This is a genomic window from Ruegeria sp. CH6 (genome assembly GCF_056537005.1).
The window spans coordinates 1-57,067 of sequence record NZ_JBQFQS010000002.1 but is presented as its reverse complement, the minus strand read 5'-3'; the positions used below and the strand labels follow the sequence as shown (position 1 = coordinate 57,067).

Below are 57,067 nucleotides of genomic sequence, written 5' to 3'. Positions count from 1 at the left end.
GACCCGGTGCGCGGCTACTCTCACCCAGACAGATTTCGGACGATCGCCTTGCGACATGCGCGATCGCTATCGGAGGACAGATATGACCGTTTATTTCATCGGCGCCGGACCAGGTGCCGCCGACCTGCTGACCCTGCGCGGACGCGATATCATCGCATCCTGCCCAGTATGCCTTTATGCGGGCTCATTGGTGCCAGAGGAAATTCTGGGCCATTGCCCAGAAGGTGCAAAGATCGTGAACACCGCGCCAATGGATCTGGATCAGATCGTAGCCGAAATCAAAGCAGCTCACGAAGACGGACAGGACGTGGCGAGGTTGCATTCAGGCGACCTATCGGTCTGGTCGGCCATGGGTGAACAGATCCGTCGGCTCAAGGCCGAAGGCATTCCGGTTAGCGTAACGCCAGGCGTGCCATCTTTTGCCGCCGCTGCCGCAGCACTTGGAACCGAGCTGACCCTTCCCGGGCTTGCTCAATCTGTCGTCCTGACCCGCACTCCTGGGCGTGCTTCGTCGATGCCCGAGGGCGAAACGCTAGAGAACTTTGCCCGCACTGGCGCAACATTGGCCATTCACCTGTCGATCGGCAATCTGGACAAGGTGATTTCAGATTTGGTGCCTGCCTATGGCGCTGACTGTCCGGTGGCTGTTGTCTATCGCGCCAGTTGGCCGGATGAGCAGATTATCCGCGCCACCCTAGCGACCCTGAAAGATGCGCTGGACGAGAGCATCTCTCGCACAGCATTGATCATGGTAGGTCCAGCACTGGCCGGTGAAGGTTTTGACGAAAGCTGCTTGTATTCCAAAACCTATGACCGACGCTATCGTCCTCAGAGCGCGGAAAGCCCGTGGTCGAGCTGGAGCCATGGTGATGACTAATCCTCCCGGAATTCTGATTTCGGCACCATCCTCGGGCACCGGAAAAACCACAGTGATGCTGGGTCTTTTGCGCGCTCTGGCCGAAGATGGACTGACGGTTCAACCGTTCAAAAGCGGCCCGGATTACATCGATCCCGCTTTTCACAGGGCGGCGGCTGGCCGGGACTCGTTCAACCTGGATAGCTGGGCGATGGGTGAGCCTTTGCTTAACGCGATCTCGGCGCAGTCAGAGGGCGCAGATATTGTCGTGGCCGAAGGTTCCATGGGACTGTTTGATGGGGTCGCCAAGCCCGGAGAACTGGGCCACGGATCCAGCGCCGAAACAGCCCTGCGGATGGGATGGCCCGTGGTTTTGGTGCTGGACGTAGGCGGACAGGCGCAATCGGCTGCCGCTACGGCGCTAGGATTTCGGATGTACAATCCGGATCTGCCCTTCGCCGGGGTGATCCTAAACCGTTGCGCGAGCCCGCGGCATGAACGCCTGACACGTCTGGGTATGGAGCGTGCGGGTCTGCCGGTGTTGGGTGTGTTGCCGCGTCGGGGTGATCTGACTTTGCCAGAGCGGCACCTTGGATTGATACAAGCGGTCGAGCACCCTGATCTGGAAAGCGCGATTGCCGGATACGCGGCCTTTCTGCGTGAACATGTGGATCTTGATGCGATCAAGGAGGCTGCCTCCTCAGGCCCCAATGGGCCATCGTCGACCGCGCTGCCGCGCCCCCCAGCCCAAAGGATTGCGCTGGCCAGGGACGAAGCATTTTCCTTTACCTATCCGCACCTTCTCAAAGGTTGGCGCGCAGCGGGTGCTGAAATCCTGCCATTCTCGCCGTTGGCCAATGAAGCGCCTGCCGACGATGCAGATCTTGTCTGGCTTCCAGGAGGTTATCCTGAGTTGCATGCCGGCACTCTGGCAGTCGCTGACACTTTCCAGACTGGTCTACGCAAGCACGCGGAAACCCGTCCAGTGCATGGTGAATGCGGTGGATACATGGCTTTGGGCGACGTGCTGATCGACAAGGAAGGTACGCCACACAAAATGGCGGGATTGCTCGGTCTTGTGACCTCTTATGAGAAGCGCAAGTTCAACCTCGGCTATCGCAAAGCCGAGTTGTTGGCAAAGATGCCCGGTTTCTCGGTTGGTACAGCGCTTCGCGGGCACGAGTTCCATTATTCGTCTATTGTCGAACAGCCCGATGCTCCTCTTGCGCGAGTCTTTGACGCAGAAGGTGCGGAAGGACCACAGACAGGATCAGTTCGGGGCAACGTCACCGGCACATTCTTTCATCTGATCGCAGAGGCCTCAGCATGAGCGGTTTCGTTTCGTTCATTGGCTCAGGCCCCGGAGATCCGGAACTACTGACGCTCAAGGCCGTTGACCGGATGCAAAAGGCCGATGCGGTTTTGTTCGACGATCTCAGTAGCGGACCTATTCTTACCCACGCCCGCGAGGACGCAGATTTGGTGGGTGTAGGAAAGCGTGCTGGTCGCCCCTCACCCAAGCAGGATCATGTGAGCCGTCTGCTGGTCGACTATGCACAAACCGGTGCCCATGTCGTTCGCCTGAAATCAGGTGACGGAGGTATGTTCGGTCGGCTTGAAGAAGAACTGGTCGCGCTGAAGGCAGCGGGGATCGAGTATGAAATCATCCCCGGAATTCCATCTGCCGTCGCCGCCGCGGCAGCCGCAGGCATTCCGCTGACCCGCCGCCTGACAGCTCGCCGTGTACAATTTGTCACCGGCCACGATGTCAGCGGCAAACTGCCCGAAGATTTGAACCTGCCGGCGTTGGCGGATTCGGGGGCGACCACAGTTGTTTTCATGGGCAAACGCACTTTCCCGCTACTTGTTGAGGCGCTGCAAGCACATGGTCTGCCTTTGGACACGCCCGCGCTGATGGCAGAATCTGTCTCGACACCCGATCAGTCGCTGCACCGCTCGACCATCGGAGCGTTGTCGGAACGGCTGCAGTCTGAAATCGGAACAGCCCCGGCACTGATACTCTATGGACCGCTGGCGGAGTTCGATAATGTATGAACTGAGCCTGATAGGGATCGGTACAGGCAATCCGGATCACGTGACATTTCAGGGTGCCGAGGCTATTCGTGCAGCTGATCTGATCCTGATCCCGCGCAAGGGTGAGAACAAGGCAGATCTTGCCGGCGTACGTGAGAAGATCATTTCTCAAGTCACTGAAGCGGCTCCGCAAATCGCCTATTTCGACATCCCCACGCGTAGGGCCGATGATGGCTATCTACGTGGGGTGGATGAATGGCATGATGCAATAGCACTGCGCTGGCAGGAAGCGATCGCATCCCATCCTGATGCACAATACGTGGCCCTACTAATCTGGGGCGATCCCTCACTTTATGACAGCTCGCTGCGAATCGCTGCGCGTCTCTCACCGCAACCGATCAAACGGGTGATTCCCGGTATCACCGCCCTGCAGGCCCTGACCGCAGCACATGGGATTCCGATCAACGATATCGGCGCACCTTATGTCGTTACAACCGGTCGCCGTATCCGGGACGAGGGTTGGCCTGAGGCTGCTTCAACCGTCGCAGTGATGCTGGACGGCGAATGTTCGTTCCAGAGCCTTGATATGGCAAATTATGACATCTGGTGGGGCGCTTACGTCGGTATGGAAGAAGAAATCCTGATCAACGGAACCTTGTTTGAAGTTTGTGATGAGGTTCTCTCAACTCGTGCACAGGCAAGGGCTGATCATGGCTGGATCATGGACATCTACGTTCTGAAAAAGCGCGTGATTTGACCGAAAACGTCGCAAATGGCGATTGCGCAAACCTGCGCATCGCGGCTAAATGATCGGGTCTGGTCCTGCCGGAGAAATCCGGATGCTAAGAGGGAATGTGGTGCGACTTCGTCTGAGGTCAAAGCCAAAGCCGCCCCCGCGACTGTAAGCGGTGAGCCCCTGTTCAACCAGCCACTCCCGATTTCGGGGGGAAGGCGAACAGAGGCACCGACCCGCGAGCCAGGAGACCTGCCAGGCGAACATAGAAACACCAGCCGTCGGGTGCGACGGCACTGGAGGACAAGAAATGACGACACAAACTCAAACAGCATCTGCTGCAAAGACAGGCTTTCTGCCGGTAATGTTCGCAGTGGTTCTGGGCCTGGGAATCATCACCCTGACCGGACATGTTCAGGCATCTGGCTTGCATGACGCTGCACACGACGTGCGCCACGCAACCGGTTTCCCCTGCCACTAAGCAGATGTTCAGTCGCATTCTGACCAGCGCGTTGTTCGCTGGTGCTGCAGCGGGGCTGATTGCCGCCTTGCTGCAGCTTGTATTTGTGCAACCCGTTCTGTTGCACGCCGAGCTCTATGAGTCCGGTGAACTGGTGCATTTCGGTGGAGAAGCAGTCACGGCCCATCCCGAGCTACCGGGCATGTTCTCTGAGCTGACACGCGACGCGCTGAGCGTCATCTTCACCATGCTCACCTATACCGGTTACGCACTGGTTCTGGTTGCCCTTATGTCTGTGGCCGAAGGTCAGGGTCACAAGATCGATGGTCGCACAGGTGTTCTGTGGGGTCTGGCGGGCTTTATCGCGGTTCACTTTGCACCCGGCTTTAGCCTGGCACCCGAAGTTCCTGGCGTTGCTGCTGCAGATGTTTACGCACGGCAAGTCTGGTGGTTCGCCACCGTCGCGGCTGCGGCGGTTGCCATGTGGCTGATTGCGTTTGGTGGCAACATCATCAGCTACGTGATTGCGGCAGCGCTGCTCGTTGCTCCACATCTGATCGGCGCACCCGAACCGGATGTCTTCACCGGACCGGTCCCAACCGAAATCGGCGCTCTGTTTGCCGCACGTGCCTTTGGCATCGGCCTTGTCGCATGGGTTCTGGTTGGCGCATTTGCCGGCTACTTCTGGCAAAGCGAAGGCAAACGCGCCGAAGCAGCAGCCTGATACCCCAACATGTCATCCCGCCGGGCTCTGCCCGGCGGGTTCTTTTTTGGCTCAAGGAATAGAAATGGCTCGCTCACTTGCCCTCTTTGCAATTGGTCTGGTCTTTGGCGGCGGCGCTGGTTTCGTTCTCGCCGCGGCCAATGGCGTCACATTTGACGGCCACGACCATGCGGACCCCAATCAGCATGGCGGTTCTCATGCCGAAGCCATGGCGCATGATCATTCGACCGCCATCAACCTGCCTGCCGGTCAGGATGCGCCCGGTCTGGAAATTACGGTAACGCAGGACCCAATGGCCGGATGGAACCTGCATGTCATGCCTCGGAACTTTCGGTTTGCGCCCGAAAACGCCTCTGCTGCGGACAATCCCGGTGAAGGTCACGCACATGTCTACGTGAATAGCACGAAACTCGCCCGCCTTTATGGCAATTGGATGCACATCTCCGATCTGCCCAAGGGCGAGGTTGAGATTAAGGTATCGCTGAATGCCAACAGCCACAGCCCGCTGATGGTCGAAGATGTGCCGGTCAGTGCTTCGGTAACTGTACAGGTGGACTAAAGCGCCGGAATACGCGCCCGCAAACACAAGCGAAGCCGCCCGCATGGTCGGGCGTCTTCGATCCAGCCAGCGGGGCTGTCCAGATACGCTCGACAAGTCGCAGCAATATCATCCGCATCTGCAACGATATCGATCCCCGAAAAAACATATGACGCCATGCCTTCGCCCTGCAGGGCGATCGACGTGGGTTCGCTACATCCACTGAAACAGGCGTGTTCTGCGATTTCGATCTCCGCCGCAAGGTCGATACCGGTCAATGCCGCTTGTACGGCTTGCCGTTCGGCATCACGATCGCGCGTGCCGGAACAACTGGTGCAAATTAATAGCCGGGTCTGCGCCAAATACGTTTCACCTTAATCTTGAGTTCCGCTGTTTCTGAAGCTTTCAGCGCTGTGACACAAGCCCGTGGTCGCGATGAGCGCACGAGAATGTGAGTGCACCGGAAAGTGATATCTGGCATCAATCTCACACTCAAACCCTTGGAGGTTGCTTGATGAAATCGCTATGGTCTGTGCTTTGTCTGTTGGCTCTGCCCGCATGGGCTGAGTTTACGGAACCACTTTCTGGCTGGGCTGTCTATCTGACCGACAAGAGTTATCAGGAGCTCGTAGACGATACAAAGAGCGCAGTGAAAGAAAACGGTCTCATCGTGGTAACGCAGGCCGGACCGACCAAAGCGGCCGCTGCCCGCGGGATTACGATCCTCGGAAATCGCGTGATTGGCGTTTTCAACAATGACTATGCAGTTCGCGTTCTCGAGACTTCGACAGCGGCTATGATCGAAGCCCCGATCCGGTTCTATGTAACCGAGAATGAAGATGGCACAGCCACCCTGTCCTACAAAACGCCCAGCTTTGTATTTGCCCCATATGTCTATGAGGGTGGTGAGCCTTTGGCCGACATTGCCGAAGAATTGGACGATAAGTTTCAGGCCATTGCTGAAAGCGCAGTCAAATAGTCACACTGACGTGATGCGCCTTGCGTCCCGGGGCGTCCTCCGCAATCTGCTGCGTAACACGAATTTCGGAGCATGACTGATGCAGGACCTGTCCCCCCGCGCTGCTGATCTTTTGGCCCAAAGGCTGTATGAGGCCGGTTGCCGCCACGCATTTGGTATGCCCGGCGGTGAGGTTCTGACACTGGTCGATGCGCTCGAACAGGCTGGAATCACCTTCCATCTGACCAAACACGAAAACGCTGCGGGATTCATGGCCGAGGCCGTGCATCACCGCGATGGCGCACCCGCCATTCTGGTGGCAACACTTGGTCCGGGGGCGATGAACGGCATCAATGTGGTTGCGAATGCGCTGCAGGACCGGGTGCCGATGATTGTACTGACCGGCTGTGTCGATGCAGATGAGGCGCTGACCTACACGCATCAGGTCATGGACCACAGTCAGGTCTACCGGTCCATAACCAAGGGGACCTTTCTGCTGACCGCAGAAGGCGCTGACATCATCGCTGACAAAGCGGTATCACTGGCCAATCAACCCCGCCCCGGCCCCGTGCACATTGATGTGCCGATCTCGGTCGCTGACACCCGCGTCAGCAACAGCAAACGCCGCCGCCTGGCAAAACCCGCTGCCGTTGCACCAGAGGGTGACTGTCTGGAAAAAGCCCGCCGTTGGGTGGCCAATGCAGAACGACCCCTCGCCATCATCGGCCTGGATGTTCTGTATGATGACTCTCGCAGTGTCGTATGCGCGTTTCTGGAACACTTCGGGATTCCCTTTGTGACCACTTACAAGGCCAAGGGGATCGTGCCCGAGGACAACCCGCTATGTCTAGGGGGCGCGGGGTTATCTCCGTTGGCCGATAAGCACTTGGTGCCTCTGGTTGAACAAGCCGACCTGATCCTCTGCTTGGGATACGATCCAATCGAGATGCGCCCCGGCTGGCGCGAGATCTGGGATCCCGAAGACAAACGCGTGATCGATATCTCTGCGGTGGTGAATGATCACTACATGCATCAGGCGGGTCTGAACCTGGTTGCTGACACCGCTGCCACACTCGAAGCCATCGCAAAAGGCAACCCGGCACGGGCGACATGGCCTGATGGAGAGCCGGAGCAAGTTAAAGAAGCGCTTAGCAAGGCTTTTCCAAGTGACGACGAATGGGGCCCTGCCGCAGTAATAGCCGAGACACGGAATGTACTGCCCAAGGAAACGCTTGCCACAGCTGACAGCGGTGCGCACCGCATCCTGCTTAGCCAAATGTGGCAGTGCCACGAGGCGCGCGGGCTGATCCAATCGTCGGCACTTTGCACGATGGGTTGTGCCGTTCCGATGGCAATTGGCCTCAAACTGGTCGAGCCGGATCGCCCGGTCATCAGCTTTTCAGGGGATGCGGGATTCCTGATGGTGGCCGGTGAGCTATCCACCGCCGCTGAGATGGGCGGAAATCCCATCTTCCTGGTTTTCGTCGACGCCAGCCTCGCGCTGATCGAATTGAAGCAACGACAGCGCCAAATGGGCAATCGTGGGGTGGATTTCGACCGTCACGATTTTGCCGCCATGGGACGCGCGTTCGGCGGGTACGGTCATACCGTCCGAAACCGTGAGGAACTGCGAACGGCATTGGATGCGGCTGTGAAAGCCGATCGCTTCACTGTCATCGCGGCAGAAATTGACCGTGGAGGGTATGATGGCCGGATCTGAGGGGCCACTGAAGGGCGTCAAGGTTCTGGACCTGTCCCGCATTCTGGCCGGTCCAACCTGCACACAATTGCTGGGTGATCTGGGTGCCTGCGTGATCAAAATTGAAAACCCGGCCACGGGCGGCGATGACACTCGCCAATGGGGTCCGCCTTATGTCGAGGATACCGACGGTAATCGTTCGGACCTTAGTGCCTATTTCATGGCCGCCAACCGCAACAAGAAATCCGTCGCGATTGACATCACGACCTCTGAGGGACAATCGGAAATTCGTCGATTGGCCTCGCACGCCGATATCCTGATCGAGAATTTCAAACCCGGCGGGTTGGCAAAATACGGTCTGGACTACGAGACCTTGTCAAAAGATCTACCGGGGCTCGTCTACTGTTCGATCTCAGGCTACGGACAAACCGGCCCCAACTCGGCCAAGCCGGGGTATGATCTCATGGCGCAGGGCTACGGCGGCATCATGTCACTGACCGGCGAGCCCGAAGGCGCACCTATGAAAGTAGGAGTTGGCATCGCGGATGTGATGTGCGGGATGTATGCCAGTGTTGGGATTCTGGCAGCCTTGCGCCACCGCGACCTGACCGGCGAAGGGCAACAGATCGATCTGGCCCTTGTCGATGCTCAGGTTGCATGGCTCATCAACGAAGGCGTCAACTACCTGACATCTGGCAGCGTACCGCAGCGGCGTGGGAACGGTCATCCCAACATCGTCCCTTACGACGTTTACGAAACTGCAGATGGGCATGTTATTTTAGCAGTCGGAAATGACAGCCAGTTCCGGCGTTTTTGTGGGTACATCGGGCTTCCGGAACTGGCCGACGACCCACGCTTCGCAACCAATCCGGCGCGACTGGAGAACCGTGACGCACTTAACGCAGTGCTGCGTCCGGCGATGCAGAAGGTTGATACAAGCTCTGCAATCAATGCGCTGGAGGAATTGAAAGTTCCCGTTGGACCAGTGCAGTCGCTGGATCAGGTTTTTGGCACCGAACAGGTTGCTGCAAGACAGATGCAGATCGCCATGCAGGCCGATCCGGGTAAGGTTCAACTGATCGGAAATCCACTCAAACTCTCGCGCACGCCTGTAACATATCGCACTGCACCACCTGTGTTTGGTGCCGATACTCGGGCCGTTCTGGATGCCGAAAACCCATTTGAGGATTGAAACACTCTGATCATTTAGGCGGCATGTTGCTGAAACATGCCCTTGAATCGGCGGTTTTTTTCGCTTTTTACGCACACAGCTTTTCACCAATTCGAGAGCAGGGTCGATACTGTTACGACCCGCCCGCAGACTCTGATAAATCGAACAGTGTCAAATATCGCAAGCAGATTGGACCCAAGTATGAAACAAGACGTTTTTGGACAAATGAACACTCTGACCAAGCCCGAGAGCGTCGAGGCCTGGGATGGTGTTCTGCTTGGGTTCATGGCGCATGCGGCAATCACACCCCAACATTTGGGCAAAGTTCTGGAGCTGGAAACTGATTTCGCATTGGGTCACGCGATCAAGGGGCTGTTCATGGTCTTGCTGGGTCGGCGTGAAATGCTGCCGGTCGCGGCAGACGCACTTACCGCCGCCAATACCGCAATGGAGCGTCAGCCCGTTTCTGCCCGTGAAAAACAGTATGTTGAGGCTTTGGCACTTTATCTTGCCGACCTTCCCTCGCAGGCCGTGCAAAAATTCGAAGAGATACTAAGGTCACATCCGCAAGATACGCTTGCGATGAAACTAAGCCATGCGACCCGTTTCGTTCTGGGGGATTCGCAAGGCATGCGTCGCTCGATCGAGCGGGTGCTGCCCACCTACGAACCCGACCACGCGGGCCGTGGCTATCTGCTGGGCTGCCACTCATTCGCGCTGGAAGAGACCGGTGCCTACGAAAAGGCCGAAATCGCCGGGCGTCAGGCTCTTTGGATGGTTTCAGATGATGCGTGGGGCCTGCACGCGGTCGCGCATGTGCACGAGATGACGGGTAATGCGCAACTCGGCCTCGACTGGCTGGCAGGACGTGAAGCCGCCTGGGCGCACTGCAACAACTTCCGCTATCACGTCTGGTGGCACAAGGCGCTGATGCATCTGGATCTTGGTCAGGTTGATCGGGTGATCGAACTTTACGATCAGAGCATCCGCAAAGACAAAACCGACGACTATCGCGATATTTCAAATGCCACATCGTTGCTGTCCCGACTTGAGCTGGAGGGCGTAAATGTCGGTGATCGTTGGGAAGAACTGGCCGACCTCAGCGCCGCTCGGACCGAAGATGGTTGCCTGATCTTTGCCGATTTGCATTACCTGCTGGCGCTGACCGGGGACAATCGCTCGGATGCGACCGGGAAAATGCTGCAGCGTATTCAGAAAGACGCTGGTCGCAACCATGGGGATACGCCCGTTCGCATGTCCGATCCGGGTGTAGCAGCCGCCAAGGGGCTTGAAGCATTTGGCGATGGGCAATACGGAGCCGCGTTCGACTTTTTGTCAAGCGCGCGCGGCTCGATGCAACTGGCGGGTGGAAGCCATGCCCAACGCGATGTATTTGAACGTATTACTATCGACTCCGGTCTTCGAGCAGGCCAATTGGATGCGGTTGAACGCATTCTTGATGACCGGCGCGCCAAGCGTGCCGGAGGCGAGGACAACTATGCACTGGCACGCCGCGCCCTGATTGATGCGGCGCGTGACAGCGGCGACGCTCAAAGCGTCCCAGCCGAATAATAACAACAAGACGACCAAGAAGGACTGAAGACCCGTATGGCGACAGCATCGCCCGCTTCTGATTTTGCACCGGTTGCGGCCCAGGCCGCAGCCCCTGCCCGCACGCGCGATCCGCGTCTGGATTTCTATCGCGGTATCGCGATGTTCATAATCCTGATCGCCCATATCCCCAACGATCCCTGGGCCAGGTGGATTCCAGCCCGTTTTGGTTTCTCTGACGCGACAGAAATCTTCGTTTTCTGCTCGGGCATGGCATCTGCCATCGCCTTTGGTGGCGCCTTCCTACGCAAAGGCTGGTGGCTGGGAACCGCGCGCGTGACCTTCCGTATCTGGCAGGTCTACTGGGCCCATATTGGCCTGTTCTTCTTTGTTGCCATGTCAATGGCTGCACTGGACCTTTCGGGGGTGTTCGAAAAAAGCTATGTTTCATCTCTGAATCTGCAGCATTTTTTCAACGACCCGATGCCGCAACTGGTGGGCATTTTCACGCTCACTTACGTCCCGAACTACTTTGACATTCTGCCGATGTATCTGGTGGTGCTGGCGATGATGCCGTTGTTCATGGGGCTATCGAGAATTGGTTTCTGGGCTGTCGCTGTCACATCAGTCGCAGTCTGGCTGGTTGCGCAGACAGGTGTGTTGGCATTGCCTGCCGAACCTTGGTCCCAGCGCCAATGGTTCTTTAACCCATTCGGTTGGCAACTGCTGTTTTTCACAGGCTTTGCGTTTATGCGCGGCTGGATCCCGGCCCCACCGGTTTCTAAAACACTGATCTGGGCAGCAGCCCTGTTTCTGATTCTGTCAGCCCCGTTTGGGTCATGGAAAGTGTTCCTTTGGGTACAGGCGGCCGCACCTGATCTTGCTACCGAAATCCGCAAAATCTGGCCCCTGACTGCAGAGCTTCGCGATAAGACGGATTTCGGTCTGTTCAGGTACATGCACTTCCTTTCATTGGCCTATCTGGGCTGGGTCGCAGCCGGCGAGCATGGACATCGCCTGATCGCGACGGGTCACAGCGCTGGCGCGCGTGTCTGGCAATTGGTTCTGAAACTGATCACTAAAGTCGGGCAGCAATCTCTTGCCGTCTTCGTATTTTCCATGGCAGCCGCACGACTTATCGGCGTAGCCCTGGATCAGACTGGGCGGGAATTTGCCAGTGTATTCGCAGCCAACATGATTGGCTTTGCCATGATCATCGGCGTGGCCTATGTGGCCGCTTGGTTTAAGTCACATCCTTGGAAGACTAAAAAATGAATTTAACACGTCGCGCATTTCTCGCGTCGAGTTCGGCGCTTTTTCTTGCCCCGGCCACCTTTGCAACTGGTGGTGAGGTGCCCTTTGACCGCAATGATGTCATCGCACTGGCCCGTGATCTTGCCAGCCGGCCGTTCGAAGAACGCGCTATGGTACCGACAGAATGGCAGGAGCTGACTTATCAGCAATACCGCTCGATCCGGTTCAGACTGGACAGGGCTCTGTGGTATGAAACCGAAACGCCATTCAACATCGATTTCTTCACGCCGGGTCTGTACTTCCCGCGTACAGTTCAGGTTTCGACCGTTGAAAACGGCATGACTAAGCCGGTCGAATTCGATCTGGCCATGTTCGACAAATCCGAAGATGTACCACAACTACCGGTGGACGAGACTCTGGGCTTTTCCGGTCTGCGCCTGCGCACCGAGATGCACCGCCCTGGCAAAACCGACGAATTCTGCGTCTGGCAAGGTGCCAGTTACTTCCGCGCTATCGGCCTGCACGAAGTCTATGGGCTGTCGGCCCGCGGTCTGGCCCTGAAAACCGGCGACCCGGACGGTGAAGAATTCCCCGAATTCATTCGCTTTTGGCTGGAACGCCCGGAACCGGGGCAGCGTAACATGATTGTACATGCGCTGATGGACAGCCCAAGCGTAACCGGTGCCTATCGGTTCGACGTCACCGCCGGTGCTGATTGCGTTATGGATATCGAAGCCACTTTGTTTCCGCGTGAGGAACTGCCTCATGTGGGAATTGCCCCCGGCACGTCAATGTTTCTGTACGATCAGACCAACCACAGCCGATTTGATGATTTCCGCCCCGCTGTTCACGACAGCGACGGATTGCTGATCAGCAATGGCGCAGGTGAGGTGATCTGGCGCCCGCTGGCAAACCCGACACGATTGCAGATTTCGTCCTTTGTCGACACCAATCCGCAAGGGTTTGGTCTGATGCAGCGCAAGCGCGAATTCTCGGATTATGCCGACCTTGAGGCGCTTTATCACAAGCGCCCAAGCCTCTGGGTAGAGCCCAAGGGTGATTGGGGTAAGGGCAGTGTCACACTGGTTGAAATTCCGGCAGACCAAGAGATCTACGACAACATCGTTGCCTATTGGCGTCCGGCAGAACCCTATGCAGCGGGTTCGCAGGTCGAAATGTCTTATCGCCTGATCTGGGGCGAAGAGCCCCAGCGCACTGCGATGCCTAGGGTCATCAACACCGCGATGGGCGAGAACACCTTTGGCGAAGGTCGTCTTGCCGTCATCGACTTTGAGGCCAGCGAATTGTTCGAAGACCCCAAAGCGATGACAATCTTCGTCGATTCACCACACGCCGAGACGTCTGATGGCGTATTGCAACGCAATCCAGACACCGGAGGTCTGCGGCTGGCATTCTCATTCGAGCCCGGCGATCGGGATCATGTGGAACTACGCGCACAACTGAGACTTGGGAAACAGCCGGCTTCAGAGGTCTGGCTGTACAGATGGACCTCATGAGCCAAGACCTGCATATCATGCCACCTGAGGCACCCTTGCAGATGCCTGCACAGAATTTCAGTGCAGGTTTTAGGGATGCACAGGCACCATCCAATCATGGAAAGGCGTCTGCTGGGTTCTGGCGTGCACTGGCTTTTTCACCAGCCATGGTGGCAACGCTGGCCCTATTGTGGGTCATGAGCGATTGGTTCGGAGCCCAGGGAATAAATGTAATCGAGGCGATCCTGCTCGCGTTGATCTCATTCAATTTCTTCTGGATTTCCTTCACGGTCTGCACAGTTTTGCTGGGAATGGTGTCCCTGTCCCGACAGGAACAACCCGTCCGGCAGGGACGCTCGCAACCTTTGAAGGTTGCGTTGCTGATGCCGGTCTACAACGAAGTCCCTTGGTTTGTGCTGGGCAATGCCCGAACGATGCTTGAAGAACTGCGTGCCCGCGGTGGCCAACATCAATATTCGATGTTCATCCTGTCCGATACACGCGACCCTGAAATTGCCGCACAGGAACAGGCCAGTATCGAAGCACTGCGTACGTCTCTCGCACCGGATCTGGAACTCTATTATCGCCGTCGCGAACAGAATACCGATCGCAAGGTTGGCAACATCGCCGATTGGGTCAGCCGTTGGGGTGCGGACTGGGATGCAATGCTGGTTCTGGACGCCGACAGCCTGATGACCGGGCGCGCCATTGCGCGCCTGACTGATGCACTTGCGCGCGACCCCGGTGCCGGGCTGATCCAAAGTTATCCTCAGCTGATCGGTGCCCAGTCAGTCTTTGCGCGGATGCAGCAATTCGCCAATGGTGTTTACGGCATCGCATTTGCCGAAGGTCTCGCTCGCTGGTGCGGGCAGGAAGGCAACTATTGGGGCCACAACGCCATTATCCGGACCAAGGCATTCGCCAACTGTGCGGGGCTGCCCAAGCTGCGCTCGTTCAGCGGGCAGGAAAAGCTGATCATGAGCCACGACTTTGTCGAGGCAGGATTGATGCGCCGCGCCGGTTGGGGTGTGCGGTTCCTGCCGCGCATTCGCGGCTCGTACGAAGAAACGCCACCAACGCTTATCGACCATGCGATGCGAGATCGTCGCTGGTGTCAGGGCAATCTGCAGCATTTGAAACTGCTGGGCTCTGCCGGTTTCCGTGCAGTGTCCCGCTTTCATATGTTCCACGGGGCGGTCGGCTATCTCATGTCCCCGCTGTGGTTTGCGCTTTTGGTGATGTGGGCGCTGATTGGTCAGGGCAAAGAAGCTTCGGTTCTGCATTATTTTAGCCCCGACAATCCGTTGTTCCCGCAATGGCCGGAGATGACCGAGACGCGTCATGTCCTGATCATTCTGGTCATGTACGCCATGCTGCTGGCTCCAAAGGTACTGGGCGTCGTCGCCCTGCCCCTCAGCGGCGTGAGTTATGCTGATTTCGGCGGCGGGCGACGCTTCTTTACCTCGTTCCTTGCCGAGGTGGTCTTGTCGATCCTCTACGCCCCAATTTTGATGGTACAGCAGATGATCGCTGTATTCCGCACTGCTTTGGGCATTCAAAAAGGCTGGTCCCCACAGGCACGCGATGGCGGGACTTATGGTCTGCGAACACTTATCCTTTGCCACACGCTTGAAACCATCAGTGGTGTGGCGTTGAGCGCTGGAATCATGGCCGGGTTGGTTTCTGTCTGGTTGGCACCGATTGCCATCAGTCTCGCACTGGCTATCCCACTTTCCGCATTAAGTGGCGTGTCAGCAGGCACCGCGCGTCGCATGGTTGGCATGCGTGAAGACTTCCACGAGCCTGCGATTACACGACTGGCGCGCCGTCATCGTGATGAGCTTAAAAAGGTGATCGAGGGCAAGGGTGTGATGACCCCGGCAGAGTAATTAACTGCCGGGTAAGCCTTCGTACCAATCCAGCATCATTTCAGCCCAGCCTTTTGGAACCGTGTGTCCACCGGGGAAAAGGGCAAACTCCAGCGCGCTGCCCTCGGCGCACCGGGTCCATTTCCGTCGCATGAATTGATCGGTTGTGCCAAATGCGTCCGGGCGATTGTCGACGCATTCGTTAGCTGCACGCCAGATTTCGAGCCCCGCAAAAATATCGCCCTGTTGGAAACGGCCGCCACCCAGAAAGCGTCCCTCCAATGGGACAACATTATCCGTCCATCCATGCGTGTGAAAAAGACGCACCGGACCGTCGCAAGCCTCCGGGTGGGGTCGCCAGAAGCCACCGGAAACAGGAGCATAGGCAGAAAACGTATCCGGAGCGGCGCAAGCCAGATAGTTCACCATGAACCCGCCAGCCGAGAACCCGCCCAAAACAATCCGATCGCTATCAACCCCAAACCGTTCGGCTGCGTCCTGCACGACTTCGGTCAGGAACGCGGTCTCGTCGCGCCCTTCCCAGCCGGGGAAGAAATTCCAGCTTTTGCGGCCGTTGCGCAGCGCACCTTCGGGCGCCATCACCGCATATCCGCGTGCCAGCAAAGGTTCGACCATACCGCGATTGTTCATCGTCCCGGTTCCGCTTCCGCCATATCCGTGCAGGAATACAACCATCGGAGGGTTCTCTGTGTCCGGCAGTTCGATGAAGTAACCCCCGGATGCGGTCTCGCACATGTCTTCAGGGGCTCCGCAATCGGCTATTGCTGTCTGTCCGAAAAACACAAAAGGCAATGCCAGCCAGTGCTTTCTGCTCATCACGTATCCTCTTTGTATGCCCCGACCGGCAATCCAGTCCGCACCCAACCCGGGCCAGCAACGGACCCCAGCATTCCTTCGGGCACGTCAATGATGTTGGTAAAACCGGCCTCGGTCAGTCGATTGCTCATTCTAGCAGACCGGACACCGCGTGCGCATATCAAGGCAATTTTGGTGTTTCGGTCACCATCACTCAACTGATCCAGGACCTGTTCAAAGTCTTCACGACGCATATCGACCGGATAGGCCCCTTCACCGATACCTGTCGCAGCCCATTCGCGTGGCGTTCGGATATCGATCAACAGGATCTCACCCTTGGTGGCTTGATTGTGCGCTTCGGCAACGGTGATCTGTCCGCCTGTATAATCAGGCGGGATCAACCGGTATTCGCGTACGGCGAACCCTGCAGCGATGACCGCTCCGCCGCCTATCAAAACCCAACGCCTTGTTCGATTTACGTTTGCAGTCACGCTGCACACTCCTACAAATCACGTAGGTTCTAACATAGACCTGTTCTTTGCGCTGCCACTGGATCGCAGTTTCGGATCAAGTTCTTGTCATGTGAACCAAAGATCAAGAGGGGCATGTAAATCCCTTAGAACCCCATCGAAAACTTACAATAGCTGGACAGCCGAAGAATTATCCTTACAAAATCAATACCACTTTGACCGCCCAGCCCCGGAGTATCGCACTTGTCCCTATTCCTTATCGCGGCCCTTCCCTTTCTCGGAGCTGTCTTTCCCGCCCTGCTTATCCGCGCAGGACGAAATGCCGCCTCATCAGCGGCAGGATTGACCACTTTCCTGGCTTTGGCAGGCTTGTTGATCCACATCCCGACAGTGATGGGTGGTGGTGTGGTAACTGCCCGGTTCGACTGGATTCCCGGCCTTGGCCTAAATGCCAATTTCATGCTGGATGGGCTGGGCTTTCTGTTCGCATTGCTGATCCTTGGCATAGGTCTTTTGATCATTCTTTACGCGCGTTTCTACCTGTCGCGCGAAGATCCGATGGGGCAATTCTATACCTATTTGCTGCTGTTTCAGGGCGCGATGGTTGGCATCGTTCTAAGCGATAACATATTGTTGCTGCTTGTGTTTTGGGAACTTACATCCCTAAGCTCGTTCCTGTTGATCGGATACTGGAAACATCTGCCCGTTGGACGGCAGGGTGCACGCATGGCGCTGGCCGTGACGGGCTCTGGCGGGCTGGCAATGATTGCGGGCATGCTGATCCTTGGCAATATCGTGGGTTCCTATGACCTGAGCGTCATTTTGCAGAACCGCGACCTTATTCAATCTTCGCCATATTACCTGCCTGCGCTGATCCTTATCCTGCTTGGATGTTTCACCAAGTCAGCGCAGTTCCCCTTCCACTTCTGGCTACCGCATGCGATGGCCGCTCCGACGCCGGTCTCGGCCTACCTGCACTCGGCGACGATGGTTAAGGCCGGTCTGTTCCTGATGGCGCGCATGTGGCCCGTTTTAGCCGGAACTGACGCCTGGTTCTATATTGTTTCCACAACTGGACTGATCACCATGCTGATCGGCGCGGTGATCGCGCTCTTCAAAGATGATCTCAAAGCGCTACTGGCATTTTCTACCGTGTCCCATCTGGGACTTGTGACCATGTTGCTGGGCTTTGGCACCAAGATTGCCGTGGTCGCCGCTATTTTCCACATCATCAACCACGCAACGTTCAAGGCTGCGTTGTTCATGACAGCAGGCATCGTGGATCACGAAACCGGAACGCGAGACATCAAGCGACTGGGGGGACTGCGTCACCTGATGCCGATTACATTTACCATCGGCATCATCGCAGCGCTGTCTATGGCCGGTCTGCCTCCGCTCAACGGGTTCCTGTCAAAGGAGATGATGCTCGAGGAAACGGTTCACACGACCTGGCTGAACTCTCACTATCTGGTGCCTGGGCTGGCGCTGCTAGCCGCCCTGTTTTCGGCTGCCTATTCGTTCCGTTTCGTTGGCCACGTCTTTCTCGGGCCAGAGCGCGATGATTATCCGCATCATCCGCACGATCCTCCGGTCGGGTTGTGGCTGGCACCAGCGTTCCTTGTGGTTCTGGTCGTGCTGATCGGGCTTTACTCGAACGCGATTGTTGGCCCTCTTGTCGCCGTAGTTTCCAGTGCCGTTATCGGCGGTGAGAAGCTTCCCTACTACTCACTGAAGCTCTGGCATGGCTTTACGCCTGCATTGTACATGTCGGTCGTCGCAACTTTGGGAGGTTTGTTCCTTCTCTCGTTGCATCGCCGCGGTGAACAGCTATGGAATGCTCTGCCGCGTCCCGAGGCGAAAACTATCTTCGACGCAGTGATCGGAGTGCTGACGGGGCTTAGCCGCTGGGTCACAGATGAGCTGCACAATGGTGTCATCAGCCGCTATGCCATCATCATGATCGCCTTCACTGTCGGGCTGGGCTACTATGCCTATTCCACAGGTACGATCGGGATCGAAACACGCGTACCGTTGCCAGCGCCCATCATTCCGATCATCGGCTGGGTTTGTCTTGTCGGTGCAACGCTTGCGATCATGTGGTTCCACCGCAATCGCCTTCTGTCACTGGTCCTCATCGGTGTTGTTGGCCTCATCGTTTCGATGGCTTTCAACTATCTCTCGGCCCCAGATCTGGCGCTGACCCAGATTTCGGTTGAGGTGGTGACAATGATCTTGCTTTTGCTGTCCCTGAACTTTCTGCCAACAGAAACACCGTGGGACAGCACCGCACCGCGCCGTTGGCGTGACGCCGTTATCTCTGTAATCGCAGGTGTCGGTACCGGCGGATTGATCTATGCACTCATGCTTCGCGATTTTGCCTTTCCGACTATCTCGGATTTCCATCTTGCAAACTCGTACAAGGGCGGCGGTGGCACCAACGTGGTCAATGTGATTTTGGTTGATTTCCGTGGCTTTGACACCTTCGGAGAGATCATTGTTCTGGGTATCGCCGCATTGATCATCTTTGCCCTTACCGAGGCGGTATTGGGTACGAATGTTCGCAGCTACCTTCTGAACCGAAAACCTCACTGGCCGCAATCGGGCGACTCGCACCCGCTTATGATGGTGGTTGTGACACGTGTGATGATGCCGATCGCGCTGATGGTCGGGGCCTATATTTTCTTCCGCGGTCACAACCAGCCGGGCGGCGGTTTCATCGCCGGTCTGGTCGTCGCGATCGCGTTCCTGATGCAATACATGGCTAGCGGCTATACTTGGGCTATTGAGAGACAAAGGTTCTATTACCATGGCACCATCGGTTGGGGCGTGCTGATCGCCGCCGCTACTGGCCTTGGAGCATGGTTCAACGAGCGTCCCTTCCTGACCAGCGATTTCGGCTACATCAACTGGCCACCACTGGAAGAGTTCGAGTGGGCAACTGCGATGCTGTTCGACACCGGGGTTTTCCTGGCGGTTCTGGGTGCTGTCATGTTGGCGCTCGACAGTCTGTCCCGCTTTGCGTGGCAGCCGGGCATGGCGCAGGAATATCCGATGGATATCAACCCGCTGCGGGATGATCTGCTTGAAGAAGAACAAGAAAAGAAGGAGCAGGCCTGATGGAAGCGCTGGTAGCCTCTGCCGTTGGTGTTCTGACCGCCGCCGGGATTTTTCTTATCCTGCGGCGCAGAACCTTTCCCGTGATCCTGGGTCTTTCGCTGCTGACCTATGCTGTCAATGTTTTCCTGTTTGCGACCGGTCGGCTGGCTCTGAATGCTCCCGCTGTTCTGAACAAATACGAAGATGTGCCTTATACCGATCCACTGCCTCAGGCGTTGGTACTGACAGCCATCGTTATCTCGTTTGGCATGACAGCCGTGATCGTGATGATCGCGCTCAGCGCATACCTGTCGTCCAAGGATGACCATATCGACATGACCGCGCAGGACAGCGTGGATGGCGCAGGAGAAGACGCATGAACCATTGGATCGTTGCGCCGATCGTCCTGCCCGCAATTCTGGCGCCCTTTATCATCATGGTCCTGCGGTTCCATCTGGATCTGCAACGCATCTTCTCGGTTGCCGGTGTCGTTGGCCTATTGGGGATCGCACTGACGATCACCGCACAGGCGTCAGGTGGCGACATTCAGGTCTATGAACTCGGTGACTGGCCTGCCCCGTTTGGCATCGTTCTCGTGCTGGACCGGATGTCAGCGATGATGGTCTTGCTGACCGCGCTGCTGGCTTTGCCTATTGTTCTTTATGCCATCGCGTCTGGGTGGGATGACAGGGGCAAGCATTTCCATGCCCTGTTTCATTTCCAACTCATGGGCGTCTGTGGGGCCTTCCTTACTGGTGATGCTTTCAACCTCTTCGTCTTCTTCGAAGTTCTGCTGATTGCATCCTATGGCTTGATGACCCATGGCGGCGGTTCGGTAAGGTTGAAAGCTGGGGTGCAATACGTTGCCTATAACCTTCTTGGCTCGACTCTGTTCCTGTTTGCACTGGGGACCATCTATGCCGTGACCGGGACGCTCAATATGGCGGATCTGGCTGTTCGCGTGGCCGAGATCCCACCCGAGGACACCGCTTTGCTGCGCGTTGGTGCGGTTCTATTGCTTCTGGTCTTCTGTATCAAAGCCGCTGTTTTACCTTTGCATTTCTGGCTGCCGGCCAGCTACGCAAACGCGCCTCTGCCAGTGGCGGCATTATTCGCGATCATGACCAAGGTCGGGGCCTATTCGATCCTCAGGGTCTATACGCTGGCCTTTGGTCCGGACGTCGCTGTCACTGACGGGTTGATAGGAGAGTGGTTGCAACCTGCCGCGATGCTGACTCTGGCAATCGGAACAATCGGTATTCTAGGTTCACGCCATATCGCACGAATGGTGGCCTTTTGCGCAATCGCGTCGATGGGAACCCTACTGATCGCCATATCGCTGTTCACGCCCGATGCCACGGCCGCAGCGTTGTACTACATCTTCCATTCGACACTCGCGACCGCACTGCTGTTTCTTGTGGCTGATATGGTCATGGAACGACAGGGGGGTGCTATCGCACCAAAACCTCCCATGCCGCAAAGCGGTCTGATCTCTGCATTGTTCTTTGTCGGAGCAATTGCTCTGGCCGGTATGCCGCCATTATCCGGATTCATCGGCAAGCTGTTGGTACTGGACGCATCCCGCGACGCTCCGGACGCCAGTATCATCTGGGCGGTGGTCCTGATCGGCTCATTCGTGACCATCGTGGGTCTTGCACGAGCGGGTTCGCTGATTTTCTGGAAGAGCCACGATGCTCAGCACAATACCGAACATGATCCGGAAAATGACGAAGAGATTCCCTATCTACCCGCCCCTGAACCACAACCGGGGCTGGCATTCACATCGGTGTTCGGAGCTGTTCTTGGTCTTGTCCTGCTGACATTGTTCGCCGGACCCGCTTTGGAATACACAAGTAAGACGGCTGAGCAGTTGTTCACCCCTGAACAGTACATCTCGGCCGTTTTGGGAAGGGAAGAATAATGAAGCTGCTGCATCGAATATTCCCCCACCCGCATCTGACCATTCTGCTGACCTTGGTGTGGATGCTGTTGGCGAATTCGCCGTCACTGAATTCTCTGGTTTTCGGCCTGATACTCGGGATCATCATTCCGTTCATCACGCAACCTTACTGGCCAGATCGCCCCAAATTGCGCAACTGGCCGATGGTGGTTGAATATATCCTGGTGGTACTTTGGGATATCGTCATGGCCAACATCACGGTTGCCCGGATTATCCTTTTCAAACGCGACGCCGATCGTCAGCCAAACTGGATTTGCATCCCGCTGGAACTGCGCACGCCCGAGGCGATCACCGTTCTGGCAGGCACCATCACTATGACGCCCGGCACTGTCAGTTGTGATCTGTCGGCCCAGGGGCATAACCTGCTGGTGCACTGCCTTGACGCCCCCGACCCTGAGGCAGTACGCGACCAGATCAAACAGCGCTATGAACGCCGCCTGAAGGAGATTTTCGAATGATCGAATACGCCATCTACTTCGCCTTCGCCTGTTTCGGAGCTGCGATCATGATGTGTCTGTGGCGGATCATTACCGCAGACGGTGTCGGCACCCGTGTTCTGGCACTGGACACAATGGTCATCAACACCATTGCGCTTATGATCCTCTACGGCATCCAGCTTGGTAGCGAGATATTCTTCGAAGCGGCCATGATCATCGCGATGTTGGGTTTTGTTTCAACCGTTGCCTACGCGCGCTTCATGCTGCGTGGCAACATCATCGAGTAAGGGCGATATGGAATACATCTTCGAATTTCTGATCGCCTTTTTCCTGATCGTTTCAGGCATTTTTGGCTTTGTCGGGTCCTTCGGCATGATTAAGCTAAAAGACCCAATGTCGCGTCTGCATGCCCCCACCAAAGCAACCACACTTGGCGTGGGCGGCGTGTTGATCGCATCAATTCTGCATTCGTTTCTGATCGAACAACATCTGTCGCTGCACGAGCTGCTGATCACGCTGTTTCTGTTCCTAACCGCCCCGATCACAGCCCTGTTCATTGCCAAGTGGCACATTCATCGCCATGAAAAGCCACAGGATCTGCCGGGCGCGGGCGAGGATGAGCTCTGGGCCACACACGCGGTCGAGCAGGTCGAAGACGTCCCTGATCACAGTACGAACTAATACTTATGCATACACCTCCGCTGCCCCTGACCCGCGATCTGGTTTTGATTGGCGGAGGACACACCCACGCGCTGGTGCTGCGCAAATGGGGCATGAACCCCTTGCCGGGCGCACGGGTTACAGTGATCAATCCTGGTCCGACGGCGCCATATTCCGGAATGCTGCCGGGATATGTCGCGGGCCACTACGAGCGGTGGGAACTGGATATCGATCTGGTCAAGCTTGCACGGTTTGCTGGCGCACGCGTTATTCTGGGTGCAGTCGAAGGCATTGATACAGACATGCGTGTGGTTCGCGTGGCGGGTCGTCCACCCATTGCGTTTGATGTTGCTTCGGTCAACGTGGGTATCACCTCTGATATGCCCGCGATGCCCGGTTTTGCCGAGTTTGCCGTTCCCGCCAAACCGCTTGGCCCTTTTGCAGCCAGATGGGCAGAATACCTGAATGGCACAGGCACTGCATCTGTCGCCGTCATAGGTGGCGGGGTGGCGGGTGTGGAGCTTGTCATGGCAATGGCGAACGCTCTGCATGAACGCGGTCGCAAGGCACAAGTCACATTGATCGACAGTGCAACCGCACTGGCGGCAACCGGGACCAAGGCCGCAGCCACGATAAGGCAATCACTGGATGCGCTTGGTGTCGAACTCATCGAACAGACAGGTATTAGCCGCGTTGCTGAGGATCACATCGCGCTTGAAGATGGCAGGCAGATACCAGCGACATTTGTAACCGGCGCAGCGGGTGCCCGTCCCTATGACTGGATTGAACAAACCGGGCTTGAACTGGAGAGCGGTTTTATCAGGGTGAACCCCTATCTGCAGTCGAGCGATCCAATGATTTTCGCGGCCGGAGATTGTGCGCATCTGTCAGAAAACCCGCGTCCCAAGGCAGGTGTCTATGCCGTGCGTGAAGCCCCAATCCTGCTCAACAATTTGCGCGCTGCGCTGGGGGCAGGCCATATGCGTCGCTATGTGCCGCAAAAAGACTATCTGAAACTGATCTCCCTGGGTGGCAAATCCGCACTGGCCGAGCGTCTGGGCACATCCTTTAGTGGCCCGGTTATGTGGAAATGGAAAAACCACATTGATCAGAAATTCATGAACAAGTTTCGTGATTTACCTCAGATGCCCGTTCCGCCCCTGCCCCGGAATCATGCGGCCGGAGTGCGTGAAGCGTTTGGGGACAAACCAATGTGTGGCGGTTGTGGCGCAAAGGTAGGTCGCGATGCGCTGCGCTCAGCCCTGAATACACTGCCCGCGCCAGAACGGTCCGACATCACCCCCTTACCGGGCGACGATGCAGCGCTGGTTCAAACCGGAGGGGTGCGTCAGGTCATCAGTTCTGACCACTTGCGCAGTTTTACAAATGATCCGGTCCTGATGACCAAGATAGCTGCGGTTCATGCCTTGGGCGATATCTGGGCAATGGGTGCGAAACCGCAAGTTGCAACGGCGACCATCATTCTACCACGCATGTCGCCTAAGCTGCAGCAACGTACAATGGCGGAGATCATGACCGCTGCAGATGAGGTCATGCGGCATGCGGGTGCCGGGATCGTGGGCGGTCATAGCTCAATGGGTGATGAAACGACCATCGGTTTCACGGTGACTGGCTTAGCCGACACCGATCCGATCACCCTCTACGGCGGACGTCCGGGAGATGTGCTTATCCTGACCAAACCATTAGGTACCGGTGTCCTGATGGCAGCAGAGATGGCGGGTCAGGCTAATGGTGCATGGGTTGCGAAGGCCCTTCGTCTGATGGCTCAGCCGCAAGGCCATGCATCCCAAATATTGTCCGGTGCTCACGCGATGACCGACGTCACTGGTTTCGGTCTGGCGGGGCACCTGCAGGGGATATGTGAGACCTCAGAATGCGGGGCTGTGGTTGATCTCGATGCGGTGCCTGTGATGGATGGCGCACTGGAGCTAGCGGAAAGCGGAATCCGGTCAACGATTTTCAACGACAATCGCGCAATCGCGCCTGAGTTGCCGACCGGTAACAAAGCGGACCTTCTGTTCGATCCACAAACTGCTGGCGGCTTGCTCGCCGTAGTATCTGCCGATCAGGCGGATACTATTTGCCAAGAGTTGCGAGAAGCGGGTTACCCTGCGGTGACTATTGGCAAACTCACCGAAACACCGGGCCTTTCGCTTCAAATTTGATCTAGGACGGCCTCAATCTGAAAGGCTGCCCGCTTTAATCCGGCATCATCCAGTGACCCCACTTCGATCTGGGCGAGTATTTCGGCCTTCTGAGCCCTTCGAGACTTTGTATAGGCCGGGTCGTAGTGCTGCTCCATCAAAGACTGTGTGAGCGCGCGTTTGTCACCGGTTTCAATCAATTCGAGCCAGCCATCCACGATCTCGTGACCTCTGTGAAAGCGCAGCGGGCTCAGACGATCACGCAGTCGATCCGCATCAGATAGGATGTCGTCATATGCCTCGGTCAAATAGGCCGTCCGAGCCTGAATCGGAGCATTCACCTGAATTCGCAGTGCTGCCCGTAAGGCGTTCCACAGACTGGGGGGAAGGATCAGATTGCCGATCTTCGAGGATTCCGCTTCGACCAGAACGGGTCGATTTGGATCCAGTGCGCAAAAGGCTCCTGCCAGTGCAGATTCAAATGCCTTTTGACTGGGTTGTCCTCCGGGCATCTCGCCCAACAAGGATCCGCGGTGATTGGCAAGACCTTCCAAATCTACAACCTGAACGCCCTGGCCCTGTAGATGCGCCAGAAGTTCGGTTTTGGCCGTACCGGTATAGCCATCGAGTGCAACCAACCGAAACGGTAGCGGATCGTCATAAAGGTAACTGTTAACAAGACGACGATAGGTGCGATATCCGCCATCGATTACCTCTGCCCGCCACCCAATCTGTTGCAGCATCCACGTAAACGATCCGGATCTCTGCCCACCGCGCCAGCAATAGACCAGAGGCCGCCACCCTCCTTCGTGATGGCTTAGGCTGTTCTCGATATGGTTCGCCGCATTGCGAAATACCAAAGCCGCTCCAAGCTTACGCGCTAAAAACGGGCTTTCCTGTACATAGATCGTTCCCACCCGCGCGCGTTCGTCATTGTCCAGTACGGGCAGGTTTATAGCTCCGGGCAGGTGATCTTCGGCAAACTCGGCCGGGCTGCGCACATCGATCACAGTATCGAATGCGTGGGCATAAAGTTCCGGCAGATTTGAGATTTTCAGAGCCATGTCAGGGGTCTACCCCGAGCATGTTCGAATGAAAAGGTGGTGGTAGACACTGCCAATGTTTGACCAGTCCTCAACAAGAAACGGCCGCGCTAAAGTAAAGCGCGGCCGTCATTCTCAAAAAGAACCTTACTTCTGCTTGATACGCCCATCCACGTAAGGCTGGTATGGCGCGTTCTCAGCCAGATACTCGGCTGTTACATCTGCAAGATCAGGACCGTAGTCATAGGCATTCTTGTCGTCACCCGAGAACATCTTGTAGCCGTCGCCACCGTTCCGAACATAGTTGTTGGTGACCACCAGATATGTCGCGGCCGGATCGATCGGCACAAACCCATCCCCGCTTGCGACCATCACTTCGCCAATGCGGCCTTCATTGGGCGCAACCGAAGGATCCCATGTGAACGTCATGCCAGCTACCTGCGGGAAACGACCTTTGATCTCTTCGACCTGGCTGACGCCGTTCTCAAGCGCATCAATGACGCCCTGCCCGCTGATTTCGAAGGTCGAGAGGGTATTCTGGAAAGGCAGAACCGTCAGAACTTCGCCCATGGTCACATCACCGGAATCGATCGATGCGCGCAGACCACCGGAATTTGCGATCGCGATCTGAGCACCCTGATCGGCAACCCTAGCCAGCATCGCGTCGGCAACCAGATTTCCCATCTCGCATTCCTGCACTCGGCAAACGGAACGGTCTCCTTCAATCGGAGCCGCAGCATTGGCCACGACGCGCTGCTTCATCTCTTCGATCGGAGCACCCATCTCTGCAACTCGGGCAGCGATATCCGCATCCGGTTCAACTGACGCATCCAACAGAATTGGCTCACCTTCGGCTGAGATAAGGTTGCCGTCATCATCAAAGGTCAGAGTGATCTCACCCAGGTACTTTGAATACGCATAAGCTTGCACAACGGGCACATCGCCAACCATCATTGGATAAGGTCCGGCCGCGTCTTCATCCGTGTTAGACAGCAAAGTGTGGGAGTGCCCACCGATCACGAGATCAAGCCCGGGTACTTTTTCCGCGATCTCAAGATCCTTGGCCAAACCCACGTGATTGAGCGCGATGATGATGTTAACGCCCTCTTCCTGCAGGGCGGCTACATCTGCGGACAGGCTGTCGATTTCATCCTGAAACACAACATCCTTGCCGGGGCTCGAGGTGTCGACCGTGTCAGTTGCCAATGCCGAAATGATACCGATCTTCTGACCGCCGACATCAAGGACAACGTGATTTTGCACCTTGTCCTTCAATTCGGCTGACGATGACAGATCAAGGTTGCCCGAAATCACCGGGAAGCTTACGGCATCTATAAATGCCTCCAAACCTGCCGGACCATCATCGAATTCGTGGTTACCCACGGCCATGACGTCATAGCCGATGGCTTCCATGAACTCTGCCTCTGCGGCACCTTTATAGGTTGTGTAAAAAAGTGAGCCCTGAAATGGGTCACCAGCATCCAGCAGCAGGACATTTTCGTCCGCCATGGCATCACGTTTTGAATCCACCATGGTCTTGAGCCGGGCTACACCGCCAAAGCACTTTCCTTCGGCTTCGCCCTCGGCGTCACAAGTGGAATCGTATTTGTTGATGGATTCGATCCGGCTGTGAATGTCGTTGGTATGCAAGATGGTCAGTTTAAATTCCGCAGCCGCCATGCCTGCGGTCAGGCCCAGCACGGCTGCAGATGCCAATAAGCGGGTGAACATATTGAAACTCCCTGTAGTTGATTGAGGGGATCGTGCGATGTGGGCGGCAAAGAGTCAAAGGGGGAAATCCGGCTTGATTCCGCCCGCGGTGCGGGGCATCAGGTCCATATGCTGATTTACAAGATATTCCGGGCCGACGAATGGGCCAAGCTGCAGACAGATGGTGCGTCTGATGGTGCTCCGATCGACATCGCTGATGGTTATGTACACTTTTCGACAGCTGAACAGGCCGAGGAAACTGCAGCCAAACACTTTGCCGGTGTAGGCGATCTGACACTGTTGGCATGCGATGCCGACGCCATGGGCGATGACTTGAAATGGGAGGTATCACGCGGTGACGCGTTATTCCCGCATCTCTATCGCCAAATCCTCATGAGTGACGTTGTGTGGTCACGCCCGCTCCCGTTTGATGGTGAAAAGCATCAATTCCCGGAGGAAATGGGATGACGGAGTTTGTCGATCCGGAACGGGAGCAATTCGAAGCGTTCAAAGGTCTGGATCGCGATAAGCCGATCGAAATGCTGAACCTCGTGAAATTTCGCGATATTGCAGAATACCCATCGGATCACGAGCTTGCCAATGCCCGGCTTACCGGCGCACAGGCTTATCGCAACTACGGTGCAGAAACTGCACCGATCATCAAACGTTTAGGGGCTTCGATTGTTTGGAGGGGCGCGTTCCAGACGACGCTGATCGGTCCCGCAGATGAAAGCTGGGACGAGGTGTTCATTGCCCGGTACCCCAGTGCGCATGCGTTTCTGGAGATGGTGACCGATCCAATCTATCGCGCCGCCGTGGTTCATCGGCAGGCAGCCGTGAAAACATCCCGGCTTATCCGCTGTGCGCCGAACGAAAGTGGAAGTTCATTCGGATGAAACTGACCGAGAAAATCGGGCTCGCCGCCCTGCATCAATTTGATCCAGAAACGGCCCATGGCCTTTCAATCAAAGCCCTGAAATCAGGACTGGCCCCTGCCCCCGGTCCGATCACGTCGCCTCGACTACAAACCGAACTTGCCGGACTAAAGCTGCCAAACCCCGTCGGTCTGGCCGCTGGGTTTGATAAGAACGGAGAGGTTCTTACACCGCTTTCCCGTGCCGGGTTCGGCTTTATCGAGGTGGGTGCGGTCACCCCGCGCCCGCAACCGGGAAACCCAAAACCACGCCTGTTCCGTCTGACCGAAGACAAAGCGGCCATCAATCGCTTTGGCTTTAACAACGAGGGAATGGAGGTCATGGCCCGGCGCCTGGCCGACCGCCCAAAGAATGCGGTTATCGGCCTGAACCTTGGCGCCAACAAAGACAGTGACGATCGCCCCGGGGATTTCTCCAAGGTGCTGGCCCATTGCGCCGAGTATCTGGATTTTGCCACGGTTAACGTCTCTTCCCCGAACACCGAAAAGCTGCGCGATCTGCAAGGCAAAGCCGCGCTAAGTGCGTTGCTGGGGGGCGTGATCGAGACCAGAGACACGCTGGCGCGCCCCATGCCAGTCTTCCTCAAGATCGCCCCGGACCTGGCCGAAGCCGAACTTGAAGATATCGCGGCTGTCGCTCGGGAAACCGGGGTGGACGCCGTCATAGCAACCAATACGACCCTGTCCCGTGATGGGCTGCTCAGCACCCACAAGGATGAGATGGGGGGGCTATCCGGTGCTCCCTTGTTCGAGAAATCGACGCGTGTTCTGGCACAGCTCAGCCAATTGACCGACAGCACTATCCCACTGATCGGTGTGGGGGGTATCAGCTCAGCCGAACAAGCCTATGCCAAGATTTGTGCAGGCGCCTCGGCGGTGCAGTTCTACACCGCGATGGTGTATGGCGGTATCTCACTGGCTGCAGATATCGCGCATGGGTTGGATGACTTGTTGGCCCGGGACGGTTTTGACAGTGTATCTCAGGCTGTTGGAAGCAAGCGAAAGGACTGGTTGTGATCGAGTATTGGCATAATCCGCGTTGCTCAAAGTCCCGCGCCGGGCTGGCGTTGCTGGAAGAAAACGGCGCAGAGATCACTGTGAGAAAATACCTTGAGGATGCGCCTTCGGTCGACGAACTGCGTTCTGCTCAGTCCCGGCTTGGCCTCGCTGCCATCGAGATGATGCGCACGGGTGAAAAGCAGTTCAAGGAACTGGGTCTGACCAAGACAAGTTCAGAGGATGACTTGTTTCAGGCCATGGCTGAAAACCCGATTCTGATCGAACGGCCGCTGGGAATATCCGGCGACAAAGCTGCAATTGGTCGTCCGCCTGAGAACCTGCTTACCCTGCTTTAAGCCACCTGTGCCTCAAGCTTTGGATACCGCCAGCCCAGCGTGATGCCGCGCGCGATGTTCAGGACCATCAGCGCGGCCCATAGCCCGTGGTTTCCTAAGGTTGGGACCAATATGAACAAGGCTACGATGTAAATCGCAACAGATTGGATCATCGCGTTTCGCATCGCGCGCGTCCATGTCGCGCCGATATAAATACCGTCAAACATCCAACTGGCGACACCAATGATTGGAGCAATTGCCGCCCAGAACAAGAACTCTCGCCCGGCGATGCGCACATCAGGTGAGGTCGACATGAGATCTATCAATGCGGGACCTGCAACGAAGAACACCAAACCCAGTCCTACAGCTCCGCCAACGCCCCACTGAGATGCCATGATCGATGCGCGCCGAACTTGATGACGGTCTTTTGCACCAACTGCTCCACCCACAAGGGCTTCGGCAGAGAAGGCAAAGCCGTCCAGCGCAAAGGCAGTAATCTCAAGAAATTGCAGAAGCACCTGATTGGCGGCCAGATTGACATCCCCTAAATCGGAGCCGACGAAGAGGAATGTTGTAAATGCACCGGTCAGCAGAACCGAGCGCACCATGATATCGCCGTTCACCTGCATCATTCTGCGCAATCGAGCCGCATCAAAGATACGCGGCCAGTCTCGCCACTGATTGCCACCGAATGCGTCCGCGCACAGCCACAGACCCAGCGCCAAACCAGTCCATTCAGCAATCAGAGTGGCCGTTGCGACACCTTCAACCCCCCATCCCAAGCCCAGCACGAACCACAGGTCGAGAATGATGTTCAAACCATTCATCCAGATCTGCAGGACAAACACGCCTTTCGTGCGCTCGACCGCAATTAGCCAGCCAGTGACTGCATAAAGCGCAATGGTGGCAGGTGCCCCCCAGATACGAATCTGCAAATAGTCTCGCGTCAGCGATTCGACCTCGGGACTGGCCGGTGACAAAGCAAAGGCGCCCGCGAATACAAACACTTGCGTGATGATAAAGAACAAGCCGGCTGCTGTACCCAACAGCAGACCCCGCATCAATAGCGCCCCGGTCTCTGCTGTATCTCCTGCCCCGCGCGCCTGCGCAGCAAGACCGGTGGTTCCCATCCGCAGAAACCCGAAGACCCAATAGATCGTGGACAGAATAACAGCCCCGATACCGACCGCGCCAATCGGTGCGGCCTGACCCATTTGCCCGACAACACCTGTATCCACAGCCCCGAGTATCGGAACTGTGGCATTCGACAGGACAATGGGTGCAGCTATCTTCAGCACCCGCCTGTGCGTGATGGGCGCAGAAGCCTCGTTCATGTCTTAACCTTTGTCGGACGGAGGCTGCGGCATCAGAAAATGTCCAGTTCCCTGCGCAAAGAGCTTGGCATGATTGTCCTGCCAGGCTTCGACCCGAACTGAGGCATAGCGGCGACCGGATCGGCTGACGAATGCACGTGCATAGGCATCGCGCGGCAATCCCGATCGCAGGTAGTCGACGGTGAAGTCGATGGTCTTTGGAAAGCGGATGTTCTCATTCGTTATGATATCGTCAGCATCGATTTCACCGCTTTCGATCCGTGGAAACATATGTTCCCAACTGAGCGTTATGACAGCGGTCACCTCCAGAAAGGCAGCAGTCACTCCACCATGGACGGCTGGCAGAAAAGGATTGCCGATCAGTTTTTCGTCAAAATTCAAAACACCGGTCAGCTCATCACCCCGGCGATCGAACCCGATATTGAGGAACCGCATGTATGGCACACCCTCGACGAGGGCACGAAGCGCTGCGTCACGTCTTTGCTTGACCACCTGCATGGGTTCGGGACGGGAACGGGCCATCTTACTTGCGCTCCACGGTGAATGATCCTGTTGCGGTTGCAACAGGACGTTCCTGATCGTCATCCATCGCAGTGGCTCGCACGAAGGCAACATTGCGTGTGATGTGATAGCAGCTGGCCCGGGTGATAAGCATCTGCCCCGGCGTTGCAGCACGCATGTAATCAATGCGCAGGTCGATGGTCGCGGTTCCACCGGGCGCCGACGGGTGGCTCATCACTGCCGCTCCGCAGCAGGTATCCAGCATGGCCGAAACCGCACCGCCGTGAATCACACCTGTACGCGGATCTCCGATCAGATCCTCGTTATAGGGCATGGTGATCTCAGCCTCGCCTGAGCCGATATGCGTCAAAGTAAGGCCCAAGGCCCGCGCATGCGGGATTGCCTCGATGAACTGGCGGGCCAGAACTGTCTTGTCGACCATAGGTTTGCGTCCTTCTGAGTTAATCCCTTTATGAGCCTCAGTTGACGCAAAGGGCAAGCCTGCCTGTTGCGCTTGCTTTCATGACACCATAGGTTGCTGGCAAGGAGAACAGGGATGTCCGACAACCGTTTGTCATTCAAAGAGATGTGCGCTGAGTTCGATGTGACTCCGCGCACCCTGCGCTACTATGAGTATATCGAGCTGCTACAGCCGGATCGCGAGGGACGATCCCGTTTTTATGGCGCTCGGGAACGCGCACGCATGAAACTGATCATGCGCGGACGCAGATTCGGATTTCCGCTGGAAGAGATTCGCCAGTGGTTGCTGATCTATGAAGATCAGGGAAACCAGGCCCAAATGGCGACCTTCGTCGAGATGGCTGATCGTCAGATGGAAGAACTGCGCCAACAACGGCAGCAACTGGACGAAGCCATGGACGAACTGACTCGCCTGCGGGATCAGACGGCGAAATCGCTGCGCTAGACGCCTCCGCCTAACGGCGCAGTACCTCAAATGAGCGGAAGCTGTTTTTAGGCTCGCGGGTCATCCGTGAGCTAAGTTTCGTTGTACGTTTGAAGCCCGATGCGACCTTTACGTAACGGCAACAAAATTACCGAAATCCAACTTTACGCGACCGGATGTTACGTCAATTTATTTGTGACGTAGCGTCTGCATTACGTAAACGTCACTCTCATGTTGTAAAGCGGGCATCGACTGCGCAACTCATATCTCATGACGCCAGTGACCGAGAGTATGACCTATGACTGAAGATCTGATGACCATCCGCGAGATGTGCGAGGCATATGATGTCACGCCGCGAACCTTGCGGTTCTACGAGGCCAAAGAGCTTCTGTTCCCGATCCGTGAGGGCCAGAAACGCCTGTTCACGAAACGGGATCGCGCCAGGCTCAAACTGATCCTGCGCGGCAAACGCTTTGGTTTCAGCCTCGAGGAAATCCGGCAGCTTCTGGATCTGTACCACGTGGACGATCAGCAACTGACCCAGATGACCCGCACGTATGAAATCGCCTGCGAACGTCTGGCTGATATGGAATCACGTCGCGAAGAGCTGACTCAGGCCATCGACGATCTGAAGGAACAGTTGCGCTGGGGCGAGAAAGTTATCGCCTCGATGAAACAGGAAAAGAAGGCCGCCGAGTAATACCCTCGCCTGCCTGTCACCCGGACATCTGAATTAAGGGAGCTTCACATGCCCGTTTACAACGCGCCAACAAAAGATACGCAGTTCATTCTGCACGATGTTCTGAAAGTCTCGGAATCCGACATTCCGGGTTACAGCGAACTTGAGACCGAATTTACCGGCGCAGTTCTGGAAGAAGCAGGCAAAGTTGCCTCCAATGTTCTGCACCCACTGAACGTTGTTGGAGACACCGAAGGGTGTCGTCTGGAAAACGGTATCGTATACACCCCCACCGGTTTCAAAGACGCCTTCGAGCAGATGAAGGAAGGCGGCTGGACTGGACTCGACATGCCGGAAGAGTATGGCGGCCAGAACATGCCCTATGTGCTGGGTACCGCTGTTGGCGAGATGTTCTCGGGCGCAAATCAGGCATTCGTGATGTATCAGGGCCTGACGCACGGCGCGGCGTCGGCAATTCTGGCCCACGGAACCGACGAGCAGAAAAACAAGTACCTGCCCAACATGGTCAGCTGTGAATGGACTGGGACCATGAACCTGACCGAACCGCATTGCGGCACCGATCTGGGTCTGATGCGCACCAAGGCGGAACCGCAGGGCGACGGCAGCTATAAAATCTCGGGCCAGAAGATCTTTATCTCGGCTGGCGATCACGACATGGCCGACAACATCATCCACCTGGTACTGGCCAAAATCCCCGGTGGCCCCGAAGGCATCAAGGGCGTGTCACTGTTCATCGTGCCCAAGTTCATCGTGAACGAAGACGGCACCCCGGGTGAGCGTAACGGCGTTTCGGTCGGCAAGATCGAAGAGAAGATGGGCATCCACGGCAACTCAACCTGCGTCATGAACTATGACGAAGCCACCGGCTGGCTGCTGGGCGAAGAGCACAAAGGTATGCGCGCGATGTTCACCATGATGAACGAAGCGCGTCTGGGTGTGGGCATGCAAGGCCTGTCGCAGGCTGAGGCCGCCTACCAGAATGCCGTCGAATACGCCAAGGACCGCCTGCAGGGCCGCGACGTAACAGGTGTGAAGAACCCGGACGGCCCCGCCGATCCGTTGATCGTTCACCCCGACATCCGCCGTAACCTGATGGATCAGAAAAGCTTCACCGAAGGCGCCCGCGCGTTCATCCTCTGGGGCGCGACCATGATCGACAAGGCGCACCGCTCGGGCGATAAGGACGCGGACGGCCTGATCTCGCTGCTGACCCCAGTCATCAAAGGCTTCTTGACGGATGAAGGCTACGATATGACCGTGCAGGCACAGCAGGTCTATGGCGGCCACGGCTACATCGAAGAATGGGGCATGTCGCAATACACCCGCGACGCCCGCATCGCGATGATCTACGAAGGTGCAAACGGCGTTCAGGCGCTGGACCTTGTCGGCCGTAAACTGGCACAGGATGGCGGCAAGCATGTCATGGCCTTCTTCGAAATGGTCAAATCCTTCTGCAAGGAAAACGGTGGCAAGGACGAAGCCTATGACAAGGCATTCATCGAACCGCTGAAAGCAGCGTCCAAGGACCTGCAGTCCGCTGGCATGTACTTCATGCAGGAAGGCATGAAGAACCCGAACAACGCTCTGTCCGGTTCTTATGACTTCATGCACATGTTCGGCCATGTCTGCCTGGGCCTTATGTGGGCGCAGATGGCTAAAGCCGCTCAGGAAGCGCTGGACGGTGGTGCTTCGGACAAAGAGTTCTACGAGACCAAGATCAACACTGGCCGCTTCTACATGGCGCGCCGCCTGCCCGCGACTGCGATGCACCTGTCGCGCATTCAGACGGGTGCGGACACGGTCATGGCTCTGGACGCGGCGAACTTCTGATCACAGTCTGGGTCCGGGTAACATTGCCCGGACCCAGCTTACCGGAGGAACCACATGCCAAAACGTTTTCGCCTGACCCGCCGCTTTCCCGTTGCAATGACTGAAGACGGATATCGCAAGCTCAAGGCATTCTCGCGTGAGGCAGGTCTGGATGAAGGCGAGGCACTGTCGTTTCTGTTCGAGAATTTCAACAGCGTGATTGATGAGGAGAACCTGACCCACCGACTGCGCATTTTCAATTCCGAGCTTGAAGCGCGGAAACGCTAACCACGCCGACCACCTGTTTCAGGTGGGCGTGTTTTCAGAAAGGCAGACCCAAGGCATTCTGCCTGATGGTTGGTCTTTCTCGAAATACGCAAATGACGACTTCGCACCATGCGCCTTGGGAGGGGCGATCGCATGACCATCAAACTTCATTGCTTCGGAGAAAGTGGAAACAGCTACAAGGCAGCATTGGCCTTGGAAATGTCCGGACTGGAGTGGGAACCGGTCTTTGTAGATTTCTTCAAAGGTGTCACCCGTACGCCCGAGTTTCGCGCCGAAGTGAATGAGATGGGTGAAGCACCTGTCCTGATCGACGGTGATTTCCGCACCAGCCAATCCGGTGCCATTCAGGCCTATGTGACCGAGAAGTCGGGCAAGTTTGGCGGTAAGGACCGGGAGGAGAATTACGACATTCTGCGCTGGGTGCTGTGGGATAATCACAAGCTCAGCTCGATGGCCGGCCTGACCCGTTTCCTGATCAATTTCCTCCCGGAACAGCACCGCAACCCCGATGTGATCGCTTTCAATCAGGGGCGACTGAAGGCGGCCTATCAGGTGCTGAACGATTATCTGGACGGTCGCGACTGGATTGTCGGCAATGGTGTCACCAACGCCGACATCAGCTGTTGCGGCTATCTCTATTACCCCGAACCATTCGGCTTTGACCGCGCCGACTGGCCCCATATCGACGCCTGGCTGTCTCGCTTGTCCGAGCAGCCTGGCTGGAAACACCCCTATGACCTGATGCCCGGCAACCCGTCGGATCGAGCTTGAGGAGAAGACCCATGACCGAAGCTTATATTTATGATGCCCTGCGCACCCCGCGCGGCAAGGGCCGTAAGGATGGCAGCCTGCACGAGGTAACCTCGGTGCGCCTGTCCGCCCTGACCCTGAACGCGATGAAAGAGCGTAACAACCTCGAAGGCCACGCCGTTGAGGACGTTATCTGGGGCAACGTCACCCAAGTGATGGAGCAAGGCGGCTGTCTGGCGCGCTCGGCTGTTCTGGCCTCGGACCTGGATGAATCGATCCCTGGTCTGGCGATCAACCGTTTCTGCGCATCCGGCATGGAGGCCGTGAATCTGGCGGCAAACCAGGTCAAAGGCGGCGCGGGAGAGGCTTACATCGCTGGCGGTGTCGAGATGATGGGCCGTGTGGCCATGGGCAGCGACGGTGCGGCGATTGCCGTTGACCCTTCGCTGGCGATGGAGACCTATTTCGTTCCGCAGGGTATCTCAGCCGACATTATTGCGACTGAGTACGGTTTCTCCCGTGATGACGCTGACGCGCTGGCGGTTGAATCGCAAAAGCGCGCCGCAGAGGCATGGGCCGACAACCGTTTCGAAAAGTCGGTCATCACCGTCAAGGACCAGAATGGCCTGACCATTCTAGATCGCGACGAGTACATGCGCCCCGGCACCGACATGCAGAGCCTCGGGGCCCTGAACCCGTCCTTCCAGATGATGGGTGAGCAGATGCCCGGCTTCGACAAGGTCGCGATGCTGAAATACCCGCATCTTGAGCGCGTGAACCACATCCACCACGCCGGCAACAGCTCGGGCATCGTGGATGGTGCGGCGGCTGTTCTGATCGGCAACAAGGAATTCGGTGAGAAATACGGCCTCAAGCCGCGCGCCCGGATCAAAGCGACCGCCAAGATTGGTACCGACCCGACCATCATGCTAACCGGCCCGGTTCCTGTGACCGAGAAAATTCTGGCCGACAACGGTATGAAGATCAGCGATCTGGACCTGTTCGAAGTGAACGAAGCCTTCGCGTCGGTCGTGTTGCGCTTCCAGCAGGCATTCGACGTCGATCCGGCGCTGGTAAACGTCAACGGCGGCTCGATCGCGATGGGTCACCCGCTGGGTGCGACCGGTGCGATGATCATCGGCACGCTGCTGGATGAGCTGGAGCGTCAGGACAAGGAAACCGGTCTGGCCACGCTCTGCATCGCGTCCGGCATGGGTGCAGCAACCATTATCGAGCGGGTCTGATGCCCAAGCTGGATCTCTCTCAGATCCCGTTCAAGGGAGGCTCGTCCTATCCCGGCAAGCTGGCCGAGGCGACCGCAGGTCGTTTCGTGCAGCGTGTGGGTGATGCAGGCGGGCTGTCCCAATACGGGGTCAACATCGTGCGGTTGGAACCGCAAGGCATGTCTTCGCTGCGCCATTACCACATGGAGCAGGACGAATTTGCCATCATGCTCAGCGGCACCTGCGTGCTGATCAATGACGATGGTGAGCATGAGATGCAGCCCGGCGATTGCGCCGCTTGGCCCGCAGGTGAGGCCAACGGCCACCACCTTGTGAACAAAACCGATGCGCCCGCGACCTTTTTGGTAGTGGGCACACGGACCCCGACCGAGACCGGCTATTACAGCGACATAGACATGATGGTGAAGGATGATGAGAACGGATTCTCCTTCACCCGCAAGGATGGCAGCCCGCTGACGGCTGACCAGATTGGAGATGACAATGACTGATTTCACTCTGACGAAGGACGCGGACGGCGTCGCCATTATTACCTGGGACGTGCCCGGGAAAACCATGAACGTGATGTCCTTTGACGGGCTGGCGCAGTTGAGCGATCAGATCGATCAGGCGCTGGCTGATGACGAGGTCAAAGGCATCATCATTACCTCGGGCAAGGAAGGTTCCTTCGCCGGAGGCATGGACCTGAATCTGCTGGCGGTGATGAAAGAACAGGCGGGTGACAACCCAGCTAAAGGTCTGTTCGAGGGCACGATGCAAATGCACGCCCTGCTGCGGAAGATCGAACTGGCGGGCATGGATCCCAAGACCAAGAAAGGCGGCAAGCCGATTGCTACTGTTCTGCCCGGCACCGCTGCGGGCATCGGTATGGAGCTGCCCCTATCCACGCACCGCATCTTTGCAGCAGAAAACCCCAAGGCGAAGTACGGCCTGCCCGAAATCATGGTCGGCATTTTCCCCGGCGCAGGCGGCACCACGCGGATGGTCCGCAAGGTTGGCGCAATTGCCGCTGCTCCGCTGTTGCTAGAAGGCAAGATGCTGGACGTCAAGAAAGCCAAAGGCGCGGGCTATATCGACGAGATCGCAGCCGACCCGATGGCCGCGGCCAAGGAATGGGTGCTGAACGCCAAGGAAGCCGATCTGGTCAAGCCTTGGGACGCGAAGGGCTATAAGATGCCCGGTGGTGCCCCCTACCATCCCGCAGGCTTCATGAACTTCGTCGGTGCCTCGGCGATGGTGAACGGCAAGACTCAAGGTGCGTTCCCTGCTGCCAAAGCTCTGCTGAGCGCGGTCTATGAAGGTGCGCTTGTCGATTTCGACACCGCCCTGAAGATCGAAGCGCGTTGGTTCACCTCTGTTCTGATGAACCCCTCCTCGGGTGCGATGATCCGTTCGCTGTTCCTGAACAAGGAAGCGTTGGAGAAAGGTGCTGTACGTCCTGCAGGTGTTCCGGATCAGTCGGTCAAGAAGATCGGCGTTCTGGGCGCAGGCATGATGGGTGCTGGTATCGCGCTGGTGTCGGCGCAGGCCGGTATGGAAGTGGTTCTTGTGGACCGCGACCAGGAAGCTGCTGACAAGGGTAAGGCCTATACCGAGACCTATCTGGACAAGGGTATGAAGCGCGGCAAAGTCACGGCTGAGAAAAAAGAGGCCATGCTGGCCCGCATCACCGCGACCCCGGATCTGGACAACCTCAAAGGCTGCGACCTGATCATCGAAGCGGTCTTCGAGGACGTTGGCGTCAAGGCCGAGATGACCAAGAAGGTCGAGGCGATCATCCCCGAGGACTGCATCTTTGCCTCGAACACCTCGACTCTGCCGATCACCGATCTGGCCAAAGCATCCGTGCGTCCGGATCAGTTCATCGGCATCCACTTCTTCTCGCCGGTCGAGAAGATGTTCCTGGTCGAGATCATCAAGGGCAAGGAAACCGGTGATCGCGCGGTGGCCAAGGCGCTGGACTATGTGCGCCAGATCCGCAAGACACCGATCGTCGTCAACGATGCGCGCTTCTTCTACGCAAACCGCTGCATCATTCCTTACATCAACGAAGGTGTGCGGATGATTGCCGAGGGTGTGAACCCAGTGCTGATCGACAACGCGGCGCGTCAACTGGGCTTCCCTGTGGGACCAATTCAGCTGACCGATGAGACCTCGATTGATCTGGGTGCCAAGATCGCACGTGCGACCAAGGCAGCGATGGGCGACGCCTACCCGGAAAGCCCCTCGGACGATCTGATCTTCTGGATGGAAGAACAGGGCCGTCTGGGTCGCAAGGCAAACGCGGGCTTCTTCGACTATGACGAAAAAGGCAAGCGTGTCGAATACTGGAAAGGCCTGCAAGAGAAGTACCCGCATGCCGAAGACCAGCCTGACCTGATCGAGGTACAGGAACGTCTGATGTTCGCACAGGTTCTGGAAGCGGTTCGCGCGCTGGAGGAGGGTGTTCTGGAAGACATCCGCGAAGGCGATGTGGGCGCGATCCTTGGCTGGGGCTTTGCACCGTGGTCCGGTGGCCCGCTCAGCTGGCTGGACATCATCGGCACGCCCTACGCGGCCGAGCGTTGCGACCAGTTGGCAGCACAGTATGGCGATCGTTTCGCCTGCCCGCCCCTGCTGCGTGAGATGGCGGAAAAGGGTCAGAGCTTCTACGGTCGTTTCAACCCTGAGGCAAAAGCCGCTTAACAAATTGATGCAGGCGCATGATACCATGCGCCTGCATCATTCTCGTGGTGTTTGGTTAGGTCTGCCATTCAGGCCGCAGAAACAAGGCGGGCAGATTAGGCCGGCCAGGACGTCCCGGCCGCCTTATCCCCGAAGGGGGGCGGATCGGAAAAATCGGTTCCTGCGGGATGGGTGCAGGCAGCGCACCCAACGGGTTTGCAAGGGCAGATAGGTCGCCCTTTTTCGCAATCAGTTCTGTTAAAGCCGCAGCTTCTTCTTCCTCGGCGACGGGATAGCTTATCCGGTTTGGTCGTGGACGCATGCTAAAGCGACCGGAGGAGCAGAAAGCCTGCAAGCCACCTTGAACAAAAATCACTTCATCTTCATCGAAGAACAGCGTGCGGACTTCGAATGTCGAGCCCGGCGATTGTGAACTCAACCTACATTTGCCGCTGAGCAATCTCGCTGGAACGACCGAAAAGCCACCAGCTTCGGAGTCGATCTTGCTGAGATCCAAGGCAACCCCCTGTTCCGGCATCAACCAGACTGGTCGTCCGTTATAGGCCGCCTGCGCAGGCACATAGATCGGCAGGTTTTCTGCGCGGGTTTCCCCTTCCGGTATGATAACCCGGTCGACTGAGACACGTCTTACTTCCCTGAAACCATGATCCAGCGTGCGAACAAGATCGCCAACGGCAATCTGCTCTACCAGCTTCCAACCACTGGTGGTCGCGATCTTTGTACCATGCAGAAATCCACCGCGACGGGCGGTGACAGCCTTTTGCGAACTTGTTTGATCAACACTGTCAGGCTGCTCTGAAAAACTACGAATACTCACTACTTCTAACACGTGCCTCACCCCCTTGTGGCACTTACAAACGATTACAAAGTGCTAGCACGGGAATGAGCGGAATGACTTATTTTTGACATATTTGCGCCCGATTTGGGCCTGCATCAGGGGTATTGAACGCTTCAATGGACACATTCAATCTCGTATATCTTTGTTTATTTCCATATTGGAAACTTGATATGAGCAGGTAATTTAAGACTACATCCGAATCTTCGGTTATCTACCGCACGGTCCATTTCCACGAATTTGTATCCTTGGCTGTAAAGTAACGGGGAATTCTAGCTCTCAATCTGAAGTGCAAACCTGCTACAATGCAAGCCCGGGATACTCCAAACGGATGTAGGGACAGATTGGCTTTGTTTGGACAGGCACGATAAATGCCAACAAAACGATAGCCTGCGGCCTATCCCTCCTGAGGTTCAGCAGATGTGCGCCCTGCCCTCCAACCCAACAGAGCGCCAGCGGTGGCAATCAATCCAATTCCGGTAACCTGCATGACGCCGATCGTTTGCCCCATAGCGACCCATGCGAACATCGGGCCAAAGATCATGACCGAGTATTCGAAAACCGCCACGTAGGAAGGTTCGCCAAGCTGATAGGCCTTGATCAGCATAAACACTGCAATTGTCGAACCAACGGCCTGTATCATAACCCAGGGCAATGCCAGATCCATCGGCCACACCCAGCCACGTGTCACAAATCCATCCGGCCCTTCAGGGGAAACTGTTGGAAAAAGCGTAAAGAACGCCAGCCCAATTGCGCCGGCCAACCCAAGTGTCATGATCATGGCGGCCAACAAGGCCACCGTGCTTTCGTTGGCGCAATGTGTGCGCGTCACGATCGCACTCAGTGCGTAGAAAAAGCCACCTGCCACGGGCAACAACGTCAAAACATCAAAATCCCCGGGATCAGGCTGCAGCACACACAGAATGCCCGCAAACCCAACCATCACCGCTAGAATGCGCCAGGGGCCGATCTGTTGTTTTAACATCAGTGCAGAAATCAAAAGAACGAATATGGGTGAAGTAAACAACCCAGCCAGCGCTTGTGCGATTGGCATCAATGCCAACGAACTAAAATAGAACAGCATCGCTATAGTAATCAAAACGCTTCGTATCACAACGATGCCAAAGCGCTGAGGGCGCAGAGTCCCAAGACCCAATAGCGACAGTCCGGCTATCAGGGGCAGCATCAACATGGCCCGGCTCATATGGAATTGCCACAGGCCGATGGACTCGGCCAACCTGATTACAAAGTTATCGATGACACCGATGATGGCCATCGATGAAACCATCAGCACAGAGGCCAACATCGGCGAAGAGTGACTGTCAGTCTGCATTCTTTGTCTCAAACAAATGTGGCCGTTTATCGGGCCAACAAATCCACGCTTCACGCTATCCAGCACATTTGCGAAACTCAGCGCAACAAGTTTGCGCCCCATGAACACGACATGCTAAGCTTTGATCAAACAAGAACGAGCAGTAACCAGTTCAATGACGGCACTTAAACAGTACCAGCGGATCGAAGCCACCGGTCTGTGGCGCCCCTCGCCTGATGATCAAAGGCGCGAGGTTGTGGTCTCGATTGGCGAAGCGACCCTTACAATCTCGGATTTTAATGATCGTGCTCTGACCCACTGGTCTCTTGCGGCTTTGGAGCGACAGAACCCGGGCACCTACCCCGCGATATTCAATCCGGACGGCGATCCCGGAGAAACCCTGGAACTCGCCGAAACCGAGACGACCATGATCGAAGCGATCGATCGCCTGCAACGTGCGATCGACAGGGCCCGCCCGCACCCCGGCCGCCTACGTTGGCTGAGTGTCGGAGGGGTTGTTGCAGCCGTTGCAGCCGTATTGCTGCTGTGGCTTCCGGGTGCACTGCAAAGCCACGTGGTATCGGTAGTGCCTGAAATCAAACGACAGGATATCGGCAACACGATCCTGCAGCGTATCGAACGAGTATCGGGGAAAGCTTGCGCTTCTGATGATGCTCAGGGTTCTTTGGACAAACTGGCCCAGCGCACCGGTGTGCGCCAGATCATCATCCTGCCAGCCGGGGTGAAAGACAGCATGAGCCTGCCGGGTGGCACCGTGTTGCTCAACCGGTCATTGGTCGAAGATCATGAGGATCCGGCGGTCGCCGCTGGTTACATCATCGCTGAACGAGCGCGTGCCAAACAAATCGATCCGCTTGACGATTTGCTCGATCACACCGGACCTTCAGCGGCATTCAGGTTGCTGACAACAGGCCAGCTCACACCGACAATTGTGGACACATATACTGAACAGGTTTTGGCAGAGCCACGTCCGGAAATTTCGGATGAGGACCTTCTCGCAGTTTTTGCGCAGGCGGCATTGCCCTCGACACCCTACGCATACGCACGTGATATTACTGGCGAAACCGTTCTGGGACTGATCGAGGCCGACCCTATGGCGGGTCGGACACTCGAACAGGTTCTGCCGGACCGTGATTGGGTCCAGCTGCAAAACATTTGTGGCGACTAGAAACGACTACTTCGTACCGAACATGCGGTCACCCGCATCGCCCAGACCAGGCATGATATAGCCTTTGGAATTCAACTCGCGATCCAGTGCTGCCGTGACAATTTTCACATCAGGATGCGCTTCTTTCATGCGCGCGACACCTTCGGGCGCGGCGAGCAGGCACAGGAAGCGGATGTCCTTGGCACCTGCCTCTTTCAACAGATCAATCGCCGCAGCCGAGCTGTTGCCGGTTGCCAGCATGGGATCTACTGCGATGACCAAACGATCTTTCAGCCCTTCGGGTGCTTTAAAGTAATACTGCACAGGCTTCAGTGTTTCTTCGTCGCGGTAGAGGCCAACAAAACCGACCCGCGCTGACGGGATCAGCTCTAGCACACCGTCCAGCATCCCGTTGCCCGCACGCAGGATCGACACCAGCGCCAGTTTCTTACCCGCGAGGATTGGCGCATCCATCTCCTCCATCGGTGTTTCGATGTGGCGCGTGGTCTGAGGCATTTCACGCGTAACCTCATAAGCCAGCAGCAAGGTAATCTCGCGCAGCAGCTGCCTGAACACAGCGGTCGAAGTTCCCTTGTCCCGCATGAGCGTCAGTTTGTGCTGTACCAGCGGGTGATCAACGACAGTCAGATGATCGCTCATGACTTCTCCAGTCTCTTTTTAACCCGTTCGCGGGTCTCTTCGTTGCAAAAGGCCGCGTTCAGGGCCGTATCGTTCAGCGCGGCAAAGTCTTCGGCAGTCCAGCCGAATGCTTCGCTCAGCATCTCATATTCACGCCGCATCGTCGTATGAAAAAACGGCGGATCGTCTGTAGAGACGGTGACATTAACCCCGGCATCGCGAAGACGCGCAATAGGATGCGCTCCAAAGTCAGGGAACAACCCCAGCACAACGTTCGATCCCGGGCATACCTCCAAGGTTACATCCCGATCGACAAGCTCATGCACCAGATCCGGATCTTCAATGGCCCGGACGCCATGACCGATCCTCTCGACTCCCAGATCGCGTACAGCATCACGCACGCTTTCGGGGCCACCAAATTCTCCGGCATGCGTCGTCAGGCGCAAACCGGCTTCACGCGCACATTCAAAGGCCCATTTGTAGTCGCCCTGTCGTCCGACGGATTCGTTTCCCCCCATACCAAAGCCAGTGATCCAGTCACCTGCGGTTTCGGCTGCGCATATCGCGCTTTGCCTGGACTGCTCTGGACCGAAATGGCGAACACAAGTGACAACGCCACGCAGAGTAATGTCAAACTTGCGTTCAGCCTCATCCGCAGCATCCTGAATCGCATTCAGATAATCCCGCCATGCATGCAGATCGCCACCGCCGCAAAAGTCAGGGCTGAGGAAGGTTTCGGAATAAACAACCCCGTTTGCGGCGCTTTCTTCCAGAATTGCCAGCGTCAGACGGCGAAAATCCTCTGGCGTTTTCAACACTTCGCAAGCAGCCTCATAGACGCTCAGAAAGTGTGCGAAATCACGAAAATCATAGCTGCCATCAGGTTTAAAGATACCGCTCAGGTCAATACGCTTTTCATGCGCAAGCTGTCGGATAAAGGCTGGCGGCGCTGCACCTTCGTGATGCAGATGAAGCTCGATCTTGGGAACGTCAGCGACGGTCATAGAAAATTCCTTCCCGGTCCTTGTGCCGGTATGTTCAGATGGTGGGCAATGCTGGCGGCGACATCGGCAAAGTCAACCTGGCCAATCTGGCCTGCCCCATGCCCTGCAATCAGGACCGGCACCTGTTCGCGCGTGTGATCCGTTCCGATCCAGCTTGGGTCGTTGCCATGATCTGCGGTCAGTAGCATCAGATCACCCGGTCGCAGTTTTTGCATAATCAAACCAATCTCACGATCAAACCATTCCAACGCGCGGGCGTATCCGCTGATATCGCGGCGGTGGCCGTAAAGGCTGTCAAACTCTACAAAATTGGCGAATGTCAGGCTGCCCTTTTCGGCCTCATCCACCAGATTGGACAGATGGACCATCAATTCGGCATCCGATCCCTTACGCAAGGTATCGATCCCCTGCATCGAGAAGATATCGCCGATCTTCCCCACAGCATGAACCCTGCGCCCGGCATCCTGCACCCAGTTGGTCAGAACCGGCGCGGGAGGGAGGATGGCAAAGTCCTTGCGGTTGGTTGTGCGGGTGAAACCTTGCTCCGGCGATCCGGTAAACGGGCGGGCAATGACGCGCCCTACTTTCATTTCGTGCAGGCGCGGTGCAAGTGTCTTGCACATGTCCAGCAGGCGTTCGAGGCCAAAGCTGTCTTCATGCGCGGCAATCTGAAACACACTGTCAGCTGAGGTATAGCAGATCGGCCATCCGGTGCGCATATGCTCTGCACCCAACTCAGCGATAATCGCTGTGCCTGAGGCATGGCAGTTTCCCAAAATTCCCTCGGCCCCCGCTGCCTGAGCTGCAGCGAGGCTCAGATCATCAGGAAATGCGGGAACGGTGTCCGGAAAGTAATGCCAATCCCACGGCACCGGCAATCCAGCCAGTTCCCAATGTCCCGAAGGCGTATCCTTACCCGGCGAATGCTCGCGTGCGCAGCCCCAAGTGCCGGTGGGCTGAGTGTTCAAACCTGGTGTTTCTGCACCTGACGCCAATCGTACAGCCGCGCCCAGACCCAGACTATCGAGATTGGGCAAATGCAATGCGCCTGACCGACCATCTTCGGCCCGACCATCAGCACAGGCCTGCGCAATATGAGCCAGCGTGTTTGCGCCAAAGTCCGGGTTGTCGCCATTGAAAAACTGATCGGCATCAGGTGCACCGCCAATACCAACCGAATCCATGACAACGAGAAATGCACGGGTCACGCGGTTATCCTCTCATGGATAAGGCTTGGCGCTTCGGCTGGATCTGAACCAATCGTCACGGCCCGTACTATCGTCTCTGCGGCTTTCTTCGCTGCGTCTTCTCTTGCTGCGTGCACCACGGCAAGGGGAGCGCCTCTGGTGATATGATCCCCCAAGCGCACAATGCCAGAGATACCGACTGCTGGGTCGATCACATCGCTTTCCACCTGACGTCCGCCACCTAACGCCACAACCGCAAGACCCAATGCCTCGCCATCAATCGCAGTGATGTAGCCATTGTCCTGAGCAGGTACTTCGAGAATGACGCTTGCCTCGGGTAGATAGCGCGACCAATCCTCGACAAATCCCAACGGCGCACCAACTGCCGCCATCATCCGGCCAAAGCGTTCGGCAGCCCGACCATCGCGGATCACATCGGCGATCCTCTCACGACCTTCCTCAGCTGTCGAGACGACACCGGCATCGGCCAGCAAAACGCCACCCAACTCGGCCGAAATCTCAGCTAAGGGCGTGTCATGCCCCGCCGTCAGGACTTTCATAACCTCCGAAACCTCCAGGGCATTGCCCAGAGAAGAGGCCAGCGGCTGGTCCATATCGGTGATCACCGCCGAAGTCTTGCAGCCGGCAGCATTTGCAGTCTCGCTCAAAGCAGTTGCCAGCTTGCGCGCATCTTCAATGCTTTTCATGAAAGCACCGCTGCCAACTTTTACATCAAGAACCAGGGCATCCGGGCTGGCGGCCAGCTTCTTTGACAGGATTGATGCGGTGATCAGATCGAGGCTTTCCACCGTCGCCGTAACATCCCGGATCGCATATAGTCGTTTATCAGCGGGCGCGATCTGAGCGGTGGCACCAACGATCGCAGCGCCGGTTTCTTTCAGGATCTGAGCCAAACGATCCTGCCCAATCTGGGTACTAACACCGGGAATGGCTTCAAGTTTATCGAGCGTACCTCCGGTGTGACCAAGACCACGGCCCGAGATCATCGGCACAAAAGCCCCGCATTCCGCAAGCGCAGGCGCCAGGATCAGGCTCACGCAATCCCCGACCCCTCCGGTTGAGTGTTTGTCGATCACCGGGCCATCCAGATCCCATGTCAGCACATCACCGCTGTCTCGCATAGCCAGCGTAAGTGCGGCACGGCCTTGCGCGCCCAAACCACCCATACAGACCGCCATGGCAAAAGCCCCGGCCTGAGCATCACTTACGACACCATCGGCAAGGCCTTGGGCAAACCAGGACAGTTCCTTGGCAGTCGGCACCTCATGACGGCGCAGTTTTGCGATGATCGATCGGGCATCCATCAGGTTGGGCCTTACATAAAGGAGGCGTTGAAAGCGCCGGGTAGCAGATCGGCGATCGTTGTCTTGGTTTCGACGCCATCAACGGTTGCCATTGTAACAACCACATCGCCCTTACCGAATTCGGCCAGTTTCTGGCGACATCCACCGCATGGGGGAACAGGTTGGGGGCTGGACGCCACCACATATACTTCGGTTAGTTCTTTTTCCCCGGCAGCGACCATGGCGGCAATTGCACCCGCCTCGGCACAGGTTCCTTCGGGATAGGCCACGTTTTCAACGTTGCAGCCTGAATAGACAGTTCCTGAACCAGACCGCACAGCCGCGCCAACTTTGAAGTTTGAATACGGCGCATGGGCGTTCTCGCGCACTTTCAAGGCGGCATCTTTGAGTGACATGGCGATTCCCCATTTTTTGATCATCTGGTCAGAAGTTCATACTCTAAATGAAAGCACCCGGGGATTTGAAGCCCCCGGGTGCCGTTTTACGCAGCGGTTTTCAGCCTAATCCAGCGTCGTGTCGAATGTTCCCGGCAATGTAACCTCAAGCAGTTCGATGTCATCGGTCGGATCAGACAACCGGGTTCGCATTCCCGGAGGAATGACAAAGGCATCACCGTGCTCAAGCCGATAGGGATCGCGACCGTCCCCCTCAAGCGTCACTTCGCCATTCATAACGAAGGTAAAGTGGATATCTGTGTCATGGCTGGCCCAAACCGGATCACCCTGCCCCCGCCGGACCACCTGAACTCCGGCAACGCCCTTGGTATTCTCTGCAATCGTAGTGTCCCGGCAAATGTAACCCGGCAATCGGAACGGAACCCATTCGGCGTCTTTTGCCTGATTATAGACGAACCGTTGCCCGTCCCATTCCCGATCAGGCCGGAAGTGCGGTGTTGGCAATTCCATTTCATGATCGATCTCGGTCACGTGTTCAGCCGGCACGCCGATCTCGATTACCTGAACATTATCCGACGCCTCCAGCACGCGGTGCCGGATTTCGGGCGGCTGGATAAAGCAATCTCCAGCAGTCAACCGCATCTTCTGGCCCTGATCCTCGTAGACCACGTCCACCCAACCGTGAATGCAGAAGATCAGCTGAAATCCGACTTTGTGAAAATGAACCATGTCTGGGACCGGCCCACCATCGGGAATGCGGATGTGGCTGGCGATGATGGACCCGCCAAGCCGGTCCGGCACCAGATCACGATAATGCATTCCTGCACGTCCGATAATCCAGGGGGCCTGATCCTTTAGGCGCCTGACCACATAGGAATGAACTGTTTCAGGCATGACCAGTGGTGGGTTTCGCTCTTCAATCTCGATTCGTGTCCCGTTCGGGGCAACAAGACTGCGCCTTCCATCCGCAAAGCCATCCGGGTTTTCGGTCAGGATACGCAAGGTGCCCGGCCCTTCAGGGGCATCCTTCTCAATCCTCAGTCGCAAGCCATGACCGGAAAAGACCGCAGTACTGGGATCATCAGCCGGATAAATCATGTCCATCCGCATTCCCAACACCTTGGTGTAAAACGGAATGTCATCTCGTAATTCTTTGGTTGGTATGCGGAATTCGGCTATGGTGTCGGTCATGCTATTCTCCTCTGCGGCGACAGTGTATGCGGGCAATAGGTTTTGCAAGACACTGCCTGAAAACATGCGGTTTCAATTCAATGTTTCCCCCGCGTCAGAAATAGTTTAGCACTAAACTAAATTTTGAACGGGAAGGTTTGCAATGTCCGATACACCCAGTCTGCGCCAGGCGGCACTTGAATATCACGAGCATCCGAAACCCGGTAAGCTGGAAATCAAAGCCACAAAACCGATGGCAAACGGACGTGATCTGGCCCGCGCCTATTCGCCCGGCGTGGCCGAGGCCAGTCTGGAAATCAAAAGCGATCCTTCCAACGCCGAACTCTATACGTCGCGTGGCAATCTGGTGGCTGTGGTTTCGAACGGAACAGCCGTCCTTGGCCTTGGCAATATCGGTGCGCTGGCGTCAAAGCCGGTAATGGAAGGCAAGGCCGTTCTGTTCAAGAAATTTGCGGGCATAGACTGCTTTGATATCGAGGTGAACCAACCCGATCCTGAAAAGCTGGCGGATATCGTCTGTGCACTGGAACCCACATTTGGCGCCATCAATCTCGAAGACATCAAGGCACCAGACTGCTTTACCGTAGAGAAACTGTGCCGCGAACGGATGAATATTCCTGTTTTCCACGACGATCAGCATGGCACCGCCATTGTGGTCGGGGCAGCAGCTAAAAACGCCCTGCACGTTGCAGGAAAAAGCTTTGAGGATATCAAAGTCGTTTCAACCGGTGGTGGCGCAGCCGGGATCGCATGTCTGAACATGCTGGTAAAGCTTGGCGTGAAGCGTGAGAACATCTGGCTCTGCGATATTCACGGGCTTGTTTATGAAGGCCGTGCCGAGGACATGAACCCTCACAAAGATCAATTCGCGCAAAAGTCTGATCTGCGCACACTGGATGATGTAGTCGGCGGCGCTGATCTGTTTCTGGGTCTTTCAGGCCCAAACGTACTGAAGCCCGAAATGGTTGAGAAGATGGCCGATCGGCCGATTATCTTTGCGCTGGCCAACCCGACCCCGGAAATCCTGCCACAAGCTGCACGAGAGGTTGCCCCGAATGCGATTATCGCAACGGGACGCAGTGACTTCCCTAACCAGGTCAACAACGTCCTTTGCTTTCCTTTCATCTTTCGGGGCGCGTTGGATGTCGGTGCAACCGAGATCAATGACGAGATGCAAATCGCTTGCGTCGACGGCATCGCCGAGATGGCTCGCGCGACAACCAGCGCCGAGGCAGCTGCAGCGTACAAAGGTGAACAGCTCACCTTTGGCCCCGACTATCTGATCCCAAAGCCGTTTGATCCACGCCTGGTTGGCGTCGTTTCTTCAGCTGTCGCAAAGGCAGCGATGGACAGCGGCGTGGCCAAACGACCGATTACTGACCTCGAGGCCTATAAAGAACGCCTTAATCAAACGGTGTTTAAATCAGCCCTGCTGATGCGCCCGGTTTTCGAAGCGGCCGCTGTCGCCTCGCGCCGGATCGTATTTGCCGAAGGCGAAGACGAGCGCGTCCTTCGGGCTGCACAGGCCATACTCGAAGAGACCACGGAAACGCCTATTCTAATTGGTCGGCCCGAGGTCATCGAAGCACGCTGCGAAAAGCTGGGGCTGGTGGTTCGGCCCGGACAAGATTTTCAGATCGTCAACCCGCACAATGACCCGCGGTACTACGACTACTGGAACTCGTATCACAAGCTGATGGAGCGCCGTGGTGTGACCCCTGATTTGGCCAAGGCGATCATGCGCACGAACAACACCGCCATTGCTGCGATCATGGTCCATAGGGGTGAAGCCGACAGCATGATTTGCGGTACCTTTGGCGAATATCGCTGGCATCTGAACTACGTCGAACAGGTGCTGGACGATGGTGATCTGCGTCCACATGGGGCGTTGTCGCTGATGATCCTTGAAGATGGCCCTCTGTTCATTGCCGACACCCACGTTCGACAACTTCCCACGCCCGAAGAGCTGGCTGAGATTACTCTCGGCGCAGCACGTCATGTGCGCCGCTTTGGCCTTGAGCCCAAGATTGCCTTCTGCTCACAATCGCAATTTGGCAACCAAGCCGAGGGGTCGGGCAAGCGCCTGCGTGAAGCGATCTCAATTCTGGACAGCAAACCTCGCGATTTCATGTATGAGGGCGAGATGAATCTGGATGTCGCTTTGGACCCGGAACTGCGGGAACGTATTTTTCCAAATTCTCGCCTGAAGGGCCCGGCAAACGTCCTGATCTTTGCCCATGCAGACGCAGCAAGCGGCGTTCGCAACATTCTCAAGATGAAAGCAGACGGCATCGAGGTTGGTCCGATCCTGATGGGTATGGGTAACAAGGCACATATCGTAACCCCTTCAATCACTGCGCGCGGCCTTTTGAACATGGCAGCAATTGCAGGAACGCCAGTCGCACACTACGGTTAAACTCGGCGGCGACAGGCGTGGCCGCCCTTTGCGTAAGGGGAGGTCACATGAAGGGACATTGTCACTGCAAGGCCGTTCGCTGGGAAAGCGAGGCCGAGATCGCATGGAGTTGCTATTGCCATTGCGCTGATTGTCGGCGCAATTGTGCTTCGCCCGTGACTGCCTTTTTTGGCTTGCCGCATGAAGCCGTCAAATGGTCAGGGAATGCCCCCCACATTTATCGATCTTCGGATGATGTCGAACGTTTATTTTGTGGCGCCTGTGGCACCCAAATGGCCTATCGAAATGCACGTGATAAGGTGAACATACACCTGTACACTGCAACGTTGGACGATCCTGACACACTACCACCACGCTTTCATGTGTTTCACTCGGATCACCTGCATTGGCTGAACATCCAGGACACGCTGCCACGTTACTCTAAATCGGCTGAGTGAACCGAATCTCGTTCAAAGGGGTATTTGCACCTTATGTTATTCAAATTTGCAAAATGTTAGGAAGATTGCCTCAAATTCCTGCTAACCATGGTGTTTTGCAAAAATTTGCAACCCCAATTTCCTAATTCTGCAAATATTTCGCGATAAACTGACGCGTCGTCATTCGAGCTGCTTGCCCGATGTCGATTGGATGCCTAACACGATGCGCAGAGAATTTGGGAGGAGAGAGCCATGGCGTTTCAGGACGTATATGAGAGCTGGGAAAGCGACCCTGAGGCATTCTGGATGGAGGCTGCCAAGGGTATCGACTGGGTCGAAAAACCGTCCAAAGCCCTGTTCGATGAAAACGCCCCGCTTTATGAATGGTTCTGCGACGCCAAGGTGAACACCTGTTGGAATGCAGTCGACCGTCACGTCGAAAACGGACGCGGCGAACAGACGGCAATTATTTACGACAGCCCCATCACCCATACCAAGCGCGAAATTTCGTATGTTGAACTGCGCAATCGAGTCGCCACGCTCGCCGGCGCTTTGCGCGCCAAGGGGATCGGGAAAGGTGACCGGGTCATCATTTACATGCCGATGATCCCCGAGGCGCTTGAGGCGATGCTCGCCTGTGCCCGTCTGGGCGCTGTACATTCGGTGGTGTTTGGCGGCTTTGCCAGCAACGAATTGGCAGTTCGGATAGATGACGCAAAACCCAAGGCGATCATTGCCGCCTCGTGCGGGATGGAGCCCGGACGTGTGGTCCACTACAAACCCCTGCTCGACGGGGCCATCGATATGGCCAGCCACAAGCCCGATTTCTGTGTAATCTTCCAGCGCGAACAGGAAGTCGCGCAATTGATCGAAGGGCGTGACGTGAACTGGCACGGCTTTCAGTACGGTGTCGAGCCTGCCGAATGCGTTCCCGTATCAGGCAATGACCCGGCCTATATCCTCTATACCTCCGGCACGACAGGTGCCCCCAAAGGCGTTGTTCGCCCCACGGCGGGCCACCTCGTTGCGTTGAACTGGTCAATGAAGAACATCTACAACGTCGACCCGGGTGATGTGTTCTGGGCCGCATCAGATGTTGGCTGGGTCGTCGGCCATTCCTACATTTGCTACGCCCCTTTGATCCACGGCAACACAACCATTGTGTTCGAAGGTAAGCCCGTCGGCACGCCGGATGCCGGCACATTCTGGCGAGTGATTTCCGAACATAAGGTCAAAAGCTTCTTCACAGCGCCCACGGCTATCCGAGCCGTGAAGCGCGAAGATCCCAAAGGGGAATTGCTGTCAAAGTATGATCTCTCTCAGTTGAAAGCGTTGTTTCTGGCAGGTGAACGCGCAGACCCGGACACCATCGTATGGGCGCAGGATGCACTGAAAGTTCCGGTCATCGACCATTGGTGGCAGACCGAAACCGGCTGGACGATTGCTGGAAACCCGCTGGGGATCGAAGAATTGCCAATCAAGCTCGGCTCGCCAGCCAAGCCGATGCCCGGTTACGATGTGCAAATCCTTGACGAAGGTGGACATCCGATGAAGCCGGGCGAGTTGGGCGCGATTGCGATAAAGCTGCCATTGCCCCCCGGGACATTGCCGACACTTTGGAATGCAGAGGATCGTTTCAAGAAATCATATCTGGAGCATTTCCCGGGATACTACGAAACCGGTGATGCTGGCATGATTGATGAAGACGGGTATCTCTACATCATGGCGCGTACCGATGATGTGATCAACGTCGCGGGTCACCGCCTGTCGACCGGCGCCATGGAGGAGGTTCTGGCCGCCCATCCAGACGTCGCCGAATGTGCGGTGATCGGAGTTTCGGATCAGCTCAAAGGGCAGATGCCAGTTGGCTTCCTCTGCCTGAACGCCGGATCTGATCGGGATCACCCGGATGTCGTACAGGACGTCGTTAAAATGGTTCGGGACAAGATTGGACCTGTCGCAGCATTCAAACTGGCTGTTGTTGTTGATCGACTGCCCAAGACACGTTCGGGCAAGATTCTGCGGGGAACTATGGTTTCGATCGCAGACGGCAAGGATTACAAGATGCCTGCTACAATCGACGATCCAGCCATTCTGGATGAGATTTCGGTTGCTCTGAAATCCATCGGGTACGCCCAGTAATCGAACTCGGGGCGGTTGCCCGCCGCCCCAGTTGCGCAGCAGGGTTGCAACGCCCCGCAGACCTCCTACTGTGCCCCTAAACGGGAGGGCACATGGAACAGAGTGACATCTGGCGTCTCAGCGCCACGGAACTGACCGCGTTGACGCGAAACGGTGATTTGAGCGCTGAGGAGACAGTTCAAAGCTCGCTCGACCGCATGCACGAAGTCAATCCAGCCCTCAATGCAGTGGTCGAGGATTTGGGGTCCGAAGCTTTGGAGCGCGCGCGTGCCCTGGACAACTCCAAAGCGCAAGGCGAGCCTACGGGTCCGCTTCATGGCGTGCCCGTGACCATCAAAATCAACGTCGATCAAAAAGGTCACGCCACCACCAACGGTGTTATTGCGCTTAAGGATGTGATCGCACCGGACGACGCTCCGATCGTCGCCAATCTGCAAAACGCAGGGGCCATCGTGATCGGGCGCACGAACACACCAGAATTCTCGTTTCGCGCCGACACCGACAATCCGCTTCACGGCCGTACGTACAACCCCTGGGGAGATCACATATCACCCGGCGGTTCGTCTGGTGGTGCAGGTGCCGCCGTGATGGCGGGGATCGGAGCGCTTGCGCACGGAAACGACATTGGCGGCAGCCTGAGGTTTCCAGCCGCCGCGAACGGAGCCGTAACCGTCAAACCTGGGCTGGGCCGTGTCCCGGCCTGGAATCCGAGCCAAAAAGCCGAACGCGGATTGCTTGCACAATCCATGTCGGTACAGGGGCTGATCACACGTTCCGCAGCCGACCTGCATCTGTCTATGCCTAGCCTCATTACTGCTGACCCACGCGACCCGTTTCATGTGCCCATGCCTTGGCGAGGTGAGACAGTGAAGGAGCCGATCAAGGTTGCATTCACCAAAAACACATTCGGGTATGCCCTGCATCCCGAAGTCGAAAAAGCGTTGGACACGGCGCGCGAGGCGTTGGTTGATGCGGGCTATCACGTCGAGGAAATTGACCCACCCGATGTATTCGAATGCGGCCGCAACGGGTATCGCGCGTTGATGGGCGAAGTCCTGACCATGATGAAGGGTGATATCGAAGCTGCCGGATCGCAGACAATCCGCGATATCTTTGACGTCTACTTTCAGGAATTCCCACCCATACTGGAAACTGACCTACTGCGGATGATGGCGCAACGAAGCTACTATGCCCGTGAGTGGTCATTGTTCCTGCAGGACTACCCTTTGGTATTGTCTCCCTTCCTGCCGCAGCCTTTCTTTAGACCGGACAGAGATACCGAGGGGGCAGAAGGTGTGCATGAAGTGCTAGGGTGCGCAGTCTACTCCTACGCGATGAACTTCCTTGGACTGCCTGCAGCATGTGTTCCATCACGCTTGGCGGATTTGCCCCTGGGGCAGCAGCCCATAAACGTTCAAATCTCAGCTCAGCGCTGGCGTGAGGACTTGGCTGTCGATGCCGCTTTGGTGATCGAAGAACGCGTAGGCCAAATGGCATCGGCGCTTTGGAACAAAATGGGCAAGACTGAGTAAACCGCCAGTCCCGATCTGCAGACAAAGACGCTAAACGAAATTGACCCCGGGTTTTTTGTACCCGGGGTCCGCATAATAAAATATGCCCAGATTAGATAACGAGCGTAGCACCACCCACCCTCGCCAGCGCGAAAACTGCGCAATCATCCGAAAACGCCGTTTGGTGGCCACTCACTCCCACCTTGGCGTGTTCTCCGGGCAAGATCACGGTAACTCATTGTTAAGCCTGCGCATGTGAACCAGTTCACATAACGAATGCGATTTCCCGCATTTCTGAGAAAATTATGTGAATTGTTCTGATATTAGGCGCTCTTCAAGCCCATGCCCCGGGTCAAACAGTATTCGATGCTGAACAGAAGAATCCGAGCGAATCTCAACCCAGTCGATATCGGGAAATGATATCGAATCGGCATCTGCCATGACCGGGCGTTTGTCAGCCTCAAGTACATCAAAGCGCACTTGCGCTATTTTGGGCAGCAAAGCACCGCGCCAGCGTCTGGGGCGAAATGCAGCAATGGCAGTCAATGCCAGAACGTCTGAACCGATCGGCAGAATCGGTCCATGCGCAGAATAGTTGTAGGCTGTTGAGCCCGCTGGGGTGGACAGCAGCGCACCGTCACAAACCAACTCGGCCAGCCGTACGCGGCCATCGACACTGATCTTCAAACGTGCAGCTTGCGGACCTGCTCGCAGTAGCGAAACCTCGTTGATCGCAAGCGCTTGGTGCGTTTTTCCGGATTGATCCATGGCTGTCATGGCCAGCGGATTGATAACTTCTTCCTCAGCAGCGTTCAGTCGCTCGATCAGATCGGCTTGCCCATACTCGTTCATCAGAAAGCCGATGGTTCCGCGGTTCATGCCGTAGACGGGTATATTCAGATGCTGCGTATTGTGCAGCGTGTGCAGCATGAAGCCATCACCACCCAGTGCCACGATGACATCTGCGTCCCTTGGTGCTGCATTACCATACAGCGCCACCAAGCTTTCCCGCGCGGATTGGGCCACTTCGACTTCGCTGGCGAGGAAGGCGATTCTCTTAGTCATGTTTTGCGTTTCCGGTGCTGCGCATTTGGTTCCGAAACAAACATACCTTTCCCCGATAGGCCAGACTTGACGCCGCAGCGGGCCAATTCGTCGCTTTACAGCCTTTCTCGGATGTGCCGTTTCCGATAGGAAATCCGCAAGAATCTTACCCAGCCATGTGGAGCGCCCATGAACGCCAATCTTCGTGACACCGGATTTTTCACCCAGTCCTTGTCTGACCGTGATCCTGAGCTTTTTGGCTCGATCACGTCCGAGCTGGGCCGTCAGCGCGACGAGATCGAG

The 57,067-nt window shown here is 56.5% G+C and carries 56 protein-coding genes and 1 riboswitch (1 of these 57 cut by a window edge); of the genes, 39 read left to right on the top strand and 17 right to left on the bottom strand.

The annotated features are described in order from the left end of the window. From ACR0CW_RS04550 to ACR0CW_RS04515, 8 genes are all read left to right on the top strand, one after another. Positions 1–86: the 3' portion of a cobalamin biosynthesis protein gene (locus ACR0CW_RS04550; protein ID WP_170335348.1), read on the top strand. 283 nt of this gene lie to the left of the window's left edge; 86 of the gene's 369 nt are visible here — the last part of the coding sequence; its start codon lies off the left edge, out of view; the stop codon is at positions 84–86. After that, the gene (gene cobM, locus ACR0CW_RS04545; protein WP_480786964.1) at positions 83–877 is read left to right on the top strand and encodes a precorrin-4 C(11)-methyltransferase; all 795 of its coding nucleotides are present in this window, start codon (positions 83–85) and stop codon (positions 875–877) included. The genes ACR0CW_RS04550 and cobM overlap by 4 nt, the downstream gene beginning before the upstream one ends. Further along, positions 864–2,186 carry a cobyrinic acid a,c-diamide synthase CobB gene (locus ACR0CW_RS04540; RefSeq protein ID WP_480787451.1) on the top strand — a complete coding sequence of 441 codons (1,323 nt, stop codon included), beginning with the start codon at positions 864–866 and terminating at the stop codon, positions 2,184–2,186. Before cobM ends, ACR0CW_RS04540 begins: the two co-directional genes overlap by 14 nt. After that, on the top strand, positions 2,183–2,911 hold the full coding sequence (gene cobA, locus ACR0CW_RS04535; protein WP_480739859.1) for a uroporphyrinogen-III C-methyltransferase: 729 nt from the start codon (positions 2,183–2,185) through the stop codon (positions 2,909–2,911). The genes ACR0CW_RS04540 and cobA overlap by 4 nt, the downstream gene beginning before the upstream one ends. Beyond that, complete coding sequence (gene cobF, locus ACR0CW_RS04530; protein WP_480786963.1) at positions 2,904–3,647, top strand: precorrin-6A synthase (deacetylating); 744 nt, start codon at positions 2,904–2,906, stop codon at positions 3,645–3,647. The genes cobA and cobF overlap by 8 nt, the downstream gene beginning before the upstream one ends. Positions 3,648–3,690: 43 nt before the next feature. Further along, positions 3,691–3,897, top strand: a riboswitch (cobalamin riboswitch). 36 nt (positions 3,898–3,933) lie between these two features. Next, the gene (locus ACR0CW_RS04525) at positions 3,934–4,104 is read left to right on the top strand and encodes a CbtB domain-containing protein (RefSeq protein ID WP_155151693.1); all 171 of its coding nucleotides are present in this window, start codon (positions 3,934–3,936) and stop codon (positions 4,102–4,104) included. Positions 4,105–4,108: 4 nt separating this feature from the next. Then, the gene (locus tag ACR0CW_RS04520) at positions 4,109–4,807 is read left to right on the top strand and encodes a CbtA family protein (RefSeq protein WP_480739855.1); all 699 of its coding nucleotides are present in this window, start codon (positions 4,109–4,111) and stop codon (positions 4,805–4,807) included. Between the two features lie 64 nt (positions 4,808–4,871). Beyond that, on the top strand, positions 4,872–5,366 hold the full coding sequence (locus tag ACR0CW_RS04515; protein WP_480786962.1) for a hypothetical protein: 495 nt from the start codon (positions 4,872–4,874) through the stop codon (positions 5,364–5,366). Here ACR0CW_RS04515 and ACR0CW_RS04510 read toward each other — a convergent pair. Then, a complete protein-coding gene (locus ACR0CW_RS04510; RefSeq protein WP_155151703.1) occupies positions 5,363–5,707 on the bottom strand; it encodes a DUF1636 family protein in 345 nt (114 codons plus the stop codon). The two genes, ACR0CW_RS04515 and ACR0CW_RS04510, sit on opposite strands and share 4 nt — an antisense overlap. Before the next feature lie 152 nt (positions 5,708–5,859). Between ACR0CW_RS04510 and ACR0CW_RS04505 the strand changes: the two genes are divergently transcribed. The 7 genes from ACR0CW_RS04505 (at position 5,860) to mdoH (ending at position 15,363) form a co-directional block, all read left to right on the top strand. Next, entirely contained in the window at positions 5,860–6,324 is a 465-nt protein-coding gene (locus tag ACR0CW_RS04505; protein WP_480786961.1) for a DUF302 domain-containing protein, read from the top strand. Positions 6,325–6,403: 79 nt separating this feature from the next. After that, positions 6,404–8,023: a thiamine pyrophosphate-binding protein gene (locus ACR0CW_RS04500; protein WP_480786960.1), complete on the top strand. Its 1,620-nt coding sequence runs from the start codon at positions 6,404–6,406 to the stop codon at positions 8,021–8,023. Then, entirely contained in the window at positions 8,010–9,194 is a 1,185-nt protein-coding gene (locus ACR0CW_RS04495) for a CaiB/BaiF CoA transferase family protein (RefSeq protein ID WP_480786959.1), read from the top strand. The genes ACR0CW_RS04500 and ACR0CW_RS04495 overlap by 14 nt, the downstream gene beginning before the upstream one ends. Before the next feature lie 180 nt (positions 9,195–9,374). Further along, positions 9,375–10,745 (top strand): tetratricopeptide repeat protein, encoded by a 1,371-nt coding sequence (locus tag ACR0CW_RS04490; RefSeq protein WP_480786958.1) that lies wholly within the window; start codon positions 9,375–9,377, stop codon positions 10,743–10,745. A gap of 36 nt (positions 10,746–10,781) precedes the next feature. After that, positions 10,782–11,999: an OpgC family protein gene (locus tag ACR0CW_RS04485; protein ID WP_480786957.1), complete on the top strand. Its 1,218-nt coding sequence runs from the start codon at positions 10,782–10,784 to the stop codon at positions 11,997–11,999. After that, positions 11,996–13,495, top strand: a complete 1,500-nt coding sequence (locus ACR0CW_RS04480; RefSeq protein ID WP_480786956.1) for an OpgD/OpgG family glucan biosynthesis protein — start codon at positions 11,996–11,998, stop codon at positions 13,493–13,495. Before ACR0CW_RS04485 ends, ACR0CW_RS04480 begins: the two co-directional genes overlap by 4 nt. After that, on the top strand, positions 13,492–15,363 hold the full coding sequence (gene mdoH, locus ACR0CW_RS04475) for a glucans biosynthesis glucosyltransferase MdoH (RefSeq protein WP_480787450.1): 1,872 nt from the start codon (positions 13,492–13,494) through the stop codon (positions 15,361–15,363). Before ACR0CW_RS04480 ends, mdoH begins: the two co-directional genes overlap by 4 nt. Here mdoH and ACR0CW_RS04470 read toward each other — a convergent pair whose 3' ends face one another. Together ACR0CW_RS04470 and ACR0CW_RS04465 are read right to left on the bottom strand one after the other, a co-directional pair. After that, on the bottom strand, positions 15,364–16,179 hold the full coding sequence (locus ACR0CW_RS04470; protein WP_480786955.1) for a CE1 family esterase: 816 nt from the start codon (positions 16,177–16,179) through the stop codon (positions 15,364–15,366). After that, a complete protein-coding gene (locus tag ACR0CW_RS04465) occupies positions 16,179–16,649 on the bottom strand; it encodes a rhodanese-like domain-containing protein (protein WP_480786954.1) in 471 nt (156 codons plus the stop codon). Before ACR0CW_RS04465 ends, ACR0CW_RS04470 begins: the two co-directional genes overlap by 1 nt. 222 nt (positions 16,650–16,871) lie before the next feature. Between ACR0CW_RS04465 and ACR0CW_RS04460 the strand changes: the two genes are divergently transcribed. From ACR0CW_RS04460 to selD, 7 genes are read left to right on the top strand one after another with little or no spacing between them, the layout of a single operon-like run. Next, positions 16,872–19,745 (top strand): monovalent cation/H+ antiporter subunit A, encoded by a 2,874-nt coding sequence (locus ACR0CW_RS04460; RefSeq protein WP_480786953.1) that lies wholly within the window; start codon positions 16,872–16,874, stop codon positions 19,743–19,745. Next, positions 19,745–20,104: a Na+/H+ antiporter subunit C gene (locus ACR0CW_RS04455; RefSeq protein ID WP_155151734.1), complete on the top strand. Its 360-nt coding sequence runs from the start codon at positions 19,745–19,747 to the stop codon at positions 20,102–20,104. Before ACR0CW_RS04460 ends, ACR0CW_RS04455 begins: the two co-directional genes overlap by 1 nt. Then, entirely contained in the window at positions 20,101–21,645 is a 1,545-nt protein-coding gene (locus tag ACR0CW_RS04450) for a monovalent cation/H+ antiporter subunit D (RefSeq protein ID WP_155151737.1), read from the top strand. Before ACR0CW_RS04455 ends, ACR0CW_RS04450 begins: the two co-directional genes overlap by 4 nt. After that, positions 21,645–22,142 (top strand): Na+/H+ antiporter subunit E, encoded by a 498-nt coding sequence (locus tag ACR0CW_RS04445; protein ID WP_170335292.1) that lies wholly within the window; start codon positions 21,645–21,647, stop codon positions 22,140–22,142. The genes ACR0CW_RS04450 and ACR0CW_RS04445 overlap by 1 nt, the downstream gene beginning before the upstream one ends. Further along, positions 22,139–22,408, top strand: coding sequence for a K+/H+ antiporter subunit F (locus ACR0CW_RS04440; protein ID WP_155151743.1), 270 nt, complete (start codon positions 22,139–22,141; stop codon positions 22,406–22,408). Before ACR0CW_RS04445 ends, ACR0CW_RS04440 begins: the two co-directional genes overlap by 4 nt. 7 nt (positions 22,409–22,415) lie before the next feature. Continuing rightward, positions 22,416–22,802, top strand: a complete 387-nt coding sequence (locus ACR0CW_RS04435; protein WP_155151747.1) for a Na+/H+ antiporter subunit G — start codon at positions 22,416–22,418, stop codon at positions 22,800–22,802. A 5-nt stretch (positions 22,803–22,807) separates the two neighbouring features. Further along, complete coding sequence (selD, locus tag ACR0CW_RS04430) at positions 22,808–24,967, top strand: selenide, water dikinase SelD (RefSeq protein ID WP_480786952.1); 2,160 nt, start codon at positions 22,808–22,810, stop codon at positions 24,965–24,967. Here the strand turns inward: selD and mnmH are convergent. Both mnmH and ACR0CW_RS04420 read right to left on the bottom strand, forming a co-directional pair. Further along, a complete protein-coding gene (gene mnmH / locus ACR0CW_RS04425; RefSeq protein ID WP_480786951.1) occupies positions 24,958–26,010 on the bottom strand; it encodes a tRNA 2-selenouridine(34) synthase MnmH in 1,053 nt (350 codons plus the stop codon). The two genes, selD and mnmH, sit on opposite strands and share 10 nt — an antisense overlap. Positions 26,011–26,136: 126 nt before the next feature. Further along, positions 26,137–27,720, bottom strand: coding sequence for a bifunctional metallophosphatase/5'-nucleotidase (locus ACR0CW_RS04420; RefSeq protein WP_155151758.1), 1,584 nt, complete (start codon positions 27,718–27,720; stop codon positions 26,137–26,139). A gap of 108 nt (positions 27,721–27,828) precedes the next feature. Between ACR0CW_RS04420 and ACR0CW_RS04415 the strand changes: the two genes are divergently transcribed. The 4 genes from ACR0CW_RS04415 to arsC are packed head-to-tail and all read left to right on the top strand — an operon-like array spanning position 27,829 to position 29,988. Beyond that, positions 27,829–28,167: a DUF952 domain-containing protein gene (locus ACR0CW_RS04415; protein ID WP_480786950.1), complete on the top strand. Its 339-nt coding sequence runs from the start codon at positions 27,829–27,831 to the stop codon at positions 28,165–28,167. After that, complete coding sequence (locus ACR0CW_RS04410; RefSeq protein WP_480786949.1) at positions 28,164–28,595, top strand: DUF1330 domain-containing protein; 432 nt, start codon at positions 28,164–28,166, stop codon at positions 28,593–28,595. Before ACR0CW_RS04415 ends, ACR0CW_RS04410 begins: the two co-directional genes overlap by 4 nt. Continuing rightward, positions 28,592–29,650, top strand: a complete 1,059-nt coding sequence (locus ACR0CW_RS04405) for a quinone-dependent dihydroorotate dehydrogenase (protein ID WP_480739825.1) — start codon at positions 28,592–28,594, stop codon at positions 29,648–29,650. The genes ACR0CW_RS04410 and ACR0CW_RS04405 overlap by 4 nt, the downstream gene beginning before the upstream one ends. Further along, entirely contained in the window at positions 29,647–29,988 is a 342-nt protein-coding gene (arsC, locus tag ACR0CW_RS04400) for an arsenate reductase (glutaredoxin) (protein WP_480786948.1), read from the top strand. Before ACR0CW_RS04405 ends, arsC begins: the two co-directional genes overlap by 4 nt. Here arsC and ACR0CW_RS04395 read toward each other — a convergent pair. Genes ACR0CW_RS04395 through ACR0CW_RS04385 form a run of 3 tightly spaced genes read right to left on the bottom strand, consistent with a single transcriptional unit; the run spans position 29,985 to position 32,244 of the window. Then, positions 29,985–31,301 (bottom strand): MATE family efflux transporter, encoded by a 1,317-nt coding sequence (locus ACR0CW_RS04395; protein WP_155151769.1) that lies wholly within the window; start codon positions 31,299–31,301, stop codon positions 29,985–29,987. The two genes, arsC and ACR0CW_RS04395, sit on opposite strands and share 4 nt — an antisense overlap. A gap of 3 nt (positions 31,302–31,304) precedes the next feature. Then, entirely contained in the window at positions 31,305–31,823 is a 519-nt protein-coding gene (locus ACR0CW_RS04390) for a PaaI family thioesterase (RefSeq protein WP_480786947.1), read from the bottom strand. A 1-nt stretch (position 31,824) separates the two neighbouring features. Further along, positions 31,825–32,244, bottom strand: a complete 420-nt coding sequence (locus ACR0CW_RS04385) for a PaaI family thioesterase (protein ID WP_480786946.1) — start codon at positions 32,242–32,244, stop codon at positions 31,825–31,827. Between the two features lie 114 nt (positions 32,245–32,358). Between ACR0CW_RS04385 and ACR0CW_RS04380 the strand changes: the two genes are divergently transcribed. The 8 genes from ACR0CW_RS04380 (at position 32,359) to ACR0CW_RS04345 (ending at position 40,179) form a co-directional block, all read left to right on the top strand. Next, positions 32,359–32,727 carry a MerR family transcriptional regulator gene (locus ACR0CW_RS04380; protein ID WP_155151776.1) on the top strand — a complete coding sequence of 123 codons (369 nt, stop codon included), beginning with the start codon at positions 32,359–32,361 and terminating at the stop codon, positions 32,725–32,727. Positions 32,728–33,004: 277 nt separating this feature from the next. Next, complete coding sequence (locus ACR0CW_RS04375; RefSeq protein WP_155151779.1) at positions 33,005–33,406, top strand: MerR family transcriptional regulator; 402 nt, start codon at positions 33,005–33,007, stop codon at positions 33,404–33,406. 48 nt (positions 33,407–33,454) lie between these two features. After that, entirely contained in the window at positions 33,455–35,236 is a 1,782-nt protein-coding gene (locus ACR0CW_RS04370) for an acyl-CoA dehydrogenase C-terminal domain-containing protein (protein WP_480786945.1), read from the top strand. A gap of 54 nt (positions 35,237–35,290) precedes the next feature. After that, a complete protein-coding gene (locus tag ACR0CW_RS04365; protein ID WP_155151783.1) occupies positions 35,291–35,503 on the top strand; it encodes a hypothetical protein in 213 nt (70 codons plus the stop codon). A gap of 132 nt (positions 35,504–35,635) precedes the next feature. Beyond that, positions 35,636–36,274, top strand: coding sequence for a glutathione S-transferase family protein (locus ACR0CW_RS04360; protein ID WP_480786944.1), 639 nt, complete (start codon positions 35,636–35,638; stop codon positions 36,272–36,274). 11 nt (positions 36,275–36,285) lie between these two features. Next, entirely contained in the window at positions 36,286–37,497 is a 1,212-nt protein-coding gene (locus tag ACR0CW_RS04355) for an acetyl-CoA C-acetyltransferase (RefSeq protein ID WP_480786943.1), read from the top strand. Beyond that, the gene (locus ACR0CW_RS04350; protein WP_480786942.1) at positions 37,497–37,985 is read left to right on the top strand and encodes a cupin domain-containing protein; all 489 of its coding nucleotides are present in this window, start codon (positions 37,497–37,499) and stop codon (positions 37,983–37,985) included. The genes ACR0CW_RS04355 and ACR0CW_RS04350 overlap by 1 nt, the downstream gene beginning before the upstream one ends. Next, positions 37,978–40,179, top strand: coding sequence for a 3-hydroxyacyl-CoA dehydrogenase NAD-binding domain-containing protein (locus ACR0CW_RS04345; RefSeq protein ID WP_480786941.1), 2,202 nt, complete (start codon positions 37,978–37,980; stop codon positions 40,177–40,179). The genes ACR0CW_RS04350 and ACR0CW_RS04345 overlap by 8 nt, the downstream gene beginning before the upstream one ends. Positions 40,180–40,234: 55 nt before the next feature. Here ACR0CW_RS04345 and ACR0CW_RS04340 read toward each other — a convergent pair whose 3' ends face one another. Continuing rightward, on the bottom strand, positions 40,235–41,008 hold the full coding sequence (locus ACR0CW_RS04340) for a Hint domain-containing protein (RefSeq protein ID WP_480786940.1): 774 nt from the start codon (positions 41,006–41,008) through the stop codon (positions 40,235–40,237). A 403-nt stretch (positions 41,009–41,411) separates the two neighbouring features. Further along, positions 41,412–42,347 (bottom strand): DMT family transporter, encoded by a 936-nt coding sequence (locus ACR0CW_RS04335; RefSeq protein ID WP_480786939.1) that lies wholly within the window; start codon positions 42,345–42,347, stop codon positions 41,412–41,414. Positions 42,348–42,501: 154 nt separating this feature from the next. Here ACR0CW_RS04335 and ACR0CW_RS04330 point away from each other — a divergent pair, with 154 nt between their 5' ends. After that, entirely contained in the window at positions 42,502–43,515 is a 1,014-nt protein-coding gene (locus ACR0CW_RS04330) for a hypothetical protein (protein ID WP_480786938.1), read from the top strand. A gap of 6 nt (positions 43,516–43,521) precedes the next feature. Here ACR0CW_RS04330 and upp read toward each other — a convergent pair whose 3' ends face one another. From upp to ACR0CW_RS04300, 6 genes are all read right to left on the bottom strand, one after another. Beyond that, complete coding sequence (gene upp / locus ACR0CW_RS04325) at positions 43,522–44,154, bottom strand: uracil phosphoribosyltransferase (RefSeq protein WP_480786937.1); 633 nt, start codon at positions 44,152–44,154, stop codon at positions 43,522–43,524. Then, positions 44,151–45,137, bottom strand: coding sequence for an adenosine deaminase (locus tag ACR0CW_RS04320; RefSeq protein WP_155151808.1), 987 nt, complete (start codon positions 45,135–45,137; stop codon positions 44,151–44,153). The genes upp and ACR0CW_RS04320 overlap by 4 nt, the downstream gene beginning before the upstream one ends. Next, entirely contained in the window at positions 45,134–46,345 is a 1,212-nt protein-coding gene (locus tag ACR0CW_RS04315) for a phosphopentomutase (protein ID WP_480786936.1), read from the bottom strand. Before ACR0CW_RS04315 ends, ACR0CW_RS04320 begins: the two co-directional genes overlap by 4 nt. After that, entirely contained in the window at positions 46,342–47,649 is a 1,308-nt protein-coding gene (locus ACR0CW_RS04310; RefSeq protein ID WP_480786935.1) for a thymidine phosphorylase, read from the bottom strand. Before ACR0CW_RS04310 ends, ACR0CW_RS04315 begins: the two co-directional genes overlap by 4 nt. Positions 47,650–47,660: 11 nt before the next feature. Next, on the bottom strand, positions 47,661–48,044 hold the full coding sequence (locus tag ACR0CW_RS04305; protein WP_155151814.1) for a cytidine deaminase: 384 nt from the start codon (positions 48,042–48,044) through the stop codon (positions 47,661–47,663). A 105-nt stretch (positions 48,045–48,149) separates the two neighbouring features. Then, entirely contained in the window at positions 48,150–49,235 is a 1,086-nt protein-coding gene (locus ACR0CW_RS04300) for a cupin domain-containing protein (RefSeq protein WP_480786934.1), read from the bottom strand. Positions 49,236–49,377: 142 nt separating this feature from the next. Here ACR0CW_RS04300 and ACR0CW_RS04295 point away from each other — a divergent pair, with 142 nt between their 5' ends. The 4 genes from ACR0CW_RS04295 (at position 49,378) to ACR0CW_RS04280 (ending at position 55,741) form a co-directional block, all read left to right on the top strand. Continuing rightward, the gene (locus tag ACR0CW_RS04295; RefSeq protein ID WP_480786933.1) at positions 49,378–51,651 is read left to right on the top strand and encodes an NADP-dependent malic enzyme; all 2,274 of its coding nucleotides are present in this window, start codon (positions 49,378–49,380) and stop codon (positions 51,649–51,651) included. 47 nt (positions 51,652–51,698) lie between these two features. Then, positions 51,699–52,088 (top strand): GFA family protein, encoded by a 390-nt coding sequence (locus ACR0CW_RS04290; protein WP_170335321.1) that lies wholly within the window; start codon positions 51,699–51,701, stop codon positions 52,086–52,088. 231 nt (positions 52,089–52,319) lie between these two features. Next, positions 52,320–54,209, top strand: coding sequence for a propionate-CoA ligase PrpE (gene prpE / locus ACR0CW_RS04285; RefSeq protein WP_480786932.1), 1,890 nt, complete (start codon positions 52,320–52,322; stop codon positions 54,207–54,209). A 92-nt stretch (positions 54,210–54,301) separates the two neighbouring features. After that, entirely contained in the window at positions 54,302–55,741 is a 1,440-nt protein-coding gene (locus ACR0CW_RS04280) for an amidase family protein (protein WP_480786931.1), read from the top strand. 282 nt (positions 55,742–56,023) lie between these two features. On the opposite strand, the gene ACR0CW_RS04275 is transcribed toward ACR0CW_RS04280, so the two are convergent. Further along, complete coding sequence (locus ACR0CW_RS04275; RefSeq protein WP_155151829.1) at positions 56,024–56,785, bottom strand: NAD kinase; 762 nt, start codon at positions 56,783–56,785, stop codon at positions 56,024–56,026. Between the last annotated feature and the right edge of the window lie 282 nt (positions 56,786–57,067).

Coding starts and splice junctions, on each gene's coding strand:
- cobM (WP_480786964.1), top strand. CDS start 83: ATGACCGTTTATTTCATCGGCGCCGGACCAGGTGCCGCCGACCTGCTG.
- ACR0CW_RS04540 (WP_480787451.1), top strand. CDS start 864: ATGGTGATGACTAATCCTCCCGGAATTCTGATTTCGGCACCATCCTCG.
- cobA (WP_480739859.1), top strand. CDS start 2,183: ATGAGCGGTTTCGTTTCGTTCATTGGCTCAGGCCCCGGAGATCCGGAA.
- cobF (WP_480786963.1), top strand. CDS start 2,904: ATGTATGAACTGAGCCTGATAGGGATCGGTACAGGCAATCCGGATCAC.
- ACR0CW_RS04525 (WP_155151693.1), top strand. CDS start 3,934: ATGACGACACAAACTCAAACAGCATCTGCTGCAAAGACAGGCTTTCTG.
- ACR0CW_RS04520 (WP_480739855.1), top strand. CDS start 4,109: ATGTTCAGTCGCATTCTGACCAGCGCGTTGTTCGCTGGTGCTGCAGCG.
- ACR0CW_RS04515 (WP_480786962.1), top strand. CDS start 4,872: ATGGCTCGCTCACTTGCCCTCTTTGCAATTGGTCTGGTCTTTGGCGGC.
- ACR0CW_RS04505 (WP_480786961.1), top strand. CDS start 5,860: ATGAAATCGCTATGGTCTGTGCTTTGTCTGTTGGCTCTGCCCGCATGG.
- ACR0CW_RS04500 (WP_480786960.1), top strand. CDS start 6,404: ATGCAGGACCTGTCCCCCCGCGCTGCTGATCTTTTGGCCCAAAGGCTG.
- ACR0CW_RS04495 (WP_480786959.1), top strand. CDS start 8,010: ATGGCCGGATCTGAGGGGCCACTGAAGGGCGTCAAGGTTCTGGACCTG.
- ACR0CW_RS04490 (WP_480786958.1), top strand. CDS start 9,375: ATGAAACAAGACGTTTTTGGACAAATGAACACTCTGACCAAGCCCGAG.
- ACR0CW_RS04485 (WP_480786957.1), top strand. CDS start 10,782: ATGGCGACAGCATCGCCCGCTTCTGATTTTGCACCGGTTGCGGCCCAG.
- ACR0CW_RS04480 (WP_480786956.1), top strand. CDS start 11,996: ATGAATTTAACACGTCGCGCATTTCTCGCGTCGAGTTCGGCGCTTTTT.
- mdoH (WP_480787450.1), top strand. CDS start 13,492: ATGAGCCAAGACCTGCATATCATGCCACCTGAGGCACCCTTGCAGATG.
- ACR0CW_RS04470 (WP_480786955.1), bottom strand. CDS start 16,179: ATGAGCAGAAAGCACTGGCTGGCATTGCCTTTTGTGTTTTTCGGACAG.
- ACR0CW_RS04455 (WP_155151734.1), top strand. CDS start 19,745: ATGGAAGCGCTGGTAGCCTCTGCCGTTGGTGTTCTGACCGCCGCCGGG.
- ACR0CW_RS04450 (WP_155151737.1), top strand. CDS start 20,101: ATGAACCATTGGATCGTTGCGCCGATCGTCCTGCCCGCAATTCTGGCG.
- ACR0CW_RS04445 (WP_170335292.1), top strand. CDS start 21,645: ATGAAGCTGCTGCATCGAATATTCCCCCACCCGCATCTGACCATTCTG.
- ACR0CW_RS04440 (WP_155151743.1), top strand. CDS start 22,139: ATGATCGAATACGCCATCTACTTCGCCTTCGCCTGTTTCGGAGCTGCG.
- ACR0CW_RS04435 (WP_155151747.1), top strand. CDS start 22,416: ATGGAATACATCTTCGAATTTCTGATCGCCTTTTTCCTGATCGTTTCA.
- selD (WP_480786952.1), top strand. CDS start 22,808: ATGCATACACCTCCGCTGCCCCTGACCCGCGATCTGGTTTTGATTGGC.
- mnmH (WP_480786951.1), bottom strand. CDS start 26,010: ATGGCTCTGAAAATCTCAAATCTGCCGGAACTTTATGCCCACGCATTC.
- ACR0CW_RS04420 (WP_155151758.1), bottom strand. CDS start 27,720: ATGTTCACCCGCTTATTGGCATCTGCAGCCGTGCTGGGCCTGACCGCA.
- ACR0CW_RS04415 (WP_480786950.1), top strand. CDS start 27,829: ATGCTGATTTACAAGATATTCCGGGCCGACGAATGGGCCAAGCTGCAG.
- ACR0CW_RS04410 (WP_480786949.1), top strand. CDS start 28,164: ATGACGGAGTTTGTCGATCCGGAACGGGAGCAATTCGAAGCGTTCAAA.
- ACR0CW_RS04405 (WP_480739825.1), top strand. CDS start 28,592: ATGAAACTGACCGAGAAAATCGGGCTCGCCGCCCTGCATCAATTTGAT.
- ACR0CW_RS04395 (WP_155151769.1), bottom strand. CDS start 31,301: ATGAACGAGGCTTCTGCGCCCATCACGCACAGGCGGGTGCTGAAGATA.
- ACR0CW_RS04390 (WP_480786947.1), bottom strand. CDS start 31,823: ATGGCCCGTTCCCGTCCCGAACCCATGCAGGTGGTCAAGCAAAGACGT.
- ACR0CW_RS04385 (WP_480786946.1), bottom strand. CDS start 32,244: ATGGTCGACAAGACAGTTCTGGCCCGCCAGTTCATCGAGGCAATCCCG.
- ACR0CW_RS04380 (WP_155151776.1), top strand. CDS start 32,359: ATGTCCGACAACCGTTTGTCATTCAAAGAGATGTGCGCTGAGTTCGAT.
- ACR0CW_RS04375 (WP_155151779.1), top strand. CDS start 33,005: ATGACTGAAGATCTGATGACCATCCGCGAGATGTGCGAGGCATATGAT.
- ACR0CW_RS04370 (WP_480786945.1), top strand. CDS start 33,455: ATGCCCGTTTACAACGCGCCAACAAAAGATACGCAGTTCATTCTGCAC.
- ACR0CW_RS04365 (WP_155151783.1), top strand. CDS start 35,291: ATGCCAAAACGTTTTCGCCTGACCCGCCGCTTTCCCGTTGCAATGACT.
- ACR0CW_RS04360 (WP_480786944.1), top strand. CDS start 35,636: ATGACCATCAAACTTCATTGCTTCGGAGAAAGTGGAAACAGCTACAAG.
- ACR0CW_RS04355 (WP_480786943.1), top strand. CDS start 36,286: ATGACCGAAGCTTATATTTATGATGCCCTGCGCACCCCGCGCGGCAAG.
- ACR0CW_RS04350 (WP_480786942.1), top strand. CDS start 37,497: ATGCCCAAGCTGGATCTCTCTCAGATCCCGTTCAAGGGAGGCTCGTCC.
- ACR0CW_RS04345 (WP_480786941.1), top strand. CDS start 37,978: ATGACTGATTTCACTCTGACGAAGGACGCGGACGGCGTCGCCATTATT.
- ACR0CW_RS04335 (WP_480786939.1), bottom strand. CDS start 42,347: ATGCAGACTGACAGTCACTCTTCGCCGATGTTGGCCTCTGTGCTGATG.
- ACR0CW_RS04330 (WP_480786938.1), top strand. CDS start 42,502: ATGACGGCACTTAAACAGTACCAGCGGATCGAAGCCACCGGTCTGTGG.
- upp (WP_480786937.1), bottom strand. CDS start 44,154: ATGAGCGATCATCTGACTGTCGTTGATCACCCGCTGGTACAGCACAAA.
- ACR0CW_RS04320 (WP_155151808.1), bottom strand. CDS start 45,137: ATGACCGTCGCTGACGTTCCCAAGATCGAGCTTCATCTGCATCACGAA.
- ACR0CW_RS04310 (WP_480786935.1), bottom strand. CDS start 47,649: ATGGATGCCCGATCGATCATCGCAAAACTGCGCCGTCATGAGGTGCCG.
- ACR0CW_RS04305 (WP_155151814.1), bottom strand. CDS start 48,044: ATGTCACTCAAAGATGCCGCCTTGAAAGTGCGCGAGAACGCCCATGCG.
- ACR0CW_RS04300 (WP_480786934.1), bottom strand. CDS start 49,235: ATGACCGACACCATAGCCGAATTCCGCATACCAACCAAAGAATTACGA.
- ACR0CW_RS04295 (WP_480786933.1), top strand. CDS start 49,378: ATGTCCGATACACCCAGTCTGCGCCAGGCGGCACTTGAATATCACGAG.
- ACR0CW_RS04290 (WP_170335321.1), top strand. CDS start 51,699: ATGAAGGGACATTGTCACTGCAAGGCCGTTCGCTGGGAAAGCGAGGCC.
- prpE (WP_480786932.1), top strand. CDS start 52,320: ATGGCGTTTCAGGACGTATATGAGAGCTGGGAAAGCGACCCTGAGGCA.
- ACR0CW_RS04280 (WP_480786931.1), top strand. CDS start 54,302: ATGGAACAGAGTGACATCTGGCGTCTCAGCGCCACGGAACTGACCGCG.
- ACR0CW_RS04275 (WP_155151829.1), bottom strand. CDS start 56,785: ATGACTAAGAGAATCGCCTTCCTCGCCAGCGAAGTCGAAGTGGCCCAA.